General features: G+C 43.8%; 38 protein-coding genes (2 of these 38 cut by a window edge). 16 read left to right on the forward strand and 22 right to left on the reverse strand.

The genetic code is table 11. The annotated features are described in order from the left end of the window. The 3 genes from PJIAN_RS14190 to PJIAN_RS14200 all read right to left on the reverse strand — a co-directional run. Nucleotides 1-812, reverse strand: partial view of an outer membrane beta-barrel family protein gene (locus PJIAN_RS14190; RefSeq protein WP_084252431.1) — the start only. Its footprint begins 1,630 nt before the window's first position; only the first 812 of its 2,442 coding nucleotides appear in the window; it begins with the start codon at nucleotides 810-812; the stop codon falls past the left edge of the window. 243 nt (nucleotides 813-1,055) lie between these two features. After that, nucleotides 1,056-1,739: a head GIN domain-containing protein gene (locus PJIAN_RS14195; RefSeq protein WP_068706204.1), complete on the reverse strand. Its 684-nt coding sequence runs from the start codon at nucleotides 1,737-1,739 to the stop codon at nucleotides 1,056-1,058. Between the two features lie 27 nt (nucleotides 1,740-1,766). Further along, nucleotides 1,767-2,471 carry a head GIN domain-containing protein gene (locus PJIAN_RS14200; RefSeq protein WP_068706206.1) on the reverse strand — a complete coding sequence of 235 codons (705 nt, stop codon included), beginning with the start codon at nucleotides 2,469-2,471 and terminating at the stop codon, nucleotides 1,767-1,769. 221 nt (nucleotides 2,472-2,692) lie between these two features. Between PJIAN_RS14200 and PJIAN_RS14205 the strand changes: the two genes are divergently transcribed. Further along, nucleotides 2,693-5,254: a DUF5686 and carboxypeptidase-like regulatory domain-containing protein gene (locus PJIAN_RS14205; protein WP_172795623.1), complete on the forward strand. Its 2,562-nt coding sequence runs from the start codon at nucleotides 2,693-2,695 to the stop codon at nucleotides 5,252-5,254. A gap of 88 nt (nucleotides 5,255-5,342) precedes the next feature. Further along, nucleotides 5,343-5,816 carry a Cys-tRNA(Pro) deacylase gene (gene ybaK / locus PJIAN_RS14210; RefSeq protein WP_068706210.1) on the forward strand — a complete coding sequence of 158 codons (474 nt, stop codon included), beginning with the start codon at nucleotides 5,343-5,345 and terminating at the stop codon, nucleotides 5,814-5,816. Here ybaK and PJIAN_RS14215 read toward each other — a convergent pair whose 3' ends face one another. Together PJIAN_RS14215 and PJIAN_RS14220 are read right to left on the reverse strand one after the other, a co-directional pair. After that, nucleotides 5,817-7,859, reverse strand: coding sequence for a DUF2264 domain-containing protein (locus PJIAN_RS14215; protein ID WP_068706212.1), 2,043 nt, complete (start codon nucleotides 7,857-7,859; stop codon nucleotides 5,817-5,819). A gap of 98 nt (nucleotides 7,860-7,957) precedes the next feature. Continuing rightward, a complete protein-coding gene (locus tag PJIAN_RS14220) occupies nucleotides 7,958-11,998 on the reverse strand; it encodes a hybrid sensor histidine kinase/response regulator transcription factor (RefSeq protein ID WP_172795624.1) in 4,041 nt (1,346 codons plus the stop codon). 317 nt (nucleotides 11,999-12,315) lie between these two features. On the opposite strand from PJIAN_RS14220, the gene PJIAN_RS14225 reads away from it, so the two are divergent. The 7 genes from PJIAN_RS14225 (at nucleotide 12,316) to PJIAN_RS14255 (ending at nucleotide 26,791) form a co-directional block, all read left to right on the forward strand. Next, nucleotides 12,316-15,360, forward strand: coding sequence for a SusC/RagA family TonB-linked outer membrane protein (locus tag PJIAN_RS14225; RefSeq protein WP_172795625.1), 3,045 nt, complete (start codon nucleotides 12,316-12,318; stop codon nucleotides 15,358-15,360). A gap of 28 nt (nucleotides 15,361-15,388) precedes the next feature. Then, on the forward strand, nucleotides 15,389-17,092 hold the full coding sequence (locus tag PJIAN_RS14230) for a RagB/SusD family nutrient uptake outer membrane protein (protein ID WP_068706216.1): 1,704 nt from the start codon (nucleotides 15,389-15,391) through the stop codon (nucleotides 17,090-17,092). A gap of 149 nt (nucleotides 17,093-17,241) precedes the next feature. Continuing rightward, complete coding sequence (locus tag PJIAN_RS14235; RefSeq protein WP_068706507.1) at nucleotides 17,242-18,366, forward strand: glycoside hydrolase family 88/105 protein; 1,125 nt, start codon at nucleotides 17,242-17,244, stop codon at nucleotides 18,364-18,366. Nucleotides 18,367-18,600: 234 nt separating this feature from the next. Beyond that, entirely contained in the window at nucleotides 18,601-20,934 is a 2,334-nt protein-coding gene (locus tag PJIAN_RS14240) for a glycoside hydrolase family 35 protein (RefSeq protein WP_068706218.1), read from the forward strand. Nucleotides 20,935-21,085: 151 nt separating this feature from the next. Next, nucleotides 21,086-22,042 carry a family 43 glycosylhydrolase gene (locus PJIAN_RS14245; protein WP_172795626.1) on the forward strand — a complete coding sequence of 319 codons (957 nt, stop codon included), beginning with the start codon at nucleotides 21,086-21,088 and terminating at the stop codon, nucleotides 22,040-22,042. Nucleotides 22,043-22,150: 108 nt separating this feature from the next. Continuing rightward, entirely contained in the window at nucleotides 22,151-25,246 is a 3,096-nt protein-coding gene (gene lacZ / locus PJIAN_RS14250; RefSeq protein ID WP_068706222.1) for a beta-galactosidase, LacZ type, read from the forward strand. 318 nt (nucleotides 25,247-25,564) lie between these two features. After that, nucleotides 25,565-26,791 carry a DUF2264 domain-containing protein gene (locus PJIAN_RS14255; protein ID WP_068706225.1) on the forward strand — a complete coding sequence of 409 codons (1,227 nt, stop codon included), beginning with the start codon at nucleotides 25,565-25,567 and terminating at the stop codon, nucleotides 26,789-26,791. Between the two features lie 362 nt (nucleotides 26,792-27,153). Here the strand turns inward: PJIAN_RS14255 and PJIAN_RS14260 are convergent, their stop codons facing one another. The 13 genes from PJIAN_RS14260 to PJIAN_RS14320 all read right to left on the reverse strand — a co-directional run bounded on the left by PJIAN_RS14260 (nucleotide 27,154) and on the right by PJIAN_RS14320 (nucleotide 44,308). Then, a complete protein-coding gene (locus tag PJIAN_RS14260) occupies nucleotides 27,154-28,692 on the reverse strand; it encodes an alpha-N-arabinofuranosidase (RefSeq protein WP_439951415.1) in 1,539 nt (512 codons plus the stop codon). A gap of 127 nt (nucleotides 28,693-28,819) precedes the next feature. After that, nucleotides 28,820-30,904 carry a beta-galactosidase gene (locus PJIAN_RS14265; protein WP_068706229.1) on the reverse strand — a complete coding sequence of 695 codons (2,085 nt, stop codon included), beginning with the start codon at nucleotides 30,902-30,904 and terminating at the stop codon, nucleotides 28,820-28,822. Nucleotides 30,905-31,048: 144 nt separating this feature from the next. Beyond that, on the reverse strand, nucleotides 31,049-31,873 hold the full coding sequence (locus PJIAN_RS14270) for an alpha/beta hydrolase (RefSeq protein ID WP_068706510.1): 825 nt from the start codon (nucleotides 31,871-31,873) through the stop codon (nucleotides 31,049-31,051). 64 nt (nucleotides 31,874-31,937) lie between these two features. Further along, nucleotides 31,938-32,723, reverse strand: coding sequence for an SGNH/GDSL hydrolase family protein (locus PJIAN_RS14275; RefSeq protein ID WP_084252432.1), 786 nt, complete (start codon nucleotides 32,721-32,723; stop codon nucleotides 31,938-31,940). Nucleotides 32,724-32,741: 18 nt separating this feature from the next. Beyond that, entirely contained in the window at nucleotides 32,742-33,404 is a 663-nt protein-coding gene (locus tag PJIAN_RS14280) for a GDSL-type esterase/lipase family protein (RefSeq protein WP_068706233.1), read from the reverse strand. A gap of 86 nt (nucleotides 33,405-33,490) precedes the next feature. Next, on the reverse strand, nucleotides 33,491-35,818 hold the full coding sequence (locus tag PJIAN_RS14285) for a DUF5703 domain-containing protein (protein ID WP_068706235.1): 2,328 nt from the start codon (nucleotides 35,816-35,818) through the stop codon (nucleotides 33,491-33,493). Nucleotides 35,819-35,998: 180 nt separating this feature from the next. Then, entirely contained in the window at nucleotides 35,999-37,231 is a 1,233-nt protein-coding gene (locus tag PJIAN_RS14290) for an SBBP repeat-containing protein (protein ID WP_172795627.1), read from the reverse strand. Between the two features lie 314 nt (nucleotides 37,232-37,545). Further along, nucleotides 37,546-38,187 carry a hypothetical protein gene (locus PJIAN_RS14295; protein WP_068706239.1) on the reverse strand — a complete coding sequence of 214 codons (642 nt, stop codon included), beginning with the start codon at nucleotides 38,185-38,187 and terminating at the stop codon, nucleotides 37,546-37,548. Between the two features lie 91 nt (nucleotides 38,188-38,278). Beyond that, nucleotides 38,279-39,295, reverse strand: a complete 1,017-nt coding sequence (locus PJIAN_RS14300) for a zinc-binding alcohol dehydrogenase family protein (RefSeq protein ID WP_068706241.1) — start codon at nucleotides 39,293-39,295, stop codon at nucleotides 38,279-38,281. Between the two features lie 37 nt (nucleotides 39,296-39,332). Continuing rightward, on the reverse strand, nucleotides 39,333-40,589 hold the full coding sequence (gene fucP, locus PJIAN_RS14305; protein WP_068706242.1) for an L-fucose:H+ symporter permease: 1,257 nt from the start codon (nucleotides 40,587-40,589) through the stop codon (nucleotides 39,333-39,335). Between the two features lie 22 nt (nucleotides 40,590-40,611). Next, nucleotides 40,612-41,529 (reverse strand): amidohydrolase family protein, encoded by a 918-nt coding sequence (locus tag PJIAN_RS14310; RefSeq protein WP_068706244.1) that lies wholly within the window; start codon nucleotides 41,527-41,529, stop codon nucleotides 40,612-40,614. A gap of 83 nt (nucleotides 41,530-41,612) precedes the next feature. Further along, nucleotides 41,613-42,545 (reverse strand): aldo/keto reductase, encoded by a 933-nt coding sequence (locus PJIAN_RS14315; RefSeq protein WP_068706246.1) that lies wholly within the window; start codon nucleotides 42,543-42,545, stop codon nucleotides 41,613-41,615. A gap of 230 nt (nucleotides 42,546-42,775) precedes the next feature. Continuing rightward, complete coding sequence (locus tag PJIAN_RS14320) at nucleotides 42,776-44,308, reverse strand: alpha-L-fucosidase (protein WP_068706248.1); 1,533 nt, start codon at nucleotides 44,306-44,308, stop codon at nucleotides 42,776-42,778. A 318-nt stretch (nucleotides 44,309-44,626) separates the two neighbouring features. Here PJIAN_RS14320 and PJIAN_RS14325 point away from each other — a divergent pair, with 318 nt between their 5' ends. Then, entirely contained in the window at nucleotides 44,627-45,523 is an 897-nt protein-coding gene (locus tag PJIAN_RS14325; RefSeq protein ID WP_068706250.1) for a helix-turn-helix domain-containing protein, read from the forward strand. Between the two features lie 185 nt (nucleotides 45,524-45,708). On the opposite strand, the gene PJIAN_RS14330 is transcribed toward PJIAN_RS14325, so the two are convergent. From PJIAN_RS14330 to PJIAN_RS14350, 4 genes are all read right to left on the reverse strand, one after another. Next, nucleotides 45,709-46,257: a hypothetical protein gene (locus PJIAN_RS14330; protein WP_068706252.1), complete on the reverse strand. Its 549-nt coding sequence runs from the start codon at nucleotides 46,255-46,257 to the stop codon at nucleotides 45,709-45,711. 1,080 nt (nucleotides 46,258-47,337) lie between these two features. Then, on the reverse strand, nucleotides 47,338-47,823 hold the full coding sequence (locus PJIAN_RS14340) for a hypothetical protein (protein ID WP_153802586.1): 486 nt from the start codon (nucleotides 47,821-47,823) through the stop codon (nucleotides 47,338-47,340). A gap of 10 nt (nucleotides 47,824-47,833) precedes the next feature. Then, on the reverse strand, nucleotides 47,834-49,396 hold the full coding sequence (locus PJIAN_RS14345) for a glycoside hydrolase family 43 protein (RefSeq protein WP_068706257.1): 1,563 nt from the start codon (nucleotides 49,394-49,396) through the stop codon (nucleotides 47,834-47,836). A gap of 18 nt (nucleotides 49,397-49,414) precedes the next feature. After that, nucleotides 49,415-50,797, reverse strand: coding sequence for a family 43 glycosylhydrolase (locus tag PJIAN_RS14350; RefSeq protein WP_068706259.1), 1,383 nt, complete (start codon nucleotides 50,795-50,797; stop codon nucleotides 49,415-49,417). Between the two features lie 135 nt (nucleotides 50,798-50,932). Between PJIAN_RS14350 and PJIAN_RS14355 the strand changes: the two genes are divergently transcribed. The 6 genes from PJIAN_RS14355 to PJIAN_RS14380 all read left to right on the forward strand — a co-directional run. Next, nucleotides 50,933-52,510, forward strand: a complete 1,578-nt coding sequence (locus PJIAN_RS14355; protein WP_068706261.1) for a peptide chain release factor 3 — start codon at nucleotides 50,933-50,935, stop codon at nucleotides 52,508-52,510. A gap of 167 nt (nucleotides 52,511-52,677) precedes the next feature. Beyond that, nucleotides 52,678-53,058, forward strand: coding sequence for a thioesterase family protein (locus PJIAN_RS14360; RefSeq protein ID WP_068706263.1), 381 nt, complete (start codon nucleotides 52,678-52,680; stop codon nucleotides 53,056-53,058). Nucleotides 53,059-53,271: 213 nt separating this feature from the next. Continuing rightward, complete coding sequence (locus tag PJIAN_RS14365; RefSeq protein WP_068706265.1) at nucleotides 53,272-54,990, forward strand: hypothetical protein; 1,719 nt, start codon at nucleotides 53,272-53,274, stop codon at nucleotides 54,988-54,990. A 118-nt stretch (nucleotides 54,991-55,108) separates the two neighbouring features. Continuing rightward, nucleotides 55,109-55,600, forward strand: coding sequence for a YybH family protein (locus tag PJIAN_RS14370; protein WP_084252434.1), 492 nt, complete (start codon nucleotides 55,109-55,111; stop codon nucleotides 55,598-55,600). A 342-nt stretch (nucleotides 55,601-55,942) separates the two neighbouring features. Then, entirely contained in the window at nucleotides 55,943-56,359 is a 417-nt protein-coding gene (locus PJIAN_RS14375; RefSeq protein ID WP_068706269.1) for a hypothetical protein, read from the forward strand. 30 nt (nucleotides 56,360-56,389) lie between these two features. Then, nucleotides 56,390-57,671 carry the 5' portion of a heparinase II/III domain-containing protein gene (locus tag PJIAN_RS14380; protein ID WP_068706271.1) on the forward strand. The gene runs 662 nt beyond the window's last position, so 1,282 of the gene's 1,944 nt are visible here — the first part of the coding sequence; it begins with the start codon at nucleotides 56,390-56,392; the stop codon falls past the right edge of the window.

Raw genomic sequence — 57,671 nt, forward strand, 5'->3', positions numbered from 1 at the left:
TAAACATTCAGTTTGCCGAAATTCATATTCAGGTCTAAACCAATATTTTCTCCAAACTTACCGCTATATCCTCCACCGGTATAGAAACTACCGTTAAAACCGGTACGTTTGTTGTGTTTTGTTTTGATATTGATAATGCCCGAGTTTCCTTCGGCATCGTAACGTGAAGACGGATTTTCAATTACTTCGATTCGTTCGATATCTTTTCCCTGCATACCTTTCAGCAACGTAGCCAACTGATCAGCCGAAACATATGTCGGCTTGTCGTCGATCATCACCTTCACACCTTCTTTGCCTTTCAAACTAATATTATTATTGTTGTCAACAGTGACGCCCGGAGTCTTTTTCAAAATATCCAGCACGTTTTCCGATGCTGTTGTAATGGAAGCTTCAGGATTGATCACCATTTTATCAGCCTGTTGTTCGATAAACTTACGTTTGGCAACCACCGTTGCTTCTTTCAACATCTGCGTATTCTCCTGTAAAACCACATCTTTCTGAACATCTTTTTTGCCATTAAACGCAAACTGTTCGGTTTCAAACTTCTTATAGCCCACCATTGTCACCGACAAAATATAAGTTCCTTCGTGCACTTTATCGATAACGAAGTCGCCGGTACTGTTACTTTCACTACCCTTTATCGGCAGTTTGGTTTTTGCATTGATAAGAGCTGCGGTTGCAAATTCAACCGGACGATGATTCTGATCAAGGATCCGACCTTTTACGGTCCCGTCTGCTTTTGCGATTCCGATACAAAGCATCGCCATAAGCATCAAACTAGCTATTCGTTGCAAACAAGTCTTTGTTGCCATAAAATTTTACTGATTTTTTTGTGTTTCGTTTGTGATAAAATGAAGGAGTAGCGGATCCATTTCTACTCCTTCGTTCTGTTTTTTGTAAGTTAGACGTTCGCGGTTATGCGTTTGGATGAATGTTATGTTTTTTTTAGAATTCAATTTAACCCAACAATTTCATCTACTCATATCTCACTGTATCACAGCCGATAGAATAAATATCCAGAAATAGATTACCATACAATCTGAAAAGAGAAGTGACTATTCGGGTTTAACCACACCGGTACCATGCTTGCTCAAATGTTTTACCACCGGATTGCCTTTGTAGGTTATATTGCCTGTACCACTGGCATCTATAGAGATTTCTTTACCGGCATACAAAGTCACATTGCCCACTCCTGAGAGGTGAACATCCAACACATCTGCTCTGAAATCACCCGCGCGAACATTGCCCGTGGCTGAATTATGAATTTCAGCATTAGCAGCACTACCCGACAGACTTACATTACCTATCGCAGAAAAGTCGGCGTTGAGTTGAGTACAATTCAGGTCGAAGTTTATATTGCCTGCAGCATTCACCGTCAACTGTAGCATTTTCCCTTGCAGTGTATTCTTGGTTTGAATATTTCCTACTGCCTTAAAATAAGCATTCGTCAAATTACGAACTGTGATATAAATATCCATTTTCCCGTGCCAGTTATGGAGTCCCTTTGTTGTAACAGTGAGCTTATTTCCACTATTCTTCACCACAATATAGTCGGACACATCTTTGCTTGATTCAATCCTAACAGATTCTTTATTACCCTGAATCAGGTAAACATTGCCAACTGTGCGTACATCCAGTTCAGAAAATGCGCCAACCGAGATTTCCTGAATAACATTAGCTGCCCGAAGGCTAAACGGAACGATCAGCAAACAGATCATTCCCAACAACATTTTTTTCATAACAATTTGTTTTTTAGATGTTTATTTTTATTCCGCTTTTACTGTTCCAATACCATCTTTATGAATATCGGTAAAACGAGGATGACCTCTGTAAACAACCTTACCGATACCACTGGCGTTAACCGTCATCTTTTCTTTTGCATACACATCCACGTTACCAACACCTTTAAAGCTCACAACAGCTTCATTCGCAATCAGGTCGCTCATTTGTACGTTACCTACACCTTTTGCATCAAGAGCCAGCCTGTCTGCCTTGCCTTTAACCACAAAACTTCCAACACCGGCAAACTGTACATTCAATTGCTTACACTGCAAGTTGATGGATACTTTACCGGCAGATGTCATTGAAAAGTTTAGTGTATCGGTTTTCAATTCGTTGGTACTTGTCACTGCACCCACATCCTTAAACTGAACTTTTTGTAAATGGACAACAGTGATATAAATGTTCATTTGTGGTTTAGCTGCATGTTTAAAATCAATGGTCGAGCTTATCGTCAATTTATTTTCTTCATTTTCGAGTTCCACCGTACTCATGGTAGTGGTATCTGTTTCAATTCTCACGCTCTCCCTATCACCCTGAGTAATGAAAATATTTCCTAACCCCCGTAATTCCACTTCGTTGAACGAACGAACCGGAAAATCTCTTGACACCAGCTCTTTTGCAAACACATTGTTGTTGATTAACAGGAAGAACAGTACCCCTGCGACAGTTTTTACAGGATTGAATTGCATTGTGATTAAGTTTTAAATGATTTATTTCTCTTTTGGCCTGCTTTGTAAAGCCACGAACATATACATGACGAAGCCAAAACAAAAACATAACATCGGTTTTAATTTTTATTTTTGCTTTAAAATCAGGGAGCGAATTATTTCATATCTTTGCAGCAGCAAAAAAGCATCAATTTCGTCTGAGATAAGCGATGCTTAACCGTCACAAAGCAATAGGTGGTTATATGGGTAAAAGATTGTCGGCTGTACGTCTCTTTATTCTGATTCTCTTTTCTGCAGGAATCAACCATCCACTTTCTGCCCAAAAGTTACAGGAGACAACCATCCTCGAAGGTCGTGTAATTGATGCACAAACCAACGAGGGAGTTTCTTATGCTACATTGATGACTGTCCGTACAGGTGAAGGAACCATAACTGACGAAAACGGTAGGTTTGCTCTAAAAATTACCCGTTCTACAGGAAGAATCAAATTGTCATGCGTCGGCTACAAAACGGACACCGTACCTTACCGCAAAGGTGGAACAACTCCATTTGTCATAAAGCTCAAACCTAAAATTCAGCAACTTCAGGAAATTGTAATAAAACCGGCAAAAAAACGGTATAAAAACAAGGGCAATCCGGCAGTTGAACTGATTGAAAAAGTAATTGCTCACAAAAAGGACAATCATCAGGGCAACTGGCAGTATCTGGAAAACACCAAATATGAAAAGATCATATTCGGCCTGAGCAATTATACCTCTAAATTTCGTCCAGACAACACTCCAAAGAGCTTTCATTTCCTTTTTAATCATACCGACACCTCCTCCATGAAAGGGAAGAAGTTGCTCCCGCTGTATATTCAGGAAAAGCTATCGGACAACTATTTCAGCAAGTCGCCTGCACACGAAAAAGAGGTGATAAAAGCAACAAAAACGGTGGATTACGGCAAATATTTCAGCATGGAAGGCATTTCCGTTTATCTGAAAAACATTTATGAAACTATCGATTTGTACGACAACAACATAAGCTTCCTGACCAATCAGTTCGTAAGCCCCATTGCTAATGCCGCGCCGACGTTCTATAAGTATTTCATTATGGACACGGTAAAGCTGGATAATATCTCTTGCGTGCGCCTCTATTTTTCGCCCCGCAACAAAACCGACATGCTTTTTCAGGGCGATCTCTATATCACCCTTGACAGCTGCTATGCGGTGAGACAAGCCGATTTCAGCGTCAACAGAGACATTAATCTCAACTGGGTAAAAGAAGCCAATATCAACCTGACTTACAGCAAGAATAAAAAGAACGAATGGCTATTGGAATCGGATCATGTCGGAATTGACTTCGGGCTACCCAAAACCGAACTGGGTGTGTACGGGCAACGTACAACAACCTACAACAACTACCAAACCGACACTCCGCGCGATGAAGCGTTTTACAAAAAACCAGCAGTAGAGACCGACAGTATAGCACTGCACTCAGAAAACTATTGGGCAGCAAACCGACCCCAACCCCTCTCAATATCGGAGGCCGGCATCTACACGATGATTGACAGCCTGAAACAGGTACCCACCTTCAAACGTTCAATGGATTTGGTCTATCTTTTGTTGTACGGCTATAAATCGGTTGGACCATTTGCTATCGGGTCGCTCTATAATTTCGTGGGGTATAATCCGGTGGAAGGTTACCGTGTTCAATTCGGAGGGAAAACCACCAGCCAGTTCAACGAGCATGTATATCTTTCAGGCTACGGAGCCTATGGATTCCACGACAAAACATGGAAATATTCGTTTACGGGAGCTATCGGAATGGATTCGAAAAGCATCTTTCGATTTCCGGCCAATTATCTGAAGATTAGCTATCAATACGACGCCAAGACTCCGGGTAACGAGATGTCACTCAGTCAGAGTTACAACTTCATAGCTGCCTTGGTGTGGGGTAATTACAACAAATTTTTCTACAACCGGATTTTCCAGGCCGAGTATCTTCACGAATTTAAAAGCCATTTTTCATATACTGCCGGCTTTCAATATGTTCGCGAAACTCCCCGCGGAATGCTCTATTTCAACCACTCGGATTACAGCCTGCAAACAAACGACAAGGCATACCTGCCCATTGCTGAGCTATACGGGAAACTCAGGTATGCTCCGCACGAAAAATTCTATCAGGAACAATTGAGCCGGTTCACCATGCCAACCAGTTATCCGATTTTCGAGCTGGAATACCGCATCGGGAACAAAGCTTTTGGGAACAGTTATAACTATCAAAAAATCAGACTATCGGCTTTCAAACGGTTCAAATTATCGGTATTGGGATATTCGGATGTAGCTTTGGAAGGTGGAAAATTATTCGGTACGGTTTCGTATCCCTTACTATTTATACACCCGGCAACACAAAACTACCTGTTCGATGACACCAAATACAACCTGATAAACTTTCTTGAATTCGTCAGCGACCGTTATGCTTCACTAAGTATCGACCACAATTTCAACGGATTCTTCCTTAATAAAATACCTTTATTAAAGAAACTGAACTGGCGTGAGGCCGTCACCTGCAAGGTGTTGTACGGAGATATCGGTTCCCGCAACAATCCGGCATACAACGATCAGCTCTTTCGCTTTCCCGAAAACAGTGATGGAAGCGCCGCAACTCACAAACTGGGACGCACACCTTATGTAGAGGTTAGTGCGGGCATCGGTAACATTTTGCGTATCTTTCGGATCGATTTTGTCAAACGACTAACCTACCTCAACAATCCGGACATTTCAGACTTTGGAATACGAGCCAGCATGAAAATGGATTTTTAGTAGGCAGTACACAGTACTCAGTACGCAGAGAATTGGAGAATTTAACTTAAACCGGACGTATCTTTGTTCTTTGCTCTTTGCTCTAAATATGAAACATCAAAAAACAAATGCGGCACGAATCCTGGACCGCATGGGAATTACATACGAACTGGTTGCCTACGAAGTAGACGAAAGCGACCTAAGTGCGGTGCATGTTGCCGCGCAACTCGGACAAAATGTAGAACAGGTATTCAAAACCATTCTTCTGAGAGGGGATCGCAACGGAGTATTTGTCTGTATTGTGCCCGGTGCCGAAGAGGTAAATTTGAAACTGGCGGCTTCTGTTTCGGGCAATAAGAAAGCGGAAACAGTTGCCATGAAGGAACTGCTTCCGCTTACAGGTTATATCCGGGGAGGATGTTCTCCACTCGGGATGAAAAAGCCCTACCCTATTTATTTACATTCGTCTGCCAACCAGTTTCCGTTTGTTTATATCAGTGCCGGACAGCGTGGTTTGCAACTCAAACTTGCTCCGACAGATCTAATCAAGGCAGTAAATGCTACAGTCACGGATCTGATATAGTTAGTTAAAAACGACCGTTTTCACTCTGCCATTTGACAGGTAAACTTTAATTGTTTTACTGTTTTGATCTACGTCCACCCGCGTCACCTGATTCAACTGCTGAGATGTCCACTTTTCATTCGCATTCTTCCACAACATCAGGGTAACGTAAACTTTTTTGGTCCCGTTAGCCGGATCGAAATGATCAAAAGAATCTATCACGGCACTTTCATTGGCTACCGGATTCAAGCCTTTCGTCCGCACCACTTCGGTGCCCTGCCATCCTTTGAGAGGAACCATCGCCAACTGGTATTTTCCGTTATTGATAATATGAACCTCTTTGCCCTGAACTTTACGAAGTTCATCTTTTACGGGAGCTCCAACTTGCGGCAATGAATAGTGTCCCAAACGAACGTCGGCCTTTTCTGTTCCTGAGACAACATCCACGCGAAGGATCCCGTCAGGCAGTGTAATATCGGCCAACCGGAACGCCAGGTTTTTATTGAACTCCATTTCCACATCACGATAATAGATCCCATTTTCATAGCGATTAAACTTATAGAGATGAAATGGTTCCCAACGGTTTGCCGACGCTGTTTTTACAACATAGTTCATCGCCACTTCACCATTTTTGCCGTCGGCTTGCCACGGAAAAGCACTATTGTATGCCAAGCGGTTGTACGATTCCTCTGCGCGGAATGGTTCGGATGCTTTATCCATCTTCACATTGCACCACGCACGTAGCTCAGCGGCTCCGCTATTGGGATAGTCGGTAATAAGAATGTGCGGACCTTTCAGAAATTTATTGACCACAGTACCTTTCGCCAGTTCACCGGTTGCCCAAGGCCCTTCGTTTTCTTTGGCACTCCAGTATGGGTTACTTTCAGGCAAAAGCAGTCCGAGAAAAGCCTTTGCACACCAATAAACACTTCCACGACAGCTGTACGACTGCACGGCAGCATCGAAAGGCCCGTAAAATCCTAAAGTTGGCACATTGTCTTGCAGAAAATCGGAATTCTGAAGAAATTGAAGTAAAGCTCCCGATGCAATACGGCGCATCCAACCGTAGTTTGTAGAAGGATCGTCTTCAAAACCCATAAAAGAGAACGGCGCCGTTGCTCCGAAACGATAGGTTATGCTACGTCCCCACATAATCATGTCCCCATTACGGCCAAACATGTAGGGATAGTTCGACTTCATCGGTTTGAAATTTTCGGCAAATTTGGCTGCGTACTCCGGATAATTCTTTTTCCCGTAATATTCAGACCAGAACATTCCGTACATCTGAAATGCCCACATGCTGTAATAATCATAAGCCGGACGATCGTTGTACCAACCGTCGCCATCGTAGTGATCAAGCGCTTTTTGGACATACTCGTTGAGCAAAGGCTCGTTTACTTTATACCCCTGACTCTTGAAGAAACTCAGGATGAAAATATTGAAAAACTTCCAGTTTTGAGCAATAGTAGGACCGTCGCCATAACTCACCATTGTGGCTTCAAGAGCATCCTTTTGTTGTTGTGTCAACGGATTCCACAAAATTTCGGGAATGGCAAACAAAGAGACAGATAAACCTCCGAATTCCACCAGATTCTGATGAGGTCCCATTTCCGAAGAACGGGGCTTTATATAGGTTGGACTGGCAGGATCAAGCAATTTGAGGATCTGATGACGATAATAATCGGCCACCCTGATACCGTTAATCTCCAGTTGTGGATTTTCTTTCAGCAAAGGAGCCGCCATAAACAAGGTTCGACACAATCCTTCAAGCTTCGCCGTCGGAATTTGTCCTTCATTGCGGGGATAGCTCTTACCTTCCTGCTTGGGGAAGTACATCGGATCATCCAGCGTTTTCACATAACTGAAAGCACCTTTCAACAAATAAAGAGCAGCCTCTTTCCAGTGCTCGCGGGTCATTCCGGAATAAGGACTCTTTTTGAAATCGGGATTTTCAACTTTAAACACGTTAGACCGGGTCTTGTGTGTTTGGGCAAACGTTGACAGGCCAACGCAAGCAAACAACAAACCGGACAGAACAAACTTAACACACAGATTAAATCTCATGGCATGTATTTTCTATAATTTTTGATACTCAAAGATATTCCGAACCCTTGAAAACAAGGAACAAAATCATTTCAATTTTGGACATAATATGTTCAAACCTACGCAGGCTGATGCACATCTCTATACTCACGTGGGGTCATTTCAAATTCAGATTTGAAACAACTACTAAAATATTTAGGATTGTTGAATCCTAAGGCATACGCAATTTCAGAAATAGGATCATTGGTACTTACCAGCATTTCGCAGGCATGTTTCAACCTCACGTTGCGGATAAATTCTCCGGGAGAGAGGTCGGTCAATGCTTTCAGTTTGCGGTGCAGAGTCGATTTGGAGCTATTCATTGTTTCAGCAAAACGGTCGAAATCGAAATTAAAATCGGACATATGTTGTTCCACCACCAGCACTGCCTTTTTCATAAACTCCTCATCCAGCGAACCGTAATGCATGGCTGAAATATTGACCTCCTTATTTTTCCTGAAGTCTCTGACATTCTGTTTCTTTCGATTGAGAAGATTGTTGACCCTTGCGGCCAGCACCTTCAAATCGAATGGTTTAGGCATATAAGCATCTGCTCCGGCATTGAAATAATCCACCTGATCGTCGGCCGAACTTTTTGCCGTCAGCAGCAAAATATCGATATGGCTTGTCACAAGATCCGATTTCACAGTCCGGCACAGTGCCAGTCCGTCCATTTCAGGCATCATTACATCCGAAATAATCAGGTCGATAGGATATTCTTTGATGATATTCAACGCATGCAATCCATTGGTAGCACTGTGTACTGTAAATCGGTCGCACAAATGATCGACAATAATCTGATTGAGTTCTTTGTTATCTTCGACCACCAGAATATTGTAGGAAGCGTGCTCTGGTTGCACCGTCGTAGCCACTTCATTCACATCGGCAGACTCTTCATAAGCCGGATTTTGCCGTGAAATCTCGCTATCCTCCGTAGCAAATTCTTCTTCGTTAAAGGCGCCCTCCGACACCGGAATTTCGAATGTAAAAGTAGTACCCTCGTGCAGTTTGCTCATCACTCTGATCTCTCCCTTGTGAATTTGCAACAGATCGCGTACCAGCGAGAGGCCTATACCATTGCTCTGACTTTGATCGGATGAATTGCTGATATAGAAACGAGAGAAAATGTGGGGTAAATCTTTTTCGTGTATTCCTTCTCCGGTATCACTTACCGACAGTTGCAAGAATGTAAGTCCTTCCTGCACCGGAAAACTCATTTTTACAATAATACTGCCTCCCGAAGGTGTAAATTTGAATGCATTGGACAACAGATTATAAAGCACTTTATCCAGTTTATCGGGATCAAACCAGGCAATAAAGTTATCGAACGGAGCCTCCACTGCAAACGAAATATTCTTTTCTTTAATTAATGGCTGAAAGTTGGTATAGCACACTTCGCGCACAAACGACACAACATCTCCCTTCTTTACTTTCAGTTTCATATTACCGGTATCGATCTTCCGAAAAGCCAGAATTTGCTTAATCAAACGACGTAAACGATTCACATTGTTTCGTATCAGTTCGATCTGATTTTTATCCGATGGAGATTTGGACTGCAACTCGTCAGTGAGCAATGAAATAATGGTCAATGGAGTCAGCAAATCATGCGATATGTTTGTAAAATAGCGCAATTTTGTTTGTGCCAATTCTTCTGACTTTTCCTTTTCGATGCGGGAGATACGTAGTTCGTTCCGAAGCCGCACCCTGTTGAATAAAAACCAGGCTATACCGCCGGCAATGATCAAATAGAAGAGATAGGCCCACCAAGTCTGATAAAACGGCGGCTTTTTAATAATGACAAGAGATGTAATCTGATCGCCCCATTGTCCATTTTCATCGGTAGCTTTCACCTCGAACGTATACCGGCCGGGAGATAAGTTGGCGTAGTTCACAAAATGACGGTTATTCCCAATGTAAATCCAGTCTTTATTAATACCGACCAAACGGTATGCATACTGAATTTTATCAGCTGACGTAAAATTGAGTGTGGAAAATTCAATGCTGACATCATCATCGGTATTTTTAAGAACCAATGCATTGTCTTCGGCTTCATACTGTTTGTCATTTTCCGCTTCAAAAATGGATTGGTTCTTGACCTGAATATCAGTAATCACCACCTTAGGCTTCATACGGTTAGTCATTGATACCGCATTCGGAGCAAATGAGCACAATCCATTGTTACCACCAAACAACATGGTTCCATTAGAAAGTTTTACCGCTGCATTTTGGCGAAAAGAAGTTACCATAACACCATCGCTTTGAGTGTAGTATGTAGTGGTATGGGAAGCCGGATTAAACCGAATGATCTTTTTAATTGTGGAAATCCACAACGCGCCGGAATTATCCTCTAAAATATCAAAAACGGCTTCTTCGGTGATGCCATACTGTTTGCTCACATCATGCATGGAGTTGTTTCGTTCATCATAAAAATAGATGCTCCCCACACGAGTGCCTAGACTCACATTTCCGTTCCGCTGACAACAGATGGACTGAATTGAATTGTTGGGCAAATTGCCTGCACTTCTGTTAAACGAAATTACTTTCACAATAGAGCCTCTGTTATCTCGTTGATATTTCACCACTCCCTGTTTATCGCTTCCCACCCAAATATTACGTTTATTATCTTCATTAATTGCTGTAATATTCGGAATGGTCTTTACCAGTCTTATAGCGTTATCTGCCATCGACTTACAATACAAACCATTATCCGTTCCGACCCACACGTTTCCGTACGAATCTTCAAAAAGATTCGTAATTGTCGTCGATTTGACAGGCAATTTAATTGTCCCTGGAGCCAACGATTGCTGCTTGTCACTCAGCATATAAATCATAGGATTCCCCTCTTCACAAATCCAGATCTGATGATGACGTTTTAAATGCTTTATTGCACTGATGCTTTTGATAGTTTCAATCATCGGGATACGGGCTTTCGATATTTTACCGGTCTGCGGGTTCAACACATATAACCCACAACGGTTCAACGCCGTATAGATATATCCGTCGGCTGTTTCACAAAGTCCAATCACAATAGGAATAGATCCTGTTTCCACTTTAATATTGGTCAATGGATTGGTTTGTATCGACATATTATTAAAATTCAACGTAAAAATACCATCACCAATAGAGCCCAACCACAAATTCCCCTGATTATCCTGTACAATTTCGTGAAACAATTTGTAATAGGGTTCAGGAAACAGATCATCAGAATGAACAATATTGTATGTATTGTCGTCTTTTTTCTCCATCACAACCAAACCTGTGAAGGTAACCACCCACACGTATCCGAATTTTTTATCCCGAAGCAAACTATATGAAATATCCGGGAATGTTATTCTTTTTCCATTCTGAATTACAGAGATCTGTTTGAAAGGATTCCCCGACAAACGTTTCAAATCCATAGAATACATTCCTTCACCCCATGTACATATAAGAAAATGGTCGGGATAATCTTCTATCATATTGAATGGATCACCCATCCCCGAAAAAGGAGGAAACTGTTCAAATTGAAGCTTCTCAGGATGAAAGAGAGAGATTCCTTGATTATTAATCATCACCCAGATTCTGCCTTCCGAATCTTCATACAGTTTCATTATGGTGTTACCTGAAATATGGTATCGTCCTTTTACATTTGCTCCGAATCGAATACTGCTTCCATCGGGATAAATACGAATGAGACCATTATTTCCGGTACCCACCCACATAGTACCCTGTTTATCCTTGATAATGGAATTAACTTTATCTCTTCCCACATATTGATTATTGAGAGGCTGAATACGGTAATTTTTTTTGTCGATGATATTGACTCCGGCAAGCGTCCCAATCCATATCCGGTTATTGTCATCTTCGGCAATCGTTTGAATACTGTTATTGGTAAGCCGGTTAGGATTCGTAGAGCTCGATCTGAAAATCTTAATACTATAGCCGTCAAAACGGCACAATCCGTCCTTACTACCAAACCACATATAACCTTCTTTGTCGTTATACAGGCGATTGATAGAATTGGAGGGCAATTGGTCAATATAGGGAAAGTGTTGGAAACTAAGACTGGTGGTACGGCCATAAGAACTGGACGCAAAACACAAGCACAATATGGTTAGAATCTTGGTTAGGTGGTATTTCATCAGTACAAATTTGAACATTCAATATTAACAAAGAATATGCACTCGCAGGTCTAAAATATGTTCACAAATGTAAGTGAAATAAACCATAAATAGCATTCTTTAAGAGTTGAATGCCTATTTGACCTTTTTGAACGGATTGTTGACCTATGAAAATTTAGAGCTGTTTATATTTGCATCTCTGTTTTTGACAATTATTCACCCTTAAAAACATAATCAATGAATTTCACAACAAGTTAATGGCCTCTATTATCAATGAATCATTAAAGATGATCAGTTGTTTAATCAAATTACAAAACCTAATTTTAAAAACTAAAACCATGAATGTAAAAAGAAAATTCTTCTTCATTTTGGCTTTAATGACCTTCTGCTTACCGTCATTTCAAGCCATAGACAATGGTATTTCAGCTCAAACCTCTCAACAAAAAAATGGCACTGTTACGGGAATGGTTAAAGACTCAAAAGGAGAACCTGTAATCGGGGCAAGCGTCAGAGTAAAAGGAACCTCATCAGGAACCATTACGGATGTAAACGGTAACTTCACGCTTACTAACATCCACACGAACGCAACTTTAGTCGTGTCGTATATCGGTATGACCAGTCAGGATGTTGCGCTTGACAATAGAAAATCAATCAATGTAACATTACAAGAGTCGTCTGTCGGCATGAACGAAGTAGTGGTAGTAGGCTACGGTACGCAAAAAAGATCGGATATTACCGGATCTGTCACTTCGGTTTCCAAGGATAGACTTAGTAATTTGCCGGTAGCTAACCTTTTTCAATCAATTCAGGGGGTTGCCGCCGGTGTAAATGTCACTCAACTTTCATCCATTCCCGGTGATGCATCCAGCGTGCTGGTACGTGGTAAAAATTCCGTATCTTTAAGTAATTCTCCGCTGCTTGTTGTCGACGGCGTTGCAATGTCAATGGATGCTTCTGTGAACGACATCAATCCCAATGATATTGAATCTATCGAAATTCTGAAAGACGCATCGGGCGTGGCCATTTATGGTGTTCAGGGTTCAAATGGTGTTATTCTTGTTACTACTAAGCGCGGTAGCTCTGCAGCTCCTAAAGTAAGATATGGCGGTTATGTTGGATTCTCTGAAATTGCACATATTCTCCAACCGGGCTCTACAGCGCAATTACTTGAACGTTATGCCGAATATGCACGCATTCAGGGGTCACCGCTTAATCCCGACTATGGAGGAGTGCGTTACGCCAATGAGGTTGACAACTTCAAAGCAGGTAAAACTACTGACTGGATTGACGAAGCAACTCAAGAAGGAATCATCCAAAACCACAATATCAGCGTAAGTGGAGGAAGCCAAAATGCAAAATATTATATTGCCGGTGATTTCCTCGATCAAAAAGGGGTTGTGAAAGGCTACAACTACAAGCGTTACTCAATGCGTGTTAATATGGATGTAAACCCCACCAAATATTTTACTCTTGGAACAAGCTCGTCAATTGTGGCTCACAATCGGGACGGAGGACGCGCCAACCTTTTGAATGCCTCAGCAATGAGTCCGTACGCAAAAGAATATAACGACGATGGGACTTATACTCAATATCCGATGTACTCCGAAACATTGTGGTCAAACCCTATGTTGCCGACGACAATCAACCCAGAACGCCGTTCATTCGATATTTTTGCAAGTGGTTACGGTGAATTCAATTTCGGCGAAATTTATGCGCCGCTTAAAGGATTAAAATACCGTCTCAATGCCAACTATACTTATATTCCTTCTCACACAAACTATTACGAAGGCAAAACACTTTACAATCAACAAGGTTACGGTTATATCGACAATCAGGAATCACAATATTATCTGATTGAAAACATTCTTACATACACTAAAGATATTGCCAAACATCACTTCGATCTTACTGGGTTGTTTTCTGCTTCGAGCAAATACTGGCAAGAATCCAAAGCTTCGTCGCGTACTTTTCCAAACGACAACTTAGGCTGGGGAAATCTTGAGTCTGGCTCAACACAGTCAGTGGAAAGTCAAGCAGACATGCGTCGCCTGCAATCATGGATGGGACGTTTGAATTACAACTTCGACAGTCGCTATTTGTTTACGGCTACTATTCGCCGCGATGCTTCGTCTGTATTCGGCGAAAACTCGAAATGGGGAAATTTCCCGTCATTTGCAGTTGGATGGAATGTCACCCGGGAAAAATTTGCAAAACCCGTTACTGATGTATTGAACAATTTGAAATTACGTGCTTCATGGGGATATTCAGGGAATGCCTCACTCGGCGTTTACAGCTCTCTGTTCCAAATGGCCTCAAGCACACTCGCAATGAACGGAGGCTCTACAACTTCCATGAAAGTTGGTACACGAATGGGTAACTCTACACTCCATTGGGAACGCACAAAAGGACTTAATGTGGCTGCCGATTTTGGTTTGTGGAATAACCGCATAAACGGAACTATCGAATACTACAATCGTACTACTGACGGAATTTTACTTTCGCAGAACCTGACTCAAATTTCGGGCTACGCAAACGTGTATAACAACATCGGTACTATTAACAATAAAGGTATTGAAATCACATTGAACACAACCAATATCAACATCAAAAATTTCAGATGGAACAGCACTATTGTTTTTGCAAAGAACAAAAACAAATGGGTGGAAGTATATGGCAACGGTGTTGAAGACTTGAGCAATCGTTGGTTTATAGGGAAACCGCTGGGTGTTATTTACGATTACACTAAAGTGGGTATCTGGCAAGAAAGCGAAATTGGGAAAACAAAAGCTCAAGGCGGAAATATCGGATGGGATGACACGGCTCTGGCTGGCGACCTTAAGCTTGCAGATTTGAACAATGATGGAAAAATTGACGACAAAGACCGTTCTATTCTCGGACAAACCGATCCGAAATGGACTGGAGGCTTAACCAATACATTCAGCTATAAAAATTTCAATTTAAGCATTTTTATTCAAACATCGCAGGGAGCAATGGCAAACAACAATGTTATAGGCACTGCGTCAGATGAAATGGGACGCCGCAATGGACCTGCCGAAGTTGGATTCTGGACCCCGGCAAATAAAAGTAACGAATGGCGTTCGCTCGGCAATCACTCTAATAGCCACGGGTACGGATTCCCTTGCGACGCAAGTTATACCCGTATCAAAGACGTAACATTGAGCTACAATTTACCCTCCAATGTATTGACTAAACTAGGCCTCAGTGCCGCACAAGTTTACGTGAGCGGGCGTAACCTCTATACATTTACCAACTGGGTAGGTTGGGACCCCGAGGCACGCTACGATGGCAGAGGTTCCGGTAACTGGGATATCAACTATCCCGTCACTCGCGATTTGGTTGTAGGTCTTAATGTAACGTTTTAATTGTTAACCTATTAAACTTTTTCCAAAAATGAAAGACTTTAAAATTACAATAGCAGTTATCGCATTAAGTTTACTCACATTTTCCTGTAGCGATAACTATTTAACAGAAAAGCCATACAGTTTTGACAATACCGGGCATACAGATGCCACAACCGTCAATGCAGAGCTGGTGGGATTACACCGTACGTTTGCCGAATTGTGGGGTTGGAGTGGCCAACAAGGATTTCTTTCCTGCTGGCAAATTGGCACAGATGTTTGTTCGGCCGGAGCAACCCAAGGTGTGGAAAATCCATTTTATCAGTATGCCGATTTGAATTCTGAAAATGCAGGTGTCGCTTACCTGTGGCAAAAATGCTACGAATTTATCAACAATGCCAATCTGATTATTGCAGCAGTTGGTGACAACAATAAACCCGCCAATGCCGAAGCTCGTTTCTTCCGCGCTTATGCTTACAATATGTTAGTGACTTTATGGGGAGATGTTCCTCTGCTCAACCAGCCGGTTACCGTGCCCACATTTAATTTTACGCGTCAACCGGTGGCAGATGTAGATAAGCTTATTGACGAAGATTTGCAATACGGAATCGCTAATTTACCTGATGTAGGAGCTGCTGCAAAACCAAGTCGTATTAACAAAGATATGGCACGACAGTTGGCTGCTGAAGCTTATTTGCGTATGGGTATGAGAGACAACACTTACTATGCAAAATCAGAACAGTGTTCTACCGCAATTATCGATGGTGGAAAATATCAACTTATAACACAACGTTACGGAAAATTTCTTGGAGAAGGAGGCGACTACTACCGCGATATGTTCCGTTTCGGCAATCAGCGCCGTGCACAGGGCAATACCGAAGGTATATGGGTATTTGAAATGGAATACAACAATCAGGTAACCGGAGGAACTGTTGACAATCCACAATTCCGTCGTGTTTGGCAACCTGCATTGCATAAAATTGATATTGGCTATACTAACTGTGATTCACTCGGAGGTCGTGGAAACGGACGTCTTCGTCTGAGCAATTATATGAAATACACCGTTTGGAATGGGTTACAAGGTGATATCCGCAACAGCAATTTCAACATTCGTCGCAAAGTATTTTACAACAAACCCGGGTTTACCGGAGCTACAATTGGTGTAAACGCCAAAGGTTTCCGAGTTGCTCTGACAGCTTCCGATAAAGTCAAAGATGTTACTGTTCATCTAGGCGATGCTGTTATCCCCTACGCTTCAGACAGTCTGGAAGTGCTTTATCCGTACTGTACCAAATGGGGAGGATATGATCCTACAGACGATTTTGGTTATGCTTTGGTTAAAGATTGGCCTATTATGCGCTTGGGTGAAACCTATTTGCTCCGTGCCGAAGCTCGTTTTCGTCAAAACAACTCTACGGGTGCAGCAGACGACATAAACAAACTACGTGACAGAGCATTCAAAGCAGCCCGAGTATCTTCTGGGAATGCTACATTGGGAAAAGTAAGCGCATCGGATATTTCTATCGATTTCATTCTTGATGAACGCGCACGTGAGCTCATCGGAGAGGAAAATCGTCGCATGACATTGGTTCGTACAGCCAAACTCACAAGCCGCGTTGTAATGAACGGTGATGCATCACCCTCCAATAAAATCATTACCGGTTTCGATGCCAGCAAACACGTTTTGTTGCCAATTCCACTTTCTGAAATTCAACTGAACAAAGATGCTAAATTGACTCAAAATCCGGGTTATTGATTTGAAGTTTATTGCGTAGGTATTTATTATTTATGGGAGGGAAAGCCCTGAGCATTCCCTCCCTATCATAAAAACAGGCTCTGTTTTCATTGATTGCAGCTCATCCCAAAACCCGAATTTTCTCTTCAAAAACTTTGAATTTTATTGAAATGGCAATAAACAAATTACTTGGTTTTCTCATTCTCTTCATGGGCATTGCGGCCAATACCTTTGCTCAACAACCCGCATCAAAAAAAGAAGTCATTAACATCATCAAAAAAGTAAATAATTACTGGCAAACCACTCATCCTCAACCGACAAGTGCATCATGGGATGAGGCTGCATACCACACCGGCAATATAGAAGCCTACAAAACCACCGGCATTGAGGCTTTTCGTAAATATTCCGAAGAATGGGCCGCCCACAACCAATGGAAAGGGGCAAAATCAGACGATGTTTCAAAGTGGAAATACACCTATGGAGAAACGGATGATTATGTACTGTTCGGCGATTGGCAGGTCTGTTTTCAGGTATATTGCGATTTGTACAACATGGCTCCCGACAAGAATAAAATTGCCCGTGCCCGGCAGGTGATGGAGTATCAGATGAGCACTTCGAATAAGGATTACTGGTGGTGGGTGGATGGCTTGTACATGGTGATGCCGGTAATGACGAAGTTGTATAAGATTACTCACAACCCGCTTTACCTCGATAAATTGCATGACTATTTCGTATATGCCGACAGCCTGATGTTCGATCCGGAAGCAAAGTTGTACTATCGGGATGCTCGCTACGTATTTCCTACTCACAAAACAATAAATGGCAAAAAAGATTTCTGGTCGCGAGGCGATGGTTGGGTATTTGCCGGGCTGGCAAGAATCATCAACGATCTGCCCAAAAACTACAAACACAAAGCTCTTTTAATCACTCGTTACAAACAACTGGCACAATCCATTATCAATTGTCAGCAAAAAGAAGGCTATTGGACACGCAGTTTACTCGATCCTCAACAGGCTCCGGGATATGAAACCAGCGGTACGGCATTCTTCACCTATGGCCTTCTCTGGGGCATCAACAATGGCTACCTGAAGGATAAAAAATATACACAGGCAGCTTTGAACGGATGGAAATACCTCTCCACGGTTGCACTTCAGCCCTCGGGAAAAATCGGATACGTGCAACCTATCGGCGACAAAGCAATTGCCGGCCAGATGCTGAATGAAAATTCAACTTCAAACTTCGGTGTCGGGGCATTTCTTTTAGCCGCTTCGGAAATGGTGAATTTTGCAAAGTAAAACAAATTATACAGGAGCAAAGCAAGAAAGTCCGTTATACAAAAAACGGACTTTTGTTGTTGATAGTTCAAAACCCAACAATTTACATTTTTGTTTTCGGTCTTTTAACACATCCAGACTACCCTACTTTCCTGTTATTTGTCTTAACTAATATGGCTATGTATTAACTTTACACGGACATTACTCAATCACAACATAACCTTTTTTGCTCCAAAATTCAAAATCTTCTAAACGATGAAAAAAGCGTTCCTTTTTATTCCAATCCTTCTTTTCTTTTTTAGTTTTGCTCCGTTTACAAATGTCAATGCCTCCAATGGCACATTTACCTCCGGTCAAAATACATTCCTGCTCAATGGCAAACCCTTCGTGGTAAGAGCCGGAGAGCTGCACTATACCCGAATTCCGAAAGCCTATTGGGACGAACGCATCAAACTTTGCAAGGCCATGGGCATGAACACGATATGCATTTACCTGTTTTGGAACTTCCATGAACAGCAACAGGGTATTTTTGACTTCACCGGGCAAAAGGATGTGGCTGAATTCGTTCGTCTGATTCAGAAGAACGGCATGTATTGTATCCTGCGCCCCGGACCTTATGTATGTGCAGAATGGGATATGGGCGGACTCCCCTGGTGGTTACTGAAAAAGCAGGATCTGAAGGTGCGTCGTTTATCGGATAGTTTCTTTATGGACAGAGTAAAAGTCTATCTGAAAGAAGCGGGCAAGCAACTGGCTCCTTTGCAAATTCAAAACGGAGGGCCAATCATCATGGTGCAGGTAGAAAACGAATACGGAACCTGGGGCGACGATCAGAAATACATGGAAACCATGCGCGATAATATTCGTCAGGCCGGATTTGACAAGGTACAACTGTTGCGTTGCGACTGGGCATCGAACTTTTTCAAATATAATCTTGACGGTGTAGCACAGGCACTCAATTTCGGTGCCGGATCGAACATTGAAAACGAATTTCAGAAGTTCAAAGAGTTGCACCCGACAGCGCCATTGATGTGTGGCGAATACTGGACCGGATGGTTCGACCAGTGGGGTCGCCCGCACGAAACCCGCGAAATCAATAGCTTTATCGGTAGTTTGAAAGATATGATGGACCGTAAAATTTCCTTCAGTCTCTACATGGCTCATGGTGGAACTTCGTTCGGACAGTGGGCGGGTGCAAACGCTCCTGCCTATGCTCCAACAACCTCATCGTACGATTACAATGCGCCTATCGATGAAGCAGGAAATCCGACCGATAAGTTTTATGCTATCCGTGATTTACTGAAAAATTACCTGCAAGAGGGCGAAACTTTGCCGGAAATTCCGCAAAATCCGGAAAAAACCATCACCATACCCACCATTTCCTTTGCTTTAACGGCCAACGTTTTCGATAATTTACCGGTTGCCAAACAGAGCGAGAAGATTCAGTCGATGGAGAATTTCGATCAGGGATGGGGTTCTATTCTTTACCAGAAAACAATACCGGCTTGCAAACATCCGCAACAATTGGTACTAAAAGAGATGCACGACTGGGCAACGGTCTACATTAACGGCAAAGCGATCGGGTCGCTCGACCGCAGGAAAGGAGAAAACAGCATTGAACTGCCTGCGCTCAAAGCCGCATCCCGCCTCGACATTTTGGTGGAAGGCATGGGTCGTGTCAACTACGGAGAGGCTATTATTGACCGAAAAGGAATTACCGAAAAAGCAACACTCGACGGTACAGAGCTGAAAAACTGGAAAATTTACAACCTGCCGGTCGATTACGAGTTCCAAACCAAAGCCAAATTTGCTCAAAAGCCTGCTAACGGACCGGCCTGGTACAAAGCCTCGTTCGATCTGAAAGAGACCGGGTATACTTACCTCGACATGAGTTCATGGGGGAAAGGAATGGTTTGGGTAAATGGTTATAATCTGGGTCGTTTCTGGAAAATTGGCCCCACACAAACCCTGTGTATTCCGGGCTGTTACCTCAAGAAAGGCAAAAACGAAATCATTGTACTCGATATTGACAAACCCACCAAAACAGTGGTTACCGGACTAAATCATCCAATCCTCGATCGCATTGTGAAAATTGAGAGCAAAGATGGCAAAGTAAAAAAAAGTCTTAATCTGAACGGAGCCAATCCTGTGGCTGCTGGCACTTTCACCTCCGAAAACGGATGGAAAAGCGTAACGCTCGATGAAATGACGACCGGCCGTTATTTCTGTTTTGAAGCCATGAATGCACAAAACCCGGATGACCACAGCACTTCTGCTGCCGAATTTGAAATCATTGGCGCAGACGGAAAAGCAATTTCTTCGATCAATTGGAAAGTAGTTTTTGTGGATAGCGAAGAAACTGTAAAAGTAGCCAATGGCGCCGATAAACTATTTGACTTACAAGAATCTATCATCTGGCAAACAAAAATTGGTGATAAAACCAACCATCCGCATCAGGTGGTGATTGACATGGGTTCTGACGTAAAAGTAAAAGGATTCCGCGTATTGCCCAGAACGGATAAAAGCGATACCGGCAAAGTAAAAGATTATCGTTTCTACCTACAGGAAAAACCATTCAAAATAGAATAATCCATTGAATATGAAACGAGCATGTTTTGACCAAAACACAACCCCGCATGAAAATAAAGACATGCGAGTTCTATCCGACAACTTAAAAACAACTTATTTTCGGATAAAGTTAAGCAAAATCATATTATTGCTCTTTGTTACAATCGCTTTCGTGTGTACAACGACAGCTCAGGCAACAAAACCAGCCAAAAGAAGCGCTATTGTAAATGGAGAAGATCTGACGGATACGAAAGGAAATGTCATCAATGCGCATGGAGGCGGATTTTTGAAAGTGGGCAACTATTTCTACTGGATCGGCGAAAACCGTCACGACAATGTCCTGGTATCTTGTTACCGTTCTACCGACCTGTTGAATTGGGAATTCCGTGGCGATCTACTGACCCGCCAGTCGAATCCGGAGTTAGCCGATGCTAATATCGAGCGTCCCAAAGTGGTTTACAATACCAAAACAAAACAGTTTGTGATGTGGATGCATTACGAAAAACGTAGCGATTACAGCCTTGCAAGAGCTGCCGTAGCCGTTTCCAACGACATTGAAAAACCATTTACTTATCAGCGTAGTTTTCGCCCGTTCGGCAATATGTCGCGCGACTGTACTCTGTTCCTTGACGATGACGGATCGGCCTATTTTTTCTCCTCGGCACGCGAAAATTACGACATGATGATGTACCGTCTGACCGACGATTTCCTTGACTTAAAAGAACAGGTAGCCACACTTTGGCCCGGAGGCCACCGCGAAGCACCGGCCGTAGTAAAACGCAACGGATACTATTTCATGATAACTTCTGGCTGCACAGGCTGGGCTCCCAATCAGGCAAAATACGCTGTTGCAAAGTCCATCCGTGGCCCATGGTCGGAGTTGACTTATATAGCAGACAACACGACCTATCATTCTCAGTCGACCTATATTTTGCCAATTATCGGGAAGAAAAACACCTCCTATCTCTATGTTGGGGATCGATGGGATGGGAAACACTATTTCAATTCGAAATACATTTTCCTGCCGCTGACATTCAGAAATGACACAACGATGGAAATGCCATGGAGTGAAACATGCACACCCGATGTGACGAAAGGCAAAATCGGACAAGCTAGCCAAAATAAATGATTTGCTTAGCATGCAACTACCCGACACCACTCTTTTTCTGTCTTAGAAGTAGACCCTTTTCTTACGGCAAAAAACGGAACTTAATTATTCTAAACCCTAAACATACACATGAAACGTAAATGGATCTTCACCGGATTGATAGCATTGCTATTCACAACGGGAAACGCACAGGTAAACGACTGGGAAAACCCGGCCGTATTTCAGATCAACCGCGAACCTGCACGGGCAACTTTTCTGCCCTATGCCGATGCCGGTTCTGTCATTTCCGACCAATACGCCAGTTCACCCTGGTATCTTTCGCTGAACGGTTACTGGAAATTTCAATGGTCACCCACACCGGATCAGCGTCCGAAAGATTTTTATAAAACCGATTTCAACATCGAGAACTGGAAAGAGATAAAAGTGCCTTCCAACTGGGAACTTCAGGGCTACGGTATACCCATCTACACCAACATCACCTACCCTTTCCCGAAGAATCCTCCCTACATCGACCATTCCGACAATCCGGTTGGCTCGTATCGCCGCTATTTCGAACTGCCTACCGACTGGAACAAACGTCGGGTATACCTGCATTTTGAAGCCGGAACGGCAGCCATGTATATCTGGGTCAACGGTCAAAAGGTAGGTTACACTGAAAACACCAAAAGTCCTGCCGAATTTGATGTTACGGCCTATGTAAAACCGGGGCGCAACCTCGTGGCAGTGGAGGCCTACCGCTGGAGCGACGGTTCTTATCTCGAAGATCAGGACTTCTGGAGACTATCTGGTATCGACCGCAATGTTTACCTATACAGCACCGACAACGTCCGCGTTGCCGACTTTTTTGCGCGCCCCGACCTCGATGCCGCATACAAAAACGGATCGTTTGCGATGGACGTAACACTGCGCAACTTCAATAAAACGGCAAGCAACACAACGCTGGAAGCCCGTTTACTCGATGCTTCCGGCAAGGAAATTCTTCGCCAGTCGCAAAAAGTAAACCTGACAGCCGAAAGCAAAGAAAACCTTACATTCGCCGGTAAAGTAAGTTCTCCTCACATCTGGAGCTGCGAAACGCCATATCTCTACACGCTGGTTTTGACACTAAAAGATGAATCCGGAAAACAAATCGAAAACGTGGGCACACAAATCGGTTTCCGCAAGGTAGAAATCAAAAACGGCAGCCTGCTTGTGAATGGAAAACGTATCTATGTACACGGAGTAAATATGCACGAGCACCATCCTGTCAACGGACACTATCAGGATAAAGAGACAATGATGCAGGACATTCGCCTGATGAAACAGAACAACATCAATGCGGTGCGTTGCAGCCACTATCCCGAAAATGTGGAATGGGTAAAATTGTGCAATCAATACGGCATTTACCTGGTAGACGAAGCCAATATTGAATCTCACGGTATGGGCTATGGGCATGAGAACATGGCGTTCGATCCCGCATGGGATGCCGCCCACCTCGACCGCACCATCAGTCTGGTTGAACGCGACAAGAATGCACCTTCGGTTATTATCTGGTCATTGGGGAATGAAGCCAGCAATGGCGACGTGTTTATGAAAACCTACAAATGGATTAAGGGTCGCGACAAAACCCGTCCGGTTCAGTTTGAGCAGGCTCGCGAAAAAGAGAATACCGATATCATCTGCCCTATGTATCCGAGCATTGCCAACATGAAAGAATATGCGGCTCGCGAACACGTTACACGTCCCTACATCATGTGCGAATATGCGCATGCCATGGGTAACAGCTCCGGCAATTTCAAAGAATACTGGGACATTATTCGCGGCAGCAAAAACCTGCAGGGTGGTTTCATCTGGGACTGGGTCGATCAGGGAATTCTGACGCAGGATGAAGTTGGTCGTAAATACTGGGCTTACGGTGGCGACATGGGTAGCCAAAACTACACCAACGATGAAAACTTCAACCACAATGGCTTAATCTGGCCCGACCGTACAGCTCATCCGGGTTTGATGGAGGTAAAGAAATATTATCAGGATATTCAAATCAAAGGTGTAAATCCGGAGAAAGGTCAGATAAGTATTATCAACGAGCTGAAATATACCAACCTACAAAATTACATCTTCAAATACGAAGTAATCAAAAATGGAGAAGTGATTAAGAGTGGAAATTTCGACGTAAACGCAGTCCCCGAATCACAGAAACAGGTTCAGTTGGCAATGCCTGACATGCCTCAGGCAGCCGGAACCGAATATTTCCTCAACGTGTATGCCTACACCCGTTTTGGCAACGAAATTATTCCGCAGGGACATGAAATGGCCCGCGAACAGTTTGCCATCGGTTCAGGCTCTTATTTTGCAGCAAAACAAACCAGCGGCAATACTCCGAAAGTAAGCAATGACAATGTGCGCATTGTGGTTACTGCCGGAGATGTTGAAATTGGGATCAATAAAAACACCGGTCTTTTAGCCTCTTACAAAGTCGGGAACAAGTGGTATTTCGACGAAAAACCGACACCCAACTTTTGGAGAGCTCCGACAGACAACGATTTTGGCAACGGAATGCCTGCAAAATGTAATGTTTGGCGGGCAGCAGGCGAAAACCGTTCGCTGAAAAACATCGACGTAAAAGAAGAAAACGGGCAGACGGTTATCACTGCCAGTTTATTCCTCAAAGATGTTGCTGCCGACTATCAACTGATTTATACTGTAAACGGTGACGGACGCTTGACCGTAAAAGTGAACTACAAGGCCGGTGCGGTAGAATTACCTGAAATGCCACGTTTTGGTATGATTATGACATTGGACAAGTCGCTGGATAACTTCACCTTCTACGGCCGTGGCCCTTGGGAGAACTACAGCGACCGCAATACGTCAGCTCACATCGGAATTTACAGCAGCAAAGTAGCCGATCAATACGTACTTTATACACGTCCTCAGGAGAATGGCTACAAAACCGACATTCGCTGGATGACTTTGACTGACGAGCAGGGAGTCGGCATTCGCATTGAAGGCTTGCAACCACTTTGTGTGAGTGCGCTCAATAACTATCCGGAAGACTTCGATCCCGGACTTACAAAAAAATACCGCCACATCAACGACATTACACCTCGTAAAGAGGTTGTTCTGAGTGTCGACCTGGCTCAGCGCGGTGTTGGTGGAGACAACAGTTGGGGAGCTTATCCGCACGAACAATACCTGCTGAAAGCAAAAGAATACAGCTATGGATTCTCCATTCTGCCTGTAAAATAAAAAACGAAACACGAACACTTCAAGCAACCCTTTCCTTTTATCTTTGTAACAGAAAACGGAAAGGGTTTTTAAATGAAGTGAAGCGAAAACGAGGGTCTAATCCGGTTTGCGTGTGGGGAATACCTACGGCATTCTAAGGTTGATATGTAACTTCGATGATTTTCTACAGATATGAGAGCCCTAACGGGCTGTTCTTGCCAAAAACGCACATCTTAAGACCGGTAGGTCTTGCATATCAATAGAGAATAGATACCATTTCCAAATAAAAACCTCGTAGAGGTTTCACGGACATAAAAAGAAAAACAAACAAAAAAAGTTATGAGAAAAGCACTACTACTTTTATTATTACTGCTTTCACTTCCATTGTATGCGCGGGAGAAAAAAGGGCCGCCAATCTCAACCCGACAGGTATGGTTGTTGTACATGGACAAAATTGCACGTCCGGTAATTGAACCCTTAGCTGACAACAAGCTCAAAGAATCCATGCCAATGGTGTTGTCCAAAACCATTGATAACCCCGGAAACAGGACAAAAGTGGCCTATCTGGAAGCCTTCGCCCGAACCCTCTGCGGCATCTCCCCGTGGTTGAATCTGGAGGGAGGCGACAGCGCAGAAGTGAAGTTGCGGGAACAATACCGTGTTTGGACCCTGAAAGCGGTTGCCAACGCAGTGAATCCTTCCGCAAAGGACTATATGCAATGGGCAGGCGGACAGCCTCTGGTCGATGCGGCATTCTTTTCGCTGGCGTTGGTTCGCTCTCCCTGGCTGTGGAATGACCTTGACAGCAAGGTGCAGAAGCAGGTGGTTAATGCGCTCCTGCAAACCCGACAAACCATCCCGGTTTATTCCAACTGGATACTTTTTTCGGGAATGATTGAAGCTTTTTTCTGCAAGTACGGCATGGAATACGATCCGGTACGACTGGAATATGGTATCCGTGAGTTTTCGCAACACTGGTACACCGGCGACGGCATGTTTTCCGACGGTATGGATTTTCATTTCGACTACTACAACAGCTATGTTATCCAACCGTACCTATCGAATATAATGGATGCCGTTGGGGGAAGAACCAAATCATTCGACTGGTTTCGAGGGAAGCTGGATAAAATCACCAAACGTTACGCCGTCATTCAGGAACGAATGATTAATACCGACGGGAGTTTTCCTGTATATGGACGCTCTATCGTTTACCGTACGGGAGCTTTCCACCATCTGGCCGATATGGCATTGCGTAAACAGTTACCGGCTCAGTTATCGCCTGCACAGGTTCGGGACGGATTGACAGCCGTCATCCATAGAGTACTGGACGCTCCTGACACCTTTACAGACAAAGGCTACCTTACCATCGGACTTTGTGGCAACCAGCCCGATTTGGCCGATTTTTACATCAACACCGGAAGCTGTTACCTGGCGGCAACGATCTTCCTTCCTCTCGGATTACCGGCGAACGACGAATTCTGGACAGCACCTACCGAAGCCTGGAGCTCCGTAAAAATATGGAACGGACAAAATTTCCCAGCCGACCATGCGATGGACGTGAAATAGTCCGGATATGTTTAAAACGAAAAAAGGACAGCAACGACTGTCCTTTTTTCGTTTTAAACGCCCTCAATGATTCAATTTCCAGCCCACGAGACCTTCTCCAATCTCAATCGTTTGCATGTGAATAATATCAAAGAGATACATTCTTGTTCTTATCCCAATCAATTGAAGCGTAATTTTACGCCCGATTTATCAAAAATACTGTTATTGTTAAAATCCAAAAAGATTCTAACTTTTTGCAAGGAGCCAACGCTACGTGACGTAGGGTTGGCTTTTTTTGTTCCCAATATCCGGCTATGTTATAATCAATAAAAAATCCCGGAAGCAGTAATCTGTTCCGGGATTTCCTTGTATTATATGGGAAATTACATTTCCAGAGCCACAATTGATTTGGCAGGAAGAGTAACTATCATTCCCGTTTTGGTCAGTTTTGCTCCCTTAAATTCGGCAGGTTTTACCTCATCCGGTTTGTCAAAAGTATTGTACGAATCGATACCTTTTCCGGTAAGAATGGTTCCGCTTACTTTCGATACTTTCAGGTTGCTCAGGTCAACATCTACGGTTTGAGCATTATCCTTATCCAGATTTGCCATCGTAATCAAAATACCACCTTTTGCATTTTTAGAAGCAGAAACGCTTACTGCAGGAACCTTTTTGTCATTATAGGTCAGTTCTGCACACTGTACATCAAGGGGAAGTTCTGTAGCATCCATATGGCCTTTATACATTTTGAAAACATAATAGGTCGGAGTAAGCACCATTTTCGGACCATCGGTCAAAATCATAGCTTGTAACACGTTCACCACCTGAGCAATGTTCGCCATTTTTACTCTTTCGCTGTATTTGTTGAAAATATTCAAAGAAAGAGCAGCCACCATTGCATCGCGCATGGTATTTTGCTGATAGAGGAAGCCCGGATGTGAGCCCGGTTCCTGATCCCACCATGTTCCCCATTCGTCTACCAAAAGATCGATCTTATTTTTAGGATCATACTTGTCCATGATCGCGATATGCTTTTTAATCACGTCTTCAATTTCGGCAGCCTTGGTAACTGTCCACAGATATTCCTCGGGAGTAAATTTGGTAGCAGAACCTTTGCTTCCACTCCAACCTTTACAGGTATAATAGTGCAATGAAACGGCTTTCATTTTGTCGCCGATCTTTTTCATCAACACATCGGTCCAGTTATAATCGTAATCGCTGGCTCCACTGGCAATTTTGTACAAATGGTTGCTGCCAAAATCGCGGCAATAGGTTGAATAACGGCGATAGATATCGGAATAATAATCGGCTGTCATGTTACCACCGCAACCCCAGCTTTCATTCCCAACGCCAAAAAACTTCACATTCCATGGTTTTTCACGACCATTCTGACGGCGAAGATTTGCCATTGGACTTTCACCGTCCGATGTCATATATTCTACCCATTTAGCCATCTCTTCGACACTTCCGCTACCTACGTTGCCGCTGATATAAGGTTCGCAACCGAGCATTTCGCATAGATTGAGAAATTCGTGGGTACCAAAGCTATTGTCTTCGACCACGCCACCCCAGTTGTTATTGACCATTTTGGCACGTTTCTCTTTCGGACCAATACCGTCCATCCAGTGATACTCATCGGCAAAGCAGCCACCCGGCCAACGCATCACCGGTACCTGAAGATCTTTCAGCGCATTGAATACGTCTGTACGATAGCCCTTAATATTAGGAATAGGTGAATTCTCACCGACCCAAAGGCCACCGTAGATACAAGTTCCGAGATGTTCGGAAAATTGTCCGTAAATCTCTTTACTGATTTTATTTTTTGCCTGATCGGCATGAATGGACACTTTGACGGGAGTCTGTGCTGAAAGAGTCAGCGTTCCCATCAAAAAGAAGGAAAAGAGGGTTTTCTTCATGGATATAAATGTTTGTTAGTTGATTGCGCTACAAAGATATAAAATGTTCTTTTTACACTTATTTTTTTGAGCAAAAAAAATTCAGGTGTAACATGCTATTCTCTAATATGATTAAACCTGAACTTAAAAAATGCTATTCTTTCCACACTGCAACACCTGCAGGTGTCAGCTCTTTTGTCCCGTAAATAATTTTTGCACTGGCCGGAATATTCAGAGTTACGTTGGATGAAGAGTAGTTGCAAGCCACCCAGAACCCGTCGCGCCAGTTCACCATTACACCTTCGGGCAATTCATCAACGGCCGTTCCAGCAGTTTCAAACACCTTTTTCAAGACATCTTTTTCGAACTTGCCATCGTGAGTATCCGTCCCGATATACGTAACAGAACCTTTGCCAAGTTTGCGATGAACAACGGTAGGTTTTCCGGCATAAAACTGATCGGCAAAGCTGGCCCACACTTCGGTACCGGAAGCCGGCTCGAGCATATCGCCCCAGGTATTCCATTTATACGATTGGCCGTTGAACGAAACAGTCGCCGTTTTAGTCGAGTTGAGCATATCGTTCATCACAATCTTCGCACCAATCAGTTTGCTGATCGCGTCAGCCCACGGAGCTTCCGGGAAATGACCATCACGATCCTTCAGTCCTGTACGTACCGAAACGATCAGATTCCCTCCATTTTCGGCATATTTCATCCATTTATCCACCAATGCTTTATCGACCATCTGATAGGCTGGCACCAGCACAAAAGGATATGCTGACAGGTCTTTTGTTTCATCTGCAAACTCAACGGGAGCTTTCAGCAATTTAAGCGCATTGTAATATTTGGCAATGTGATCGCGTTCGTTCCATTGGAAAGTCTGCGGCTGAATGGTGGTTTCCCACACATTATCGGAGTTGTAAACAATAGCCGTTTTGCGGGCGGCATACTCTTTGGGCATTGCAGCGTTTGACTTATACAATTTCCGCAGTTCTTTCACTTCCTTCATAAACTGGCTATATTGTTGTCCACCGTTGAGCGGAGTGACTCCGTCGGTGCCCACCATGCCATAATGGAACTGCTCGCCGCCATACAGCGGTTGACGATAACGATAGGAGCAGATAAAATCGAGGCCACCGGCAAAAGCGTTCCAAAGCCACATGCGTACAGCACCCGGATAGGGTTGCGGATTATAGCTACCCCAGTTTACCTGACCGGGTTGAAGCTCCATTACTCCGGTAACACCTTTCAATGCACGAAAAAAGTCATTGGAAAAGGAGATACGCCACGGATCACCCATACGAAAACCCTGATCGCCTACCCCATCGGTATAACCGGCTACGGGATACACCGTGTAACTAATGAAATCGAGGTCGGGATTGCGCCATGGATCGACATCGGTATGACCATTCATAAAGTTTGTCGTAACAAACTGCGATTTTGGGACGTTATCCTTAATTGCCTTGTTTTGAAGCGAAATGAATTTGGCACACTCATCTGCATTGAACCGTTTCATATCCAATACCGAAGTAGGACTGGCAATGCCCGAATACAAACGACCGACATTCGGCATCTCAATTTGTGCGAAGTCGGTATAAATCCCCGACCAGAAAGCAGTGCCCCAGGCACGATTCAATTCATCGATAGTTTTATACTTATTTTTTAGCCAGTTACGAAAAGAAGCCTGTGCTGCCGGGCTATAATCGAGCGCTCCGTAGTGCGAGGGTTCATTGTCGATCTGCCAGCCCCAAATCCGCTTGTCGTTGGCATAATGTTTGGCCATGGCTTCTACCACTTTTCGGGTTAGCTCCTGGTATTTCGGGCTCGACCACGAATAGTGCTCGCGGGTACCATGCATTCCGGTTTGTCCGTTAGCCTGCTCCACAAGTATCTCCGGGTATTTCCGCGTCAGCCATACCGGCGGTGTAGCAGAAGGAGTACACAGCATCACTTTCAGATTATTCTTGGCCGCAAGATCAACCGCTCTGTCTAACCAGCGAAAATCATAATTTCCTTCGGTAGGTTCCAGTTGTGCCCAGGCAAATTCGGCCATGTGGACAAATTCAAATCCCATGGAAGCCATATTTTTAAAATCACGCTCCCACTGATCCGGGCTCCATGCTTCGGGATAATAATACACCCCTGTTTCTACAAGGTTCTCTGCTTTGAAAAACTGCTTTTGTCCGTACGACAAAGAGCTACAGACAAATGCCAACAAAAGGAATATTGTATTTTTCATCTTAAAATAATTGGTAATAAACTATTCGCCAACAAAGATAAACGTTGTTACTGATGCAACAATCGTCGTTTTATACGCAAAACTGCAAATGAAATTTTAGACCTACTTTTTTGACATAAAAAAGCAGACCGATTTCCATCGGAATTATTTTACTGGTGTCGTTTTTGTGAAAAAATTGGACATAAACAGCATTTGATACTGAATGGAATTATTCCAGTAAGGCCAGTTGTGAGCTCCCGGGCGAATGATAAAATCGTGTGGAATATTCCGGTCAAGCAGTTTTTCGTGCAACTGGCAATTTACCTTGTAGAAAAAGTCTTCCGATCCGCAATCGATAATCAGGCTCAACGATTTCGGTGTAAGCAGATGAACGAGGTTCACCACGGTATTTTTCTCCCAGTTATCCGGATTTTCGGCGTAAGTGCCCAACCGTTTGGCAATGTCCCAGTTGTTAGGAAAAGGACGAAAATCGACACCTCCGCTCATGCTGCCGGCCACGCCAAACAAATCCTGATGGCGAAACGAAAGATAGAGCGCACCGTGTCCGCCCATGCTTAAACCGGTAATGCCTCGTCCGGCACGGTCAGCGATCGTAGCATAATGGCTATCCACAAACGGGATCAGCTCTTTGGTGACGTAAGTTTCGTATTGAAAATTCTTATCCATCGGGCTATCGAAATACCAGCTACCAATTGCGCCATCAGGACAAACCACAATTACATCGTAAGTATCGACCAAAGGAATAAACGATTTGCCCTGCGTGATCCAGTCGTTATAATTACCGCCATATCCATGAAGCAGATAGATTACCGGAAGGCGTTTGGCCGTTGAATAATTGTCGGGAGTTACCACTACGGCTTTAATTTCTTTGTTCATCACCTTGCTGTAGGTAGACACCGTTTCAATTTTGGCAGCAAAAACGACAACAACAGCAAACATTAACACCAATAAAGCACAAAGTCTTTTCATTCTGTAATATTTTTTTTTAAGATTATATGGAATTGATAGATGAGTAAAACTTACTTCATTCATTTTAGTATCTGTAATTTTTCAAAAATATCAGCTTTTTACTGACTTGCTTGATCCATTCGCGAGCCATCAGTTCGTGACCGAAAACGGTAGGATGAATACCATCCCAAATCCAATAATCGGCTGGAGAATCTTTCATGGCTTTATCAAAAACCGAAGGATAATCGACCACTATGGCATCGAATTCGGCAGCAAGTTTCAGCACCACTGCTTTGCGAGCCGCCACTCCATCGCGCCATTTTTCCCAGTTATTTTTGCGGTTCCCAACCGGATAAACGAAAGGAAGGCCCAACACGAACAATATTTTAGGGTTGGCAGCTTTGCTTTGTTGCAACAAATCACGATAGCCTTGCTCAAAAGCTGCGACATCTGTAATCGGCTCATTGTTTTTAATGGCATGATCAACATCGTTGATACCTACCAGAAGACTCAACACATCGGGATGCAGATCGAGCGTATCCGTTTTCCAGCGTTGCTGAAGGTCGGGCACACGGTTGCCACTTATTCCCCGATTGTAGAACGAAAATCCGTCATGAGGAAAGTCGGCTCCTACCCGACTGGCAACTGCAAAGGCATACCCGTGTCCCATGATGTGGTTCGGATCGCTATTACGCCCTCGGTTGCCGTCTGTTATAGAATCACCCTGAAAAAGAAAAGTCAGGTGCTTCTCTTTGTCGGATACAGAAAATTCGTTTCGTTTTGGTTTGGCTGCCAACAAGGAAGCCGGAGTAACAGCAGTTGCGATTCCGGCAATAGCAGCCGTTTTCAGAAAAGTTCTACGAGAAAACACTGTATTAATGGTTAATTATTAATGCTTAGTGGTTAATTGTCTGAATATCTCGTTGGCAAGAAATTTCGCACCTTCGGCATTGGGATGAATGCCATCGAAGACCAATTCTTCGTGCCCTAAAAATGGTTTTCTGAGATCAATCAACCGCACGTGCATTTTCTTTTGCACGGTTTTGATTTTCGGAATAACGCCGTTGACAATGATGCTATCGTTGATGCCCCACTCGGGATGAAAATGAGGTGCACGGGCAAATACCGGAATCGGATAGCAGAGATAGATTTTGGGATGCGACGGCAGTTGCTTGAACCGTTTCACCATCGCTGTCAGATCCGCAATAAAGTCGGTCTGATACTTCCAGTTCATCGGTTTGCTGTCGTTGGTTCCCAGCTTTATAATAACAATGTCGGGATTCAGAGCCAGCGCATCGCTATACTCTTTCTCTTTGATGTACGGCAAATTTCCTTTCGAGAGCAATGTACGAGCGCTGTTACCGTAGTTGTGCACCTCGTATTTATCGCCCAACAAAGCCTGGAGTTGAGTCGGATAAGATTCTGTCGGTTTCAGACCGTAACCGAAAGTAATGCTGTTGCCTACGCAGGCTACCTTGATTTTCGGTTGCGCAAATGTCACAACCGAAAGGAGCAAAAACAGCAGTAAAAATGAGTATTTTGTACGATTCATGCGTAAAAAATTTCAAGTTAAATATTAAAAGTTTCAAGTTTCATGGAGCTACATCTTCACAACCCCAAATCCTCAAATTTCCAAGTCTAAAATCCGTTCATCACCTGCACATCCGATTTTCGTTCTGCAGGCAACACTTCCAGCTTTTTCAGTTTTCCGTCTTCAACGGTTGCTTCAACAGTGGTATTGTATGGTGCATGCAATTTGAAATGAACATTCCGGCTTTTCGGCCAGGCAGGCAAAAGGTAAATTTTCTTTCCGTCCACCTGCATCAACATTTCCTGCAGGCCTATCATGCCGCTGCCTCCCCAGTTGTGGTCGGGAGTCCAGTCAAAACCAGGACCCCAGAACGAAGGGAAACGTCGGGGTGAATCGCCCAGTTTTTGTTGCAGCAGCGTATCGGCAGCCTCGGTCAATCCCAATCGTGCCGCCCAGATATTATCCTGTTTCCAGCCCTTCGGACTGCGGAATTTTTTCACAATCGGATCGTAGTTCCATGTATTTATCGCAACATCCAGATCGGGTTTACCCACGCCGTACATTCCCCAGGGAAACACAGGGTAAAGCTGTGGAGACTCTTCGTTTTGCACCCGCATCCATGCTCTGGCCGGAGCAATGGTCTTATGCCCGTCAAACTCTGCGAACTCGATAGGTGGTATGCGTTGCAAGAAACCGCTCCATGCCTTACGTTCGTCAGCGCTCAGGTATTTATCGGGCAGCTCCAGCAAACGGGAAGTAACGGTTTTCAGGGCTGCAATAGTGGAAGATGCATTATACGCCATCTTAAAAGTTTCGGCTCCCGAACCGGGATAGAGTACCAGATGCCCGTTATCATCAAGCGCTTTTGCACCACGCTGTTTGGCCAGATATTGGTAATGTTCGTCGAAAAAAGTGAGACAGCTTCTTATCAACGGCAGATATTCGGTAATGTCAGCTCCGGTATAACGCTCTTTCTCCAGAATCATAAAACAGAATTCGAGCGAGGTATCCCAAAGATATTCGAGCCAGGCATTGTATTCCATTCCCTTATCATAGTTTTCGGGACGTTTCCAGCCATATTCTGCGCTATTGGGTAATCCGAAATTTTCGATCTGTTCGGTAAAGCAAGCGCCTTTGTGTCCCCAATAAACCTCGCTACGCAACTCGGCATTGCCCAGCATATTTTTATAGTAATCAAACTGAGGCTTCATCATCTCAAAATCGCCGTTTTTGAGGAATGGGAAATAGACCAAACGCTGATTCTGAGCCGTCATCAGACCTCCGCACCAATTGCGGAAATCGGGAGTGTACTGCTTCTTTGGATCTGTAAACGCAGCATCGTAGGTAAACAATCCGCCATTAAATTTGGTAGGAGCCGAACCAAAGGCATTGCAACCCAACTGATAACGGAACAACTCAAAATTGCGCAATACTGATTCCTCTTTGGAGATGGCTCCGGTAGCCGTTCCTTCAATAAAGCTACGGTTCCAGAAATCGTTCCACCAAACGCGGGTTTTGGCAAGAGCTGTTTTGGCATTCTTATCGCGATCAGTTTTGGCCGCTTCCAGCCCGCTTTGCCACGCCTTGACATCAGGCGTTTGAAGCGTATGAAGTGTCAGGGTGATCTCTTGATTTTTGACTGGTTTATCACTTTTCAGTACCCAGCCTTTGAAATTGGCATCCACGTAACGACCGCTCGTCATTCCGGCGGGCGACATTCCTTTTCCCTCGAAGCATCCACCAAACGTCAGGTTCTTCAATGGATTGTACATTTTGTCTTTATAAGCCCACAACCCTTGCTGGCGAACAGTAATGTCAAATACCGTGCTATCCAGATTGTGGTGAAAGAACTCTACTCCTTTGCCCCGGAAAGCAATACTGTCGCGTTGGGTAGTTATATTCTTAACCGGACCCCATTTCAATGAGTTGGCAAAATTCTCGCCCGACTTCTGCAAGTAGTTTTCGTAACGCCAGCTTTCATATACAGCCTCGGTCGTTACCGGCTTGTCGGCGTTCACCGACACATGCACCACTGGCCGCATCACATCGACCCACAAATTGATTTTAGCCGAAACAGCTTTATTCTTGCCGGTAATTTCGACATAGCCTTCATGCAGTTTTAATTCCTGGCGAAACTCACCGTTTTCGAATGGATTGGGAGAGAGTTTCACCCGTACGCGCCCCAGTTTTAGAAAACCGTTATTTTCATCAAAAGTGCCACTTCGGGAAACATAAAAGAGCAGATCGCCATTTTCGACCCACACGTTCAGTCCAATATCGTGACCACCGCAAGGCATCGATTCGGAGGAGTTTTTACTCTGCGTAGTCCACACCACGTTGTAGCGGTCGAGGCTTTTGGGCTGAGCAGATGCGAGCAACGGCAGTAAAAAAACACAAATAAATAATAAAACGTTATAGCAAGAAAACTTGTTCATAATTACTGTTACTTATTGTACTATACTTTATATAAATAGATTATACCCAAACCCATAAGATTTCAGGGCAATTTTATTGATCTTTCAAAATTAGCGAAACCCAGCGACATTGCAGTGAAAACTTCAATAAACAGCATCTGTTGAAACAAGCGGATTGTATACCATTACTCTAACTGACATTCATTTCAACTTGACGAGATAAAAATCATGTGTCCCGCTTAATCGTCCGTAAAGATCAAAGCCGGTCAACCCGACGTGATAAATATTCCCCAGTCGATCGATAGTCACATTCTTGCCCGAAGCATCTCCATTAACACCCTCCGGAATTATTTTCTTTTCCCAAATAAGCTTACCATCACCGCTATACATCCTAACAAATGCATTTGCAGGAGGAAGATTCATCACACCACTAACGAGAAAATTATCGCCAAGCAGCTTACTGCTGCAAATTCCTTTAACCGAGTCATGTTTGTCTGTACCAAACTGTTTATCCCACAATATTTCACCCTTCCGGTTTAATTTTACCAGAAAACAATCGCCTTCTCCCAATTGCGAAGATGCCAGATTGCCTGCTGTTGTCCCTCCGAGGTAAATATTATCCTGATTATCAACCATCAAACAAGTTGGAATATCGAAAGACTCAGTACCTAATTGAGCGAATGTAATTGGTTTTCCCTGCTCGTCCAACCTGCAAATAAAACAATCCATCATTCCTTTATTTGAAGAGATCAGGTTTCCAAAAGTGCGACCTGCAAGGTAAATCCGTCCTGCGTTATCCTGAGCCAGACAGTCTCCGCCATCGCGCAAACTGGTGCCAAACTGTTGTACATAAACAAGCCGCCCTCCGGAAGTCAGTTTCATCACAAAAGCATCTTCATTTCCCTGGGATGTAGAACCCAACTTACCGAAAGTAGATCCGGTAACATAAACCGACTGATCTTTGGAGACCAGAATTCCCAACCCGATATCGATACTGTCGGTTCCAAATTGTTTAATCCACAATTGCTTGCCCTTTGATGAAAATTTTGCAACAAAAACATCTTCCTTCCCGAATTTCTTTTCACCCAAAACGCCATCAGTAGTACCCGTAATGTAGATATTACCGGCATCATCCATAGCCGAACCCTGAATATCATCGTCCTGATCAGAACCGAACTGACTTGACCACAACAGATTTCCTTTTCCATCTATTTTAGAGATAAATCCGTCTTTTTTACCAAAAGAACGCTCACCCATCTTGCCATCGGTATAACCCGTCACATAAACATTGCCGAAACGATCAATCATGTGATTGCGAACATAAACCTCTTTATCACAACCATATTGCTTACCCCAAATCAAATTAACTGAAGACTGTGCAGACCCGAAATAACAGGCAAGAGATAAACATACAGTCATTAGCCCTTTTCTCATCCACGCAAAACTAGTTTTAGATGGCCGGACGTAACTCGCATGACATTGTTCATCCGTGTTTGTGTCTTTTACAAAACATGCTCGATTCATGATGATTTTCATTTGACCAAATATTTAAAGATTAAAAAGAGAATCAAAGAACAGTAAATAAAATAACGTTAAGGATTCATTCGTCATTTATTCTTTACGAACACTACAATCAATCATCCACATCAGGAGCGTCGCTCCGTTGTCTTGGTAGAAATGCCACGTCACACAGATTCGGAGGGGCAGAGCCCTGATGTCTAAAAAATGACCTGAATTGGGGAAATATATCAGGTTGTTCGTCTTGTTTTTTCTGTGTAAAACATAATTAATTCGGCGGCTCTCAGCTTGCTAATAGCCCAATTGCCCAATTGCAGTTTATTCAATTTATTAAGAACGTCCGTATAGATGTCTTCAAAACGAATATCTTGTATAATATCTTGTAATGCTTTCAAATAGGCACGATAATTCTGTTCTTTTTCAATTCCATAAGTTGATATTATCTTATCGACAGTCTCATTTTTTGTTCGTCTAATATAGAAAAACACTTTACTATCCCAAATAGCATAAACTTCAGGATTTATAAAATGAAGCAATTTAGAGGTACCCACCATCGAGTTATTGACACACTCTTTGATTGTTTTAAGCTCATCTTCCTTCAAAAGAGATCCAGCTCTGACACGATTCAATAATTCAAGAACTTTTTTGCTATTTCCCGTATTCAAAGTCAATATAGTAGGCATCCATCCATACACGAAATGAGCCGCAATTATCAGATGTTCTTTTGTTATTTCGCCTGTGATTTGTTTGAAATAATTTACAAAAATAGGATAAGATTCCAAGTAAGATTTTTCATCTGTTTTCAAGCAATCAGGATGAAAATGCTTTGCATCTCGTTCAATTCTCTCAAGGTTTAATCCGGAAAAATCCATAACATTGATTTATAGATTATTATTTGGTCGCTATAAAAACACAAAGCCTCCATCTTCAGATAGAGGCTTTGTGTTTTTGCCATCCGTATCTTCAGAATTTCACAAAGATACGAAAAACTTTGCCCGGGTCGGATTGCCAGTGTTTCATGGCTTCTTGTGCCTGTTCGGGTTCGTAGATGCCGCTGATGAGCTCTTCTTTCGGACAGGTACCGCGTTTCATGTATTCGATCACAGCACGGAAATCTTCGGGCATGGCGTTGCGCGACCCGCGAATATCGAGTTCTTTCTGCACGAAATATTTGGTTTCGAAAGCAATTTCAGTCTTGGCATAACCGATGCACACCACGCGACCAGTGAAGGCGACTTCGCTGATTGCCATTTGGTAAGTAGGAGGTGCTCCCACGGCTTCGATCACCACGTCAGGACCGGCATTGTTGGTAATGGTCTGCAAGCGGGCGTGTACATCTTCCGTTTTGGAATTGATGGTATAAGCCGCACCCAAACGTTTTGCCAAAGCCAGTTTGCTGTCATCCACATCAACGGCAATAACACGGGCACCACGCAAGGCCGAACGCACAATTGCTCCTACCCCGATCATACCACAACCGATCACCATCACCACGTCGAGGTCGGTAACCTGAGCGCGCGATACGGCGTGAAAACCGACACTCATCGGTTCTACCAGCGCAAAATCACGGGGAGTAATTTCCGCATCGGGAATCACCTTACCCCATGGAACGGAAATGTATTCGCTCATGGCACCATCGCGTTGCACGCCGAAGGTTTGATTGAACTGGCAGGCATTGGGACGGCCGTTACGACACGAAGGACAACTGCCGCAAGCGGTGTATGGATTGACTGTACAGGAAACTCCCGGTTGGATATGCGCAGGAACACCTTCGCCTACGGCTTCGATGACCGCACCAATTTCGTGACCCGGAATAACGGGCAGTTTTACCATCGGGTTTTTACCTAAGTAGGTATTGAGGTCGGAGCCGCAAAAGCCCACATAACACAATTTCACCAGTACTTCTCCTGCTTTCAGAGCCGGTTTTTCTACCGAGACGACTTTCATCTCACCAGCCTGAACAATTTGTAAAGCTTTCATTTTCAAGAATTATATAAATGACACTATTTTTGAATGATCAATCGACTACTTTGTAGCCTTTCCATCCGTAATAAGCACAAAATGCGAAACAAATCATCGGAATAACATAGGCAATATAATAAATCGCGCTATTCCGATCCATGATATATGCCGTCAACTGAGGCAAACAAGCATTCCCAACGATGGCCATCACTAAGAAAGCCGAACCGCTCTTTGTATTTTTTCCCAGATCGGTCAATGCCAGCGAGAACTGTGTCGGATAGATAATTGACATAAAGAAGGCAATAGCCAACATGGCATAAATGCCCACCATTCCGCCACAAACCATAATCACGATACAGAGCAACACATTCAACAATGCGTATGTAACCAGCATGTTTTGCGGGCGGAATTTCACCATCAGCAATGTTCCGATCCAACGTCCGGAAAGGAACGCAAGCATGTATAAGCCAAAAAATGTAGTAGCAGTGCCTTCTGGCAATCCGGCATATGTACAGCAATAAACCAAAAAGAGGCTGTTGATCGCCGTCTGTCCACCGTTATAGAAAAACTGTGCGATAACTCCCCAGCGCAAATGCGAACGTTTCAGCACGTTGAAATCGATCAGTTTATCGTTCGATACTTCGCCTTCCACATGGTCACCTTCCTTGATTTTAGGCAATTTCGAGAAGATAAAAACAACGGCAATCACAATCAGCACCGTTGCCAAAATCAGGTACGGCAGTTTCATCGCATCCGACTCCTGTTGTATGTAACCGGTCCATCCGCCGGGGAAATCAGTTGGCAGGGTTTCGCGGGTAAATTTATGTCCGCTCAGCACCAGTTTGCTCAGGAACATGGCCGAAATAAAAGCCCCCAGACCGTTGAACGATTGCGCCAGATTCAAGCGACGGGGAGCCGTAGCCGGATCACCCAGCACCGTAACATACGGATTGGCGGCCGTTTCGAGGAAACACATGCCGGTGGCAATAATAAAGAAGATGCAAAGGTAAGCCCAATACTCTTTAATCATCACTCCGGGAAAGAACAACAGTCCACCGATGGCTGCCAGCACTAATCCGAAGATAATTCCAGATTTGTAGCTGTAGCGTTTCATAAACATGGCAATCGGGATCGGGAAGATAAAGTAGGCCAGCCAGTAAGCCGATTCGGTAAAGGAGGCTTCAAAAGTTGAGAGTTCGCATGTTTTCATCAATTGCCGTATCATGGTAGGCAAAAGATTGCTGCTGATGGCCCAGATAAAAAAGAGGCTAAATATCAACAGCAGAGGCAAAGCATAAGGTCGTTTAGACATAAAAAGGGTTTTCAATAAATGATTATTCTGACATGTTTTTAATATAGGGTAACTCTACCAAGTCAGTAAAGCCATAGAACGATGCGGCATTTTTGCCCAGGAAGGCTTCTTTCTCTTCCTGACTCAACTCATCGGTTTTCAGTACAAAGTCATACGACATGCGGTAGGTAATGGCCGTGATGGTGCGCGGATAGTCCGAGCCCCACATCAGCTTCTCGATACCTACTTCGCCGGCAGCCTCTTTGATGGCTTTCACCGCTCCTTTGAACGGATAAAACTCGGAGTTGAAGAGCCAGGTAATGCCGCCCGATTCGATACGCACGTTCGGGTGACGCGCCAACCGGATTTGATCCAGCCAGTTGGGTTGAGTGACCATGCCGAAATGTCCGATAGCGATCCGCAGTTTCGGAAACTCTTTGATGATCTCCTCCATCTCGGCCACCTGTTCGTTGCCGTCAGCCAAATCAACAGAAAAGAGCACATCGTTTTGTTCCATCAGGCGGAAAAGCTGCATCATCTCGTCGCAAGTTAGCCATACCCGTTTGTCGGACATAATCAACCGTCCGGCAGGTAGTTTGAGAGCGCCAAAACCTTGCTTAATCAACTCTTCTCCATGCTTCAGGTAGCCCGGCACACGGGCATCCACCATTCCGCAACAGAGAAAACGGTTCGGATATTTGTTCTGAACCTCCCTCAGGTAATCGTTCTGCAATCCGTCGATATATTCCTGCGTGATGACGGCGGCAGACACCTGCGCGTAGTCCATATTGGAGAGAAAAATCTCGGCAGTGTTGCGTCCGTCGATAATAAACGGGGGCACCATTTGCCGGATTTCGCCCATAAAGAGCGAGCGTCCGTTCTCCAGCGTCTTTATTTTCATTCCGTTCACCTCGGTATCCTGATGAAGCCAAAGGTGAGCATGTGCATCGATAATTTGCATAAAAGCCAGTTAAAAGTTTCAAGTTCAAAGTTGAAGGTTTCTAGTTGACAACTAGCCATCTCTCCACCTCACTATCTCACTGCTCAACTGTTAAGCCAGGTATCTCTGAATCTTGGTTCCAGTATTTCCTGTACCTCTTTCAATAGTTCTTCGTCTAAGGGTTCATTGACCCAGCGAATATTGTCGAGCACTGCTTCGGAACGGGTGGTACTGAAGAGTGTCGTTGCAATGCGTGGATTGGCAGCCGAGAATTTCACGGCAAGTTGCTCAATTGATTTGCCTTTGCTTTGGCAGTGAGCCACAGCTTTGCGACACAGATCCTGCAAAGGTTTCGGAGCCGGATGCCATGCGGGAGCGCCGCGATCAGTCAGCAATCCCATCGAAAAGGGAGAAGCGTTGATTACACCGATACCTTTTTCTTTAAAATAGTCGAGATAATCGACCAACGCATCGTCGTTGAGACAGTAATGGCAAAACGAAAGTACGCTTTCCACCGTACCGGCCGGCACGTGATCGATCACATATTTAAAGTGACGGAGCGTCAGGTTGGTGATGCCCACGTGTTTCACAATGCCTTTATTGCGCAATTCCACCAAAGCAGGCAATGTTTCATTCACCACTTGATCGAGATCGGCAAATTCGATATCGTGCACATTAATCAGGTCGATATAGTCCACGTTGAGGCGTTCCAGACTTTCGTAAACGCTTTCGGTAGCCCGTTGAGCCGAATAATCCCAGTAATTCACACCGTCTTTGCCGTAACGGCCTACTTTGGTCGACAGGTAAAATTTGCTGTGGTCGATCTCTTTCAGTGCTTTCCCCAAAACGACTTCCGCTTTCAAATGTCCGTAGTAAGGCGACACGTCGATAAAATTAATGCCGTTGTCAACCGCGGTATGAACCGCAGCAATGCCTGCCTCTTCTTTCAACGAATGAAAAACGCCACCCAGCGACGAAGCGCCGAAACTGATATTGGAGACTTTCATGCCGGTTTTCCCGATCTCTCTGTATTCCATATTAATCTGTATATTAAATAATTATATTTGTTTGAATTTGGCTCAAATTCATATAACTCCGTCCTTTAGGGCGGAGTCAAAATGGGACGATTCCAATTTGGCTTTAGCCTTGACAAATGCAAGCTGATTATCTCGCCTTGGGTGTTATCATGGCTAAAGCCTAATAGTATTTCTTTTTTTAGCTCCGCCCTAAAGGACGGAGTTATTCGATATAGCTCGTTTCGTCGAATTTATTTTTTGAGTGCAACTTTAAACGCAACAACCGAATAATCAGGAAGTTTTGCAGGTTTCCTAATAACCAGTTCGTCGTTGTTTTGCGTCCAGCTGATTTTCTCTCCGCTTCCCAGCAGCGTAACAGATGCAATTTTCTTTCCAGCCAATTTGCCGTTTTTGCCCATCGACTTCAATCGAATATTCTGCGTCGGATTTTCCATGCAAAATGCGTAAACAGCTCCCTGTTTGGTGGTGTAACGGATATCGTCGGCAGTGTATTTACGCACATCTTTCAAGCCTCCGAATTGTCCTTTTTCCTGCGACTGGGTTGTCGACGGTCCTTCGCCGTAAACTTTCCACGGGCGTGAACCGTAAATTCCCTCACCGTTATCTTTGATCCATGCGCCAATGCCTTTGAGAATAGCAACCACATCGGGTTCCAGATCGCCTTCTGGTGTCTGCACCACATTCAGCAACAAGTTTCCGTTTTTGCTGACAATATCCACCAACATCTGAATTACCTCAGGAGCAGTTTTGTATTGCTGACCGGTACGGTAAAACCAATCGCCGATAGAGGTATCGGTCTGCCACGGATAAACGCTTATAGAATCGAGCACACCACGTTCCACGTCCTGTACAAAACGGTGATCCGACGGTTCTTTACAGGTGTAAACGGCTTCGAGTTTACCGTTGTGCTGTGTTATGTTTTGATTATAGAAATGCGCGATAAGGCTTCTTCCCACCTCGTTTTCAAATGGAATTTTACTATCGGAATAGAGGAAATCGGGATGATACATATCCACCAGCTCTTTGATGCGAGCATACCATTCATTTTGCCACGCGGGATTTTTCGTCATCCAACCGGTATCGTCGGCAGCTGCTTTACCATGATACAAATCTTCGTAGCGCGGATCGTTGCCATCGTACGGAACACCCGCTTTGTCTCCGGTTTTGTCGGCGCTATGCGCTTTCTGATACCATGTGTAGCTTGCGGCAAGGTGTTCGGAAACACCAAAACGCAAACCCTCTTTTTTTGCTGCTGCCTGCCATAGACCTACCACATCTTTGTGCGGGCCCATATTCACCGCATTCCATTTGTGAAGCTTGGAATTCCACAAAAAGAAATTGTCGTGGTGCGTGCCCATCGAAACGAAATATTTTGCTCCCGTCTCTTTGTAAAGCTTCATCAAGGCATCCGGCTCCCATTTTTCGGCTTTCCACAAAGGGATAATATCTTTATAGCCTTTTTCGGACGGATGTCCGTAGCGCTTCAGATGATCTTCGTAATAACCTTTTTCCCAGGATTGTCCGTCCTGCATGTACATATTGCGAGCGTACCAGTCACCTTGACGAGGTACTGCCTGCGGCCCCCAGTGCGCCCAAATACCGAATTTGGCATCGCGAAACCATTGAGGATACTGATACTGTTTCAGAGAAGCATCGGTCGGTTTGAATTTCCCCGGTGCAATCGGGAACTCCTGCTGCGCCATAGATTGGGAGCAAATACCCGTAAAAAGAGCAATCATCAAAAGCCATTTCACATTTTTCATTTGTTCAATCGGATTAGAAGGTTAATATCAGGACAATACTTTTGTGTAATTTCATCAATTGGCAGCTGCAAAGATACTTGTAAACCAGACAGAAAGGTTGTATATAAAAATCAATTTTGTGTACAGAATAAACATTTTTAATTTTGCAGGAGAATTTCGAAGAACCAAGAGCCAAGAGACAAGACCAATGAACCTGGAGTGTTTATTGCATCCTAATATTTTCAGACCGTCCTTATTTCTTGTAACTCACTCAAATTAAATTCTTGATTCTTGACTCTTGGTTCTTGATTCTTGGCTCTTGACTCTAAATACAAAACCATGTCCACCCAACCCGAACAACAAAAATACGACCCCTGGGAGTTGCAACAGGAGATTGCTAACTTCAAAGTGACGGTTCACTGCTGCCGCTACTGGATACTTTCCGAGTGGGAGTGCAAAAACATGTCGTTTCCTTTCTGGCGATTGTATCACAGTCGTTTGGGAGGATCGTACGTTCTGTTTGACGGGAAAAAGATAGAACTTTCGCCGGGCAAGATCATTATCATACCGCCCTATACCTCATTTTCGTCGCAGTTGAAAGGGACGGAACCCAACGAAAACATACAGGGCATCCGGATGCAGCACGAAGAGGAGATTGCGCTTTACCAGAAGCGGGGGATGACCGACCAGATGTTCGTACATTTCAATCTGGGCTATCCCTACGACCAGATACGGCCGGATGTGTACGAAATAACCATCGACCCAGAAAGAGAAAAGATTGTGCGGGAGATTGAAAACGACCGTTTGCAGGAGCCTAACGCGATCGGCTTTTCGTCCAGTTTAAAGCTCGTCAGTCTTATTTTATCGGCGCTTCAGCAGATTTCGCCTCTTTTGTGGCAACGACCCGAAACCGATAACCGCATTTTGAAAATCATCCGGTACATCGACAAAAATCTGGACCAACCCTTGAATAACGAAACCCTGAGCACGCTGGCCAATCTGGCAACCAACTCCTTTGCGCGGCTCTTCAGGGAGTGCATGAATAGTTCGGTGCAGCAATACATCCAGCAACGGCGCATCGATCAGGCGGTTATTCTCCTGCATCACTCCGACCTCTCGATCGATGAAATTTCCTCCCAATGCGGTTTCTACGACCGACACCACTTTTCGCGCGTATTCCGCCAACAAACCGGCATCCCGCCCGGATCGTACCGTCAAAAGATGCGGGCAAACTGATAGTTATTTCGGTTCATTGTAGTCGTAACGAAAGAAATTAGAAGCTGAATTTCCCCGCTACCACACGATTCGCGGCGCTAATCGTGCGGCAGCGGGGCCTTGCTTTCATTTTCGGCGTCGGCCGCAGCCATACGCCGAACCCAAATCTACTTTACACGCTACGGTGAACCGGGGATCAACACCCGTTAATCCCATTCTCCTGTCTCATCTTTTTCTTTTATTATTTTCCCATTATTGTCATAATACCTCCATATGCCATATTTTAATGCTCCATCTACTATATAGGAATTAATATCATTGTGAATTACAATCTTTCCCTTCGAAAGTAGTGCCATGGTAGAGTAATAGTTAACTTCCTCCGCTTCAACCTCATAAAATACTTTCTTATTGATGTCTTTTTGAACAATCTCAATCTTTGCCTGTGCATTAATAATCTCTATCGTGGAATAACAATTTTGTTTTACATTAAAAAAATACCATATTCCATCTAATTTACCATTCTTATATTGTCCAAAATAATATAATGAACCATCTTTGTTAATTTGATACTTTGGCCCATTTTCGACTCCGCACTTATAGAAGGTGATAACTTTGGAGTCTTTTAATGGGTCAATCCAAATACCATCTTTCTTTCCATGTGAATTGATTGTGTTCGTTGTGTTTTCGATTGTTTGTGAATGTCCCAAGCCAAAATAGCACAAACACAATAACAGAATGATATATATATATTTCATAATAATTGATGATTAACGTATGGATGGAATGGAAACTTTTACGGCATTTATTTTCTGTATAAAATTAGATGGTGTACCTGGTTCGGCGTAGGCTCCGCCTACGTCGTTGTTAAAAGGAAAGCTCTTGCTTTCCAAATGCCTATCAAATGTAGTAATATTTCTTTCAAACAAAAAAGCAACAGCTTATTAGGCCATCGCTTTCTCTCTTTTACAAGGCAGGAGCCTTGCATTTATGTTCGACGTAGGCAGAGCCATACGCCGAACCCCAATCTGCTTTATACGCTATGGTGAACCGGGGTAGACCTGTAAGCCTGCTCTTTGCTGTTACTTATCCATCTGCTACTTCACCCTTTCTCTGCACACGACTCGTTTATTACTACTTTTCTGCATTTCATAATGTGCTCTACCGCGTGATGTGCCCACACGAGGGAACTCGTGCAGGAACGGAGAGATTTTCAAATAGTTATTAATTCATTAGCAAATCATACTTATGATCCCATATACCGTAAAAATAAACCATAGTATCATGTAAAATAAAACAAAAAATGAAGATTTAGTTTTGTGCTTACGATATACAAGAAAAGCTATAATAGTAAATATGGTAGTAATAATCAAATATAATATCGCTACGTAAAAGACCAACTTGACACTATTGTCAATGTTTTCATAAAACACAGATAAAAAACTTACGGCAAAACGTGAATTTAATAATAGTACAACATGGAATGTCGCAAAAACAAACCATTCGTTTTTAATTATTTTAGAAGTATTCGTCATGTTAGAGAGTTTATTTTGTAAGTATTTTCCATGAATTGGGGTCTTTGGGTGATGCAAATTGATAACCTCTGATTCGGCGTAGGTTCCGCCTACGCCGTTGCTAAAAAGAAAGCTCTTGCTTTCCAAACACCTATCAAATTTAGCAATATTTCTTTCAAACAAAAAAGCGGCAGCTTCTTATGCTATCGCTTTTCAGTCTTTTGCAAGGCAGGAGCCTTGCTTTCATGGTCGACGTAGGCAGAGCCATACGCCGAACCCGAATCTGCTTTACACGCTATGGTGAGCCGGGGAATTGACTAATATTTATTGACAAAATAAGCTTGTTCTATAGAATATTTTATCGTGTTTTACTGTTGCAATTATCCTCCCTTTTTCTCCCGGAGGTGGAGGCATATTTTCAAATTGATAATAAAATGAAGAATATTCTTTTGTCTCTTGAAACCATTCATGATATTTAAACAACGGAAAGAAATAGTGATTCTCAAAATTTAAAAACCCTACACACGGATTATAATTAAAAACATCTTTGTAGTTATTATATGGCTCAAAACAAAAAACACCTGCCTGCTTGAAATATGTAATTACAAAGAACGTTGAATCACTAAAATCAGCACATTTCTTCTGTATGCATATTACTGAATCAAGCATGTTCAATAAAAGTTTACTCTTGATGGTCAGCTTAGGCATCTGCACACACACTTTCTTACTAACACTAACAGAAGTATCTGTTGATTGTTTCACAGTACATCCGAATAAGAGAACACAAAGAAGAAAAATGTAAACTTTCATAATCTTGATTTTATACTTCTTTCGGCCCGTCGTAATCGTAACGAAAGAAATTAAAAGCCGCTGAGCCTCCATCATTCAGCACATTGTACGAAAACAGCGCTACCCGCGCACCCTTCCAAAAGCCCCATTTCGGTTCAAAGTCGGAACCTAACGGCAGAAACGTTTTGTTGTCGAAGCTGTAGTAAAAACGGCTCTTTGCCGCAGGAATATCGAGCTTCAGTTTCAGAAAGAGACTCTTTTTGGAGATGGGTATAGCCGCAGATTCTTTGCCGTTTGTTTCAACGAAAAGAGACAATTTCCCCGCCTCGTTCTTTACTCCTACAGCGACAAACTCTTTGCCCATGCAGGCCAATCCGGCTTTTTGTCCCGGCAACATTCCGCTGGCATCCAATTGCGTAATTGCCTCGCCACGATCTCCCATTATTTTCTGGGTCAACGTGTTTCGCGCATTCTTCAGATCAGGAGCTTTCAGGGCTTTCAGCGTCAACCAGCCCGGCTTTGCCGTCAGCGACCAGGCTGCATCCACCGGATTGTGATTCCATTGCCATTGCAAACCCAATTGAGGAGCGCTAAACTCGTCATCGGTCATCGGAGCGCTCACCGGCGAAGTGGTTCCCGTAACCGGCTTTTTCCAGACATACACCGGTTCGCCAATGCCGTTTCGGTCGATATCGACACCCACCACGGGCCAGTCGTCGTGCCAGTACATCGGTTGCAGGTGCAACACCCGCCCCACAGCTCCTGCCAACTGAAAATGAAAGAACCACCATTCACCCTCGGGCGTATCCACCATCGCACCCTGATGCGGACCGTTAATCGCGGTGGAACCTTTTTCCAGTACCACCCGTTTTTCGTACGGTCCGTAAATAGTTTTGGAGCGCAACACCGTTTGCCAACCTTTGTCCACGCCTCCTTCGGGAATACTCATGTAATAATAGCCGTTGCGTTTGAACAGTTTCGTCCCTTCGGCAACAGGGCCGGTATACACCGTTTTGCCCTCATCCAGCAATTTGGTGCCGTCGGCACTCATTTTGTGCACAATAATCGGGCCGGCACCATAAAGACTGTGTCCTAAATAGGCCTGTCCGTCCTCGTCCCAAAACGGGCAGGGATCCTCCCATTTTGCCACACGGTTCACGCAAAGCAACGGCATCCACGGCCCTTCGGGCTTCTCTGCCGACGACATAAAAAGACCTTCGTCGGGCGTACAAAAATAGACGTAAAACTTGCCATCGTGATAACGCAGCGCCGGAGCCCACGATCCACCGGCATACCGTTGCATGGAATCGTACTCGGCGCCCTCAATTTTGTTATAAATGCGTCCCACAATCCGCCAGTTCACCATGTCGTCCGACTCCAGCATATTCATCCCCATAAAATGAAATTCGGAGCAAACCATGTAATATTTTTGCCCCACACGAATCACATCGGGATCGGAATAGTCAGCGTTCAGCACCGGATTGATGTACGTTCCGTTGCCCTGATCGCCCCACGAACCGGTATGGTGTTGGGCAAAGACGACAGAGGTCAACATCAACAAAAGGAAGAGCAGATGGCTTTTTATGATTTTCATAGGTTTATAGATAACAGGTTAATACACTTTCCACTCCCACAACCCTGCGGTCCCTTTCAGGAAAGTAATTCGCAGAAAACGCGCCTTTGCATTCAGGTTGTCGGTATGTGGCGACTGGTAGCGCACATTGGTGTGACCACCACACGTTTTCCATGTTTTGCCGTCAGTCGAATACTCCAGTTTGTAAGCATGCCCGGCAGTGGGTTGTACAAAGTAAGCATCCGAGCGTTTTATCCGGGTCGTTTTGCCCAAATCGAGCGTAATAGTTGCTAATGAGTCACCGGGGGCTGCCATCCAACGCGTTCCGTTTGAACCGTCAACCACGTTCTGCGGCAAGTAGGTTTCCGTACGGTCGAGTGTCGGATCTTTTATCGGTTTTACTTTGAAATCGGGAGCCTGACTGCTTGCCACTGCTTTCGCTCCCAAAGCCAGATTCTTCTCCGGCTTGGTTTTTGACAAAGCCCCAACACCCTGATGCGTCAGTTTGACCGGAATAATTGTTCCATCGGCATTGAACGCCAACTTATCCACCCACACCTGTCGGTTGGTTCCCCCGATACCGAATTCCAGATAGGCAAAATAGTAGTTGTCCGTTCCCGGTTCGTTAAAAACGCACCCGTGTCCCGGACCGTAAATCTTTTGGTCGCGATCGGAAGCCGCAATAATATCATTTTCGGGAAAAACAAACGGTCCGAGTGGCGACGTTTTGCTGTAAATGTAAGCGTATTTGTAGTTTTCGTGCCCTTCGAGTGTGTAGAGGTAGTAGTAGATACCCTTGCGCTTGAACACAATCGGTCCTTCGGAATAGCCTTTGCGTTTGGTGGAAATCTGAACAATTGCAGTGTCGAGCGTCACCATATCTTTATGCAAACGGGCAGCGCCGCGTTGTGCCCAAAACACGTAAGCCTGACCGTCGTCATCCATCAGCACATCGGCATCGATTCCTTTGGTATGTTTCGGGCCGTTCAGTTTCAAAAGTGGTTGTGGTGCATCCGTACCGGTAAAAATATCGGCTCCGTTAGCCAGTGTGAAAGGTCCGGCGGGCGAATCGGCAACCGCTGCGTAGATCGATGTGTTTACGGTTGGATAGAGATAATACTTACCGTTTGCAGCAACAGCTTTACTGGGAGCCCAGTAGAGCTGATCTTTTGCCGAAGGGAAATAGAAACCATTGAAACTCCAGTTCACAAAATCTTTCGATTGCCACAACACCGGAGGACCCGAGGAGGCCAATCCCTTGCCATAACCGTCCGTTGTAGCGTAACAATAGTAGATGCCGTTGAGTTTAATAATGCTCGGATCGGCAATCATATCGGGTATAATTGGATTTTGAGCCGCAAGAAAATGAGAGTTCACTGCAGAAAGGCAGAACAATAAGATGAAGAGAGTCTTTTTTTTCATATAATCAACATGCTGTTTGTAGCAGTTGACAAAGTTAAATAAAAATGCTTCTGATCGGATATTGTCTTGTTCTTAACCCGTTTGCTATTTTGGCCGTATTGCTGTAATTTTGCACTCCAAAATTAAACTGCTATTATGACCTTTCAGGAAGAGATCAAACGCCGACGTACATTCGCTATTATTAGTCACCCTGATGCGGGTAAAACTACTCTGACAGAGAAACTTCTGCTTTTCGGGGGTGCTATCCACGTAGCCGGTGCCGTTAAATCGAACAAGATTAAGAAAACCGCCACATCCGACTGGATGGAGATAGAAAAACAGCGCGGAATCTCAGTTGCTACCTCCGTGATGGGTTTCGAGTACTGCGACTACAAGGTGAATATTCTCGACACTCCGGGTCACCAGGACTTTGCTGAAGATACGTTCCGCACCCTGACTGCTGTCGATAGCGTTATTATCGTGATTGATGCGGCCAAAGGGGTGGAAGCCCAAACCCGTAAGCTGATGGAGGTGTGCCGTATGCGCAAAACGCCGGTAATTGTTTTTGTCAACAAAATGGACCGCGAAGGTAAAGATCCGTTCGATTTGCTCGACGAGGTGGAAGCCGAACTCTCCATTAAGGTACGCCCGCTCAGTTGGCCGATCAATATCGGTCAACGTTTCAAGGGCGTTTACAATCTTTTTGAGCATCACCTCGATTTATATACTCCAAGCAAACAAACTATTACCGAATCGATTGCTTTCGACGACATCAACAATCCTGAACTGGAAAATTATATTGGTGAAGCGGATGCTGCAAAACTGCGCGAAGACATGGAGTTGATTGAAGGTGTTTATCCTGAATTCACCCCTGAACCATACCTGGCCGGTGACATTGCTCCCGTATTTTTCGGTAGTGCGTTAAATAATTTCGGTGTAAAGGAATTGCTCGACTGCTTCGTAAAAATAGCTCCGAGTCCGCGTCCGGTTTATGCCATCGAACGGGTGGTAAATCCGGAAGAAGAAGGATTCTCAGGTTTCATTTTCAAGATTCACGCCAACATGGATCCGAATCACCGCAGTTGTATCGCTTTCGTGAAAATTTGCTCCGGCAAGTTCGAACGTAACGTCAACTACAAGCACGTTCGTCACAATAAATTGCTTCGATTCTCCAGCCCGACAGCCTTTATGGCTCAAAAGAAAGAGGTGGTGGACGAAGCTTTCCCAGGCGACATCGTTGGTTTGCCCGATACCGGGAACTTCAAAATCGGTGATAGCATCACCTCCGGCGAAAATATTCATTTCAAAGGTCTGCCGAGCTTCTCGCCCGAGATGTTCAAATACATCGAAAATGCCGACCCGATGAAGGCCAAACAGTTGAACAAAGGCGTTGATCAGCTTATGGACGAAGGTGTTGCACAGGTATTTACCCATCAAAATAGCGGACGAAAAATTATCGGTACGGTAGGACAACTTCAGTTTGAAGTAATTCAATACCGTCTTTTGCACGAATACGGCGCTCAATGTCGTTGGGAGCCGATTTCGCTCTACAAAGCCTGCTGGATTGAAAGCGACGATCCCGCTGAACTCGAAAACTTCAAGAAACGTAAATTCCAGTATATGGCTGTGGATAAAGAAGGCCGCGACGTTTTCCTTGCCGATTCGGGCTACATTTTGCAAATGGCACAACAGGATTTCCAGAAAATCCGCTTCCATTTCAGTTCGGAATTTTAACTTACCAATCGCACACAGAAAACACGGAATTAACGGATAATCACAAGTAACAATTGCAATCTGTTGATTCGATTCAATCCGTAAAATTCAGTTTTATCCGTGTGCTCCGTGTGCTCAGATTATATTTTAGCTTCGCTGATTTACAATTCAAATCTTCAAATCAACTTATGGATATCCCCGTTGGAACAACGCTCAAAAGGACAATGACAGTCGGAGAAGAACACCTTGCCAGCCGTGTGGGCTCGGGCGGACTCGACGTGTTTGCAACCCCGGCAATGATTGCTTTTATGGAAGGAACTGCCCTGAAATTAGCTCAGGATTTTCTACCAGAAGCATCAAGTACTGTCGGAACGCTCGTCAACGTGAAACACGTCAAAGCCTCTCCTCTGGGAGCAACCATCACTTGCGAAACAACCATCACCGAAGTGGATGGTCGCCGTCTTGTTTATGAAGTAAAAGCCTTTGATAATGCGGGTTTGATCGGTGAAGGCATTCACGAACGCTTTATTGTGGATTGCGAAAAGTTTATGTCAAAAGTAGCGAAATAAAAAAATACGCGTTTTATACGACAAAAGCGGAGTGATTTGATCATCCCGCTTTTGTTTTTAAATTACCCACTGTTCATTTAAATTTTACATCCGCCGTATTCTTAAGTTAAATCGACATCTCTCTCTTGACATTGGCTTGCAACCAATGTAATTTTACAAAATATTTCTGAATATCAAGTGGGTATATTTTTTCATTATAAATACCTCAATATCATGGAACAGATAGAATTCAGAAAAGAAAGAGGGAGATTTTTTGTGCCGAGATGGCACATTTGCCCTCCCCTACAAGCCGATAAAATTATTTCGGCACTGTTGATATTTGTAATGGCATCTCTTTTCGAAAGTTGCTACTACTTCAAAGTCAATAACGTTTCCCCTACTCCTCAAAACATTTCCACTCTTTACAACAAAGGCAAAACGCTGCTGGTACATCAAGGCGCTAAGCGATGGGAAATTTACAACATCTACATACAAAACGACACGCTAAAAGGCACTATCCAGCCTTACACTTTGGCGGAGCCCCGCAATCTGGTCAAGCTAAAAGGCCCCAACCGCTATATTCACAACGGCAATCCTAATCAGCGTTACCTACTCAACGAAGTACACATTTACACCGAAAGGATGAATCTGCTTCATGACACAATAGCAGCTATAGCTCTTCGTGACATCAGCCGCATGAACATATACAACCGGGATAACTTTACAACCACTGCATCATTTGTATGCGCAGGAGCTTCCGCTGTTATTGTTGCGGGATTGATTGCAATAGCAGTTAAAGCTTTCACATACACCCCAGTAACAACAACGTCACCCGAATCTTGTCCTTTTATTTATACCTGGGATGGTAAAAAATATTGCTTCGAAGGAGAGATATACAGCGGAGCTTTGTTCAAACCATTGGAAAGAAACGATTATCTCACGTTGACATCAGGCAAACCCAACGGAACTTATCCGCTAAAAATAACCAACATGTCACCGGAGATTCAGCACACCAACTTATTGGAGCTGATAGTGGTGGATCATGACCCTACTGTTTCGGTATTAGCCGACAAATATGGAAATCTTCATTCGTTAAGTCACCTGACAAAGCCCACAAAAGCAACAATGGCCAACGGCAAAGACGTGAAAGCTCAAATTGCATCTAAAGACACATTGTTTTTCCAAAGTATACCACAAGACAACGAGAAGCCTTTGAAAGAGGAAATGATGATTGAATTTCCGAACACAGAAAAAGCCTCATCTGTAAATTTGGTGATCAGAGCGAAGACTTCCTTTCTGCTCGACGAAATGATGACTCACTTCTTCAATCTGTTCGGATCGGCTTACAATGCATTTCTGCAAAGACAAAACAACGGATCAGGCGAATCAATTTTGCTATGGATGGTTAATCAGGGAATACCTCTATCGGTGTATATTGAGCGAAATGGGAAATGGGAATTTGCTGATTTTTTCAATGCTGCAGGTCCCGTGAAATATAAAGACGACATCCTCCGTTTATCCATAAAAGGCAATGAACCAGATCCATTGAAGATAAAGCTGGTGTTCGGAACCTTTTTCTGGGATATTGATTACGTGGCTGCAGACTATTCCAGCAACACCCGGTTTACAACCCACACGATTCCTCCCTCAAAAGCTGTCAATGAAAAACGGGAAAATATTATTTCTCTTCTAAACAAAGACGACAACAGCTACTACGATCAGGCAACAACAGCTAATCAGGCCAATATAATGTTTAAAATGCCGGCTGCTGGCAAGACAACACGAACCATAATTCTACACTCCAAAGGATGGTACGAGCGAATTATTCATCCGACAGGAACGCCTGACAAGCGTTTTATGTCACAATATACTATCCCCGGCAGTCTCAACCAACTCACCTACGATTTTCTGTCTCAGGCAGGAAAATCGCTAATACGTCCGAACGAAAAGTAATATTCTTATTTTGCACATTGATCCTCCATACTCTTCAATGCCATCTAACTAAAAGAACATTGTGGTTATATACTACCATTCACTTTTGCTTAATTTTTATACATTAACAATCTTACTTATGAAATCACTATTATTTCCTTTGCTCTTGCTCTTTATAATGGATTCCGGGTGCAAACAACCTAAAACTGACGTCAACAGTGTGCAGAAAGAGATCAGTAGTCTGATTAACAAAAACATCAATGCATTGCAGAGTCACGACATTAAGACGGTTGCCGCCCTGATGGACGATAACGGCCTCTATTGCGGCACCGATCCCGGTGAGTTCTGGACAAAAAAGCAAGTATGCAGCGAATACGAAAAAATGTTTGCCGACACCACTATACATTTTGCTGATATTTCATCGCACAAACAAGAAATCAGAGTAAGTAAAGACGGCAAATCGGCTATTGTTATTGACCAATGGACAATGAACGGCATAGGCATCAAAATTCCAATACGAATGATTTATCATTTTGTAAAAGAAAAAGATAAGTGGATTTCAGATTTTTCAAGCGCAAGCCTGATTCCTTACAATAAGGATATTCCGAAATTGAATAAAGCCATTGAATAGATTTGCCATAAAACAGGTACATTCGTCAACTAAAACACACAAAAACCTTTAATATTTTAGGCCTGATCAACAAAGGCATCGAACGCTTTATACAACAAAAGCGGGGTGATTTGATCATCCCGCTTTTGCTTTATAGCGATAGCGACTCGACAGGATTCCGCACAAAACATTAGCAATTTATAGATTATCAATCTGCATTTGGGGCTAACGACAAGTTTTATTTCAGGTCATTTTAGGCCATGACAGCAATAAACATTAGCAAATTTGACACTTACGACATAACTTTGCATTATCCAAAACCCAAAGACTACATAAGCATAACTTTTAAATCTGTATTACACTATGCAATCAAGAAATCTGAATTTAGCGACAACCCTGTTAATCACCGTTTTTGCTGCCATTGCAATCTCGTGTTCGTCGCCCGGTAGCTCCGTCATCAGCAAATTCAACAAGAAGATTGGCTCTGAAGCGATCAAAAAAGAGTTACAGAAAACTGACATTATTTACACATGGAACAATGTAAATATTGAAAAAGAGGCTGAATTAAAGGCTATTGTGGATGATTTCATGAAAGTTGCACCATCACAGACACAACCATTAACGCCGTATTATAACTCACAAGGTCAGATGGTTCCCGGAAAGTCCCTGAAATACTGGGTATATGAAACGGCCAAGTTAGGCGTTGAACTCAACTGTATTATAACCGGCAAAACCATGACCGTCGAAGTCCGGGTAACAAAAAAAATCGGTGCTCAATAAACATATTGGTTCTACAATCAGATATTATTTATGAAGTTACGCGATCGACTCTTCTTCCTTCTTGTTTTCTTTAGTCTTACATTTGCAACGGCGTTTGCGCAAATAAGCCATCGTAATATTCTGGTTCCTTTCGAAACTGGAATCAACACCCAACTTATACCTGTTGATGAATGGAAACCGTTTCCTCAAAATGCAGCAGAATGGAGAAATCTAATTCCCTCCGAAACGCAAAAAAACCTGATAAAAAAAGGAGAAGCTGCATTAAAAAAAGAGTTTCGGGCAATTCCGGCGACAGTCACGCTCGAATTCAAACGTAATGGGAACCGCACCGACTACGAGGACATTTCTTTCGACAAACGTTACATGCTGTGGGATATGGTTCTGGCAGAAGCAATTGAAGGGAACGGTCGCTTTACCGACCACATCATTGATGGCATCTGGTCGGTATGCGAAGAATCATTTTGGGGAATCAACGCACACATCGGAATGCAAAAAGCCGGAACAGGGTTGCCGGATGTGCAGGAACCGGTTGTCGATTTGTTTGCTGCCGAAACTGCTGCTATTCTTTCATGGACAGACTATCTTCTCGGTCCTTCGCTCGACCGACAATCGAAGCTTATCCGTCAACGCATCCGTTACGAAATTGACCGTCGTGTATTAACTCCCATGATTTCGGCACGCTACGGCTACCTTGGAGGTGGCAATCCGGAAGAAAAACTAAGCAACTGGGCACCTTGGGTAGCATCCAATTATCTTACGGCCAACCTGCTTCTCGAAAAAGATCCACAACGCCGCGTCGACGGTGTGACCAGATCTATGAAAATCATCAATCAATATATCAACGGATTGGGTAATGACGGCAGCACAGAAGAAGGCCCGCACTATTGGTTTGCTTCGGGAGCTTGTGTATTCGACGCACTTGCTCTGCTAAAAGATGCCACAGGAGGCAGTCTGGATCTTTTTCAAAACGAGTTTATCAAACAAATCGGAGCCTATATTTGCAAGATGCACATAGCCGGCAACTATTTTATCAATGTGGCGGATGCCGCACCTGCACTAAAAGCCGACGGATTGCTTCTCTATCGTTTTGGGACGGCTACCGGCGACGATTATCTTAAAAGTTTCGGGGCTATGGCTTACCGCGAATCGTTGCACGACACACTACCCCATGAACAATTCTACCGCACACGCCAGCTCTACAATCTGAAAGCGATTAGCGATTGTGAAAAATTCACCGGCTCGGTCAATGATATACCCGATGTTTGGCTGCCCGACGTTCAACTGATGTCTTCCCGTTCTGCAAAAGGATTAT

Origin of the sequence: Paludibacter jiangxiensis (genome assembly GCF_001618385.1) — a bacterium.
Taxonomy (GTDB): domain Bacteria; phylum Bacteroidota; class Bacteroidia; order Bacteroidales; family Paludibacteraceae; genus Microbacter; species Microbacter jiangxiensis.

Excerpts from the sequence above, each read along its gene's own strand:
- PJIAN_RS14195 (WP_068706204.1), bottom strand. The coding sequence starts at position 1,739 with ATGAAAAAAATGTTGTTGGGAATGATCTGTTTGCTGATCGTTCCGTTT.
- PJIAN_RS14200 (WP_068706206.1), bottom strand. The coding sequence starts at position 2,471 with ATGCAATTCAATCCTGTAAAAACTGTCGCAGGGGTACTGTTCTTCCTG.
- PJIAN_RS14205 (WP_172795623.1), top strand. The coding sequence starts at position 2,693 with ATGGGTAAAAGATTGTCGGCTGTACGTCTCTTTATTCTGATTCTCTTT.
- ybaK (WP_068706210.1), top strand. The coding sequence starts at position 5,343 with ATGAAACATCAAAAAACAAATGCGGCACGAATCCTGGACCGCATGGGA.
- PJIAN_RS14215 (WP_068706212.1), bottom strand. The coding sequence starts at position 7,859 with ATGAGATTTAATCTGTGTGTTAAGTTTGTTCTGTCCGGTTTGTTGTTT.
- PJIAN_RS14220 (WP_172795624.1), bottom strand. The coding sequence starts at position 11,998 with ATGAAATACCACCTAACCAAGATTCTAACCATATTGTGCTTGTGTTTT.
- PJIAN_RS14225 (WP_172795625.1), top strand. The coding sequence starts at position 12,316 with ATGAATGTAAAAAGAAAATTCTTCTTCATTTTGGCTTTAATGACCTTC.
- PJIAN_RS14230 (WP_068706216.1), top strand. The coding sequence starts at position 15,389 with ATGAAAGACTTTAAAATTACAATAGCAGTTATCGCATTAAGTTTACTC.
- PJIAN_RS14235 (WP_068706507.1), top strand. The coding sequence starts at position 17,242 with ATGGCAATAAACAAATTACTTGGTTTTCTCATTCTCTTCATGGGCATT.
- PJIAN_RS14240 (WP_068706218.1), top strand. The coding sequence starts at position 18,601 with ATGAAAAAAGCGTTCCTTTTTATTCCAATCCTTCTTTTCTTTTTTAGT.
- lacZ (WP_068706222.1), top strand. The coding sequence starts at position 22,151 with ATGAAACGTAAATGGATCTTCACCGGATTGATAGCATTGCTATTCACA.
- PJIAN_RS14255 (WP_068706225.1), top strand. The coding sequence starts at position 25,565 with ATGAGAAAAGCACTACTACTTTTATTATTACTGCTTTCACTTCCATTG.
- PJIAN_RS14265 (WP_068706229.1), bottom strand. The coding sequence starts at position 30,904 with ATGAAAAATACAATATTCCTTTTGTTGGCATTTGTCTGTAGCTCTTTG.
- PJIAN_RS14270 (WP_068706510.1), bottom strand. The coding sequence starts at position 31,873 with ATGAAAAGACTTTGTGCTTTATTGGTGTTAATGTTTGCTGTTGTTGTC.
- PJIAN_RS14280 (WP_068706233.1), bottom strand. The coding sequence starts at position 33,404 with ATGAATCGTACAAAATACTCATTTTTACTGCTGTTTTTGCTCCTTTCG.
- PJIAN_RS14285 (WP_068706235.1), bottom strand. The coding sequence starts at position 35,818 with ATGAACAAGTTTTCTTGCTATAACGTTTTATTATTTATTTGTGTTTTT.
- PJIAN_RS14290 (WP_172795627.1), bottom strand. The coding sequence starts at position 37,231 with ATGAGAAAAGGGCTAATGACTGTATGTTTATCTCTTGCCTGTTATTTC.
- PJIAN_RS14295 (WP_068706239.1), bottom strand. The coding sequence starts at position 38,187 with ATGGATTTTTCCGGATTAAACCTTGAGAGAATTGAACGAGATGCAAAG.
- PJIAN_RS14300 (WP_068706241.1), bottom strand. The coding sequence starts at position 39,295 with ATGAAAGCTTTACAAATTGTTCAGGCTGGTGAGATGAAAGTCGTCTCG.
- fucP (WP_068706242.1), bottom strand. The coding sequence starts at position 40,589 with ATGTCTAAACGACCTTATGCTTTGCCTCTGCTGTTGATATTTAGCCTC.
- PJIAN_RS14310 (WP_068706244.1), bottom strand. The coding sequence starts at position 41,529 with ATGCAAATTATCGATGCACATGCTCACCTTTGGCTTCATCAGGATACC.
- PJIAN_RS14315 (WP_068706246.1), bottom strand. The coding sequence starts at position 42,545 with ATGGAATACAGAGAGATCGGGAAAACCGGCATGAAAGTCTCCAATATC.
- PJIAN_RS14320 (WP_068706248.1), bottom strand. The coding sequence starts at position 44,308 with ATGAAAAATGTGAAATGGCTTTTGATGATTGCTCTTTTTACGGGTATT.
- PJIAN_RS14325 (WP_068706250.1), top strand. The coding sequence starts at position 44,627 with ATGTCCACCCAACCCGAACAACAAAAATACGACCCCTGGGAGTTGCAA.
- PJIAN_RS14330 (WP_068706252.1), bottom strand. The coding sequence starts at position 46,257 with ATGAAATATATATATATCATTCTGTTATTGTGTTTGTGCTATTTTGGC.
- PJIAN_RS14340 (WP_153802586.1), bottom strand. The coding sequence starts at position 47,823 with ATGAAAGTTTACATTTTTCTTCTTTGTGTTCTCTTATTCGGATGTACT.
- PJIAN_RS14345 (WP_068706257.1), bottom strand. The coding sequence starts at position 49,396 with ATGAAAATCATAAAAAGCCATCTGCTCTTCCTTTTGTTGATGTTGACC.
- PJIAN_RS14350 (WP_068706259.1), bottom strand. The coding sequence starts at position 50,797 with ATGAAAAAAAAGACTCTCTTCATCTTATTGTTCTGCCTTTCTGCAGTG.
- PJIAN_RS14355 (WP_068706261.1), top strand. The coding sequence starts at position 50,933 with ATGACCTTTCAGGAAGAGATCAAACGCCGACGTACATTCGCTATTATT.
- PJIAN_RS14360 (WP_068706263.1), top strand. The coding sequence starts at position 52,678 with ATGGATATCCCCGTTGGAACAACGCTCAAAAGGACAATGACAGTCGGA.
- PJIAN_RS14365 (WP_068706265.1), top strand. The coding sequence starts at position 53,272 with ATGGAACAGATAGAATTCAGAAAAGAAAGAGGGAGATTTTTTGTGCCG.
- PJIAN_RS14370 (WP_084252434.1), top strand. The coding sequence starts at position 55,109 with ATGAAATCACTATTATTTCCTTTGCTCTTGCTCTTTATAATGGATTCC.
- PJIAN_RS14375 (WP_068706269.1), top strand. The coding sequence starts at position 55,943 with ATGCAATCAAGAAATCTGAATTTAGCGACAACCCTGTTAATCACCGTT.